Origin of the sequence: Pseudomonas sp. R3-56, assembly GCF_051132075.1 — a bacterium.
In the GTDB taxonomy this organism is placed as follows: domain Bacteria; phylum Pseudomonadota; class Gammaproteobacteria; order Pseudomonadales; family Pseudomonadaceae; genus Aquipseudomonas.
Genome location: NZ_CP071657.1, coordinates 2274800 through 2331187, shown reverse-complemented (window position 1 = coordinate 2331187; position 56388 = coordinate 2274800). Strand labels below are relative to the sequence as shown.

The window sequence follows — 56388 nt, the reverse complement described above, 5'->3', positions numbered from 1 at the left end:
CCGGCGACGGCGAAGCTCAGGCTCTGGGCCACGGCGAGGAAGGCGCGGATTTGCTTGAGGGTCATGGTCGCTGCGCTCCCAGCGGCAAGCAGTGAGTTTCAAGCTGCAAGTGAAGGGCAGCAACTATTGAGTTTTATCAATCAATCGCACGTAAAAATCAACTTAACAAATATATGACTTGGCGCAACACTGCATTTCATTGCGACCCCACTCAAGAATAAAAGAGGTGTCTATGGCAGGTTTCAACAAACGCGTGAGCTCCTATGAGGAAGCGCTTGAGGGCTTGAAGGACGGCATGACTGTCATTGCCGGCGGCTTCGGCCTGTGCGGTATCCCGGAAAACCTGATCGCCGAGATCAAGCGCAAGGGCACCCGCGATCTCATCGTGGTTTCCAACAACTGCGGCGTCGACGGTTTCGGCCTCGGCGTGCTGCTGGAAGACCGGCAGATCCGCAAGGTAGTCGCCTCCTACGTTGGCGAAAACGCCCTGTTCGAGCAGCAACTTTTGAGTGGCGAAATCGAAGTCGTGCTCACCCCTCAAGGCACCCTCGCGGAAAAAATGCGTGCGGGTGGCGCTGGCATCCCGGCCTTCTTCACCGCCACCGGCGTCGGCACGCCAGTGGCCGAAGGCAAGGAAGTGCGTGAGTTCCATGGCCGCCAGTACCTGATGGAAGAGTCCATCACCGGTGACTTTGCCATCGTCAAAGGCTGGAAGGCAGACCATTTCGGTAATGTGGTCTATCGCCATACCGCGCAGAACTTCAATCCGCTGGCCGCCACGGCGGGCAAGATCACCGTGGTCGAAGTCGAGGAAATCGTCGAGCCCGGCGAGTTGGACCCGGCGCACATCCATACGCCCGGCATCTACGTCGACCGGGTCATTTGCGGCACGTTCGAAAAGCGCATCGAACAGCGCACCGTGCGTAAGTGATCCCCTGCCCCCGGCCCGAATGAAGGAATAACACCATGGCACTTTCCCGCGAACAAATGGCTCAGCGCGTCGCCCGCGAAATGCAGGACGGCTACTACGTGAACCTCGGTATCGGCATCCCGACCCTGGTCGCCAACTACATTCCCGAAGGCATGGAAGTCATGCTGCAATCGGAAAACGGCTTGCTCGGCATGGGCGCGTTCCCCACCGAAGCCGAAGTCGATGCGGACATGATCAACGCCGGCAAACAGACGGTCACCGCGCGCATCGGCGCTTCGATCTTTTCTTCGGCCGAATCCTTCGCCATGATCCGTGGCGGCCACATCGACCTGACCGTACTCGGCGCGTTCGAAGTCGACGTCGAGGGCAACATCGCGTCGTGGATGATTCCCGGCAAGCTGGTCAAGGGCATGGGTGGCGCGATGGACCTGGTGGCCGGTGCCGAGAATATCATCGTCACCATGACCCATGCGTCCAAGGACGGTGAGTCGAAACTGCTGCCGCGCTGCAGCCTGCCGCTGACCGGCGCCGGTTGCATCAAGCGCGTACTGACTGACCTCGCCTACCTGGAAATCCAGGACGGCGCCTTTATTCTCAAGGAACGTGCCCCAGGCGTAAGCGTCGAGGAAATCGTCGCCAAGACCGCCGGCAAGCTGATCGTGCCGGACCACGTACCTGAAATGCAGTTCGCTGCCCAGTGAGGAGAGATTCGATGCAAGAAGTCGTGATTGTCGCCGCTACCCGTACCGCCATCGGCAGCTTCCAGGGTTCGCTGGCTGCCATTCCCGCGCCGGAACTTGGCGCCGCGGTGATCCGTCGCTTGCTGGAACAGACCGGTCTTTCCGGCGAGCAGGTCGATGAAGTGATCCTCGGCCAGGTATTGACTGCTGGTTCCGGACAGAACCCGGCGCGCCAGGCGTCGATCCTCGCCGGCCTGCCCCATGCCGTGCCAGCACTGACTCTGAACAAGGTCTGCGGCTCGGGTCTCAAGGCGCTGCACCTGGGCGCCCAGGCGATTCGCTGCGGTGATGCCGAAGTCATCATCGCCGGCGGCATGGAGAACATGAGCCTGGCCCCGTACGTGTTGCCAGCGGCCCGCACCGGTTTGCGCATGGGTCACGCGAAGATGATCGACAGCATGATCACCGATGGCCTGTGGGACGCGTTCAACGATTACCACATGGGCATCACCGCCGAGAACCTGGTGGACAAATACGGCATCAGCCGCGAGGCGCAGGATGCTTTCGCCGCGGCGTCCCAACAGAAAGCCGTCGCCGCCATCGAAGGCGGTCGTTTCGCCGATGAGATCACGCCGATCCTGATTCCCCAGCGCAAGGGCGATCCGGTGGCCTTTGCTACTGACGAGCAGCCCCGCGCCGGTACTACCGCTGAATCCTTGGCCAAGCTCAAGCCGGCCTTCAAGAAAGACGGCAGCGTCACTGCGGGCAATGCGTCCTCGCTCAACGATGGCGCCGCCGCCGTGATCCTGATGAGCGCGGAAAAAGCCAAGGCGCTGGGCTTGCCGGTATTGGCAAAAATCAGTGCCTACGCCAACGCCGGTGTCGACCCGGCCATCATGGGCATCGGCCCGGTCTCGGCCACCCGTCGCTGCCTGGACAAGGCCGGCTGGTCGCTGGATCAACTCGACCTGATCGAAGCCAACGAAGCCTTCGCCGCCCAATCCCTGGCTGTCGCCAAAGAACTGGAATGGGACATGGACAAGGTCAACGTCAACGGCGGCGCCATTGCCCTGGGCCATCCGATCGGGGCATCGGGTTGCCGGGTGCTGGTGACGCTGTTGCATGAAATGATCAAGCGCGACGCCAGGAAAGGCCTCGCGACACTGTGTATCGGCGGTGGCCAGGGCGTAGCTCTCGCGCTGGAACGGGCGTAACCGGCAACAGGCAAAACGGTGGCTGCGCGGACCCACGATATCCGCGCGATCACTGGCAGCAGACCGGCGCAACTTTGGTTGCGCCGGTTTTTTTTGCCTGCACCGGCCCCGTGGCGCCGAATTCGGCAGCGCCTGCGATCGAATGTGGGAGCGAGCCTGCTCGCGAAGGCGGTGGGTCAGTTTGCATCGATGTTGAATGTGCCGGCCTCTTCGCGAGCGGGCTCGCTCCCACCAGGTTCTGCGACAGCTCGGAACTCGATAACATCCAAGATCCATGTGGGAGCGAGCCTGCTCGCGAAGGCGACAGACCAGGCGACGCGGATCCTTCAGGTCCCTGCGCCAAACCGGTCGCGGCTGTTGGTCAGGTGCAGCCACATGGCGGCGCGGGCGGCGTCGGGGTCCTGGCGCTGGATGGCGTTGAAAATCGCCTCGTGCTCCAGGTTCGCAAACTGCGCCAGCTTGCCCAGGTCCGCCTGGCCGCGTTCGGCCATGTTCACCCGTGTGCGGGGAATCATCGCACTGCCCAGGTGCTGCATGATTTCGACAAAACAGCTGTTGTCCGTGGCCTCAGCGATCAGCAAATGAAAACGCCGGTCAGCCTCGACGCAGCTGTCGTTGTTGTTGAGCAAGCGCTGGTAGTCATCCAGCGCCTGACGCATCTGCTGCAATTGCTCCTCACTGCGGCGCTGGGCCGCCAGCGCCGCAGCCTGGGTTTCCAGGCCCAGGCGCAATTCGAGAATCCCGCGCACGCCCGCTGCAGTATCGACGTTGAGCCTCAGCCCCTGCTCTCCCGTCTGCTCCAGCACAAAAGTACCGATGCCATGGCGAGTCTCCACCAACCCCGAGGCCTGCAATTTGGAGATCGCCTCGCGCACCACCGTGCGGCTGACCCCATGCTCGCGCACGAAAGCACCCTCCGACGGCAATTTCTCTCCGGGCTTCAACTGCCCCAGCAGGATGCTCTGGCTCAACTTCGCCACCAGGTCATGGGCCAGGTTGTGGGTGCGCTTGCGCAGAGGCGTTTGAGTGTCTTGCTGCATGTGCCACGGGTTCCTTGAAAACAGGCTCGTCGATCCTACCATCCGCCGCGTCGGAGTTGTTTGCGGATGCAGGCCAACTTGTATGACAACGGCCAATATCACGCTGGCTTAATCCTGAAAAGCTCACCAGGCGTTTGGTGTCTCAACGCCTGACCAATCCGGCCACAACCTCATAAAAGCCAACAAACACAGTATAAGGATGGCCACTTCCAATCCAATCGTGCTCAAAAACTGCTTGTCAGACAAAAAAATCAACTTGTATGATGTCTATCAACATCGACACCTGCACGATGCCCCGCATAAAAATAAACAGTGGGAGAAAATCCAGTGAACTCATCCAGCCTCAAGGCAGATGCCGGCGCGGATCCGGTGCTGTCCTCGGCCATATCCAAGGTCAAGCGCCACATCCTGCCGCTGTTCGTCATCATGTTCATCGTCAACTACATCGACCGTGTGAACATCGGCTTCGTCCGTTCCCATATGGAGCACGACCTGGGCATCGGCGCAGCCGCCTATGGTTTTGGCGCCGGCCTGTTCTTCATCGGCTACGCGCTGTTCGAAGTCCCGTCCAACATCCTCCTGCAACGCATCGGCGCCCGTATCTGGCTGACACGCATCATGCTCACCTGGGGCCTGGTGGCGGCAGGCATGGCCTTCATCCAGAACGAAACCCACTTCTACATCCTGCGTTTCCTGCTGGGTGTGGCCGAAGCCGGTTTCTTTCCCGGCGTGATCTACTACTTCACGCGGTGGCTGCCCGGCGTCGAGCGCGGCAAGGCCATCGCGATTTTCCTCAGCGGCTCGGCGATCGCTTCGCTGATCTCCGGCCCGCTGTCGGGGCTGCTTTTGCAGATCAACGGCCTGGGCATGCACGGCTGGCAGTGGATGTACTTCATCGAGGGGATGTTTTCGGTCTGCCTCTGTGTGTTCGTCTGGTTCTGGCTGGACTCCAAGCCTCACGACGCCAAGTGGCTCAGTCGCGACGAGCAGGATGCGCTGGTCAAGGCCATCGACGATGAACAGTCGGCCCGTGAAGCGGCGACGCCGATCAAACTGTCGATCGGCCAATTGCTCAAGGACCGCCAGATCATCCTGTTCTGCCTGATCTATTTCTTTATCCAACTGACCATCTACGCGGCGACCTTCTGGCTGCCGAGCATCATCAAGAAGATGGGCGAGCTCAGCGACCTTCAGGTAGGGCTGTTCAATTCGATTCCCTGGTTGCTGTCGATCGTCGGCATGTACGCCTTCGCCTCGCTGTCGGCCAAATGGAAGTTCCAGCAGGCCTGGGTTGCCGCTGCCCTGTTGATCGCTGCGGCAGGCATGTTCATGTCCACCACCGGCGGGCCGATCTTCGCTTTCGTTGCGATCTGCTTCGCGGCCCTGGGTTTCAAGTCCGCCTCTTCGCTGTTCTGGCCGATTCCCCAGGCCTACCTGGACGCACGGATCGCCGCCGGTGTCATCGCGCTGATCAATTCGGTGGGCAACCTCGGCGGATTCGTCGCCCCGACTACTTTCGGCCTGCTTGAGCAGCACACCGGCTCGATCCAGGGCGGGCTCTATGGCCTGGCGGCCACATCGATCATTGCCGCGATCATCGTGTTTGCCGCGCGCAATACGCCCAGGCCGAAAACCATCAAGCCTTCCACCGACCCGGCTACCAGTCACGCCTGACCACAACAATAACTCAAGGATCCGTACACGATGACTACCCAAGAAACCAGCAAAGCCCCGATCATCACCAGCATGCAAGTCGTGCCCGTGGCTGGCCACGACGGCATGTTGCTCAACCTCAGCGGTGCCCATGGCCCGTTTTTCACCCGCAACATCGTGATTCTCAAGGACAACGCCGGGCATACTGGCGTGGGCGAAGTGCCCGGCGGTGAGCGCATTCGCCAGACCCTCGAAGATGCTCGCTCACTGGTGGTCGGCAGCCCCATCGGCACCTACCAGAAAATCCTCAACAGCGTACGCCAGGCCTTTGCCGATCGTGATGCCGGCGGTCGCGGCCTGCAGACCTTCGACCTGCGTATCACCATCCACGCCGTCACCGGCCTGGAAGCTGCGTTGCTCGACCTGCTCGGCCAGCACCTGGATGTGCCGGTCGCCGCCCTGCTCGGCGAAGGCCAGCAGCGCGATGAAGTGAAGATGCTCGGCTACCTGTTCTACGTCGGTGATCGCCAGCAGACCGACCTGCCCTACCGCAGCGAACCGCAGGCTGAAAATGACTGGTTCCGCGTACGCCACGAAAAAGCCCTGGATGCTGACGCGGTGGTGCGTCTGGCCGAGGCGGCCCACGCGCACTATGGCTTCGAGGATTTCAAGCTCAAGGGCGGCGTGCTCAGGGGCGATGAAGAGATCGAAGCGGTGACGGCGTTGGCCGAGCGTTTCCCCCAGGCGCGCATCACCCTGGACCCGAACGGCGCCTGGTCACTCAAGGAGGCCATCCGCCTGTGCCGTGATCAGCACAAGGTGCTGGCCTATGCCGAAGACCCTTGCGGCGCCGAGAATGGTTATTCGGGTCGTGAAGTCATGGCTGAATTCCGTCGCGCCACAGGCCTCAAGACCGCCACCAACATGATTGCCACCGACTGGCGCGAAATGGGTCACGCGATTACGTTGCAGTCGGTCGACATTCCCTTGGCCGATCCACATTTCTGGACGATGCAGGGTTCGGTGCGGGTGGCGCAAATGTGCAATGAATGGGGCCTGACCTGGGGCTCTCACTCCAACAACCACTTCGATATTTCCCTGGCGATGTTCACCCACGTCGCGGCCGCCGCGCCGGGCGACATCACCGCCATCGACACTCACTGGATCTGGCAGGACGGCCAACGGCTGACCAAGGCGCCCTTGCAGATCCGCGGTGGCTGCGTGCAGGTGCCGAAGAAACCGGGGCTGGGGATCGAATTGGACATGGACCAGCTGGCCAAGGCTCATGAGTTGTACAAAGGCATGGGACTTGGGGCGCGGGATGATTCGGTGGCGATGCAGTATCTGATCCCGGGCTGGACATTCAACAACAAGCAGCCGTGCCTGGTTCGCTGAGAAGTATAAAACCTTGTGGGAGTGAGCCCGCTCGCGATTGCGGTGGTTCAGTCACATCGATGTAGACTGACCCTCCGCTATCGCGAGCAGGCTCGCTCCCACAATGGCCCGGTGTAAATCTGGCTTGATTCCCACCGCTGTTCCCGTGGCGAGGGAGCTTGCTCCCGCTCGGTTGCGCAGCGACCGCAAAATCCTGGGGCCGCTGCGCAGCCCAGCGGGAGCAAGCTCCCTCGCCACGGTCATCACTGCTTTGATACCTCGGCGAGTAGTTATCCCTCCGGCCGCAGGATCAGCACCGCCAGCGGCGGCAGGTTCAGTTCCAGCGACAGCGCCTGGCCATGGCTGGGGATCGCCTCGGTGGAGGCACCGCCGCCGTTGCCATAGTTGGAACCGGCATAGGTGTCGGCATCGCTGTTGAGCAATTCCACCCAGCGTCCGCCAAACGGCACGCCGACCCGATACGCCTCGCGCGGCACCGGCGTGAAGTTGGCGACTACCAGCACCGGCCGGCCATCCTTGCTCCAGCGCAGCCATGCATAGACACTGTTGACCGCATCGTCACCAATCAGCCATTGGAAGCCTTGCGGCGCATCGTCCTGGTCATGCAGCGCCGGTTCTTCGCGATAGAGCCGGTTCAGGTCGCTCACCAGTTTCTGCACGCCCCGGTGCTCCGGGTATTGCAGCAGGTACCAGTCCAATTGCTGGTCGTGGTTCCACTCGCGCCATTGGCCAAACTCGCAGCCCATGAACAACAGTTTCTTGCCGGGATGGCCCCACATGAAGCTCAGGTAGGCGCGCAGGTTGGCGAATTTCTGCCAGCGATCACCGGGCATCTTGTCGATCAGCGAGCGTTTGCCGTGGACCACTTCGTCATGGGAAATCGGCAAGACAAAACGCTCGGACCAGGCGTAAACCAGGCCGAAGCTCAGTTCGTTGTGGTGATGAGCGCGGTACACCGGGTCCTGCTGGATGTAATGCAGCGAATCGTGCATCCAGCCCATGTTCCATTTGTAGGCGAAACCCAGGCCGCCCTGTTGCGTGCTCTGGCTGACACCCGGCCATGCCGTGGACTCCTCGGCGATTACCAGCGCGCCGGGCGTCTCCAGTGCAACCACGTCGTTGAGGTGGCGCAGGAAGTCGATGGCTTCCAGGTTCTCCCGTCCGCCGTGGCGGTTGGGTACCCACTCGCCGGCCTTGCGCGAATAGTCGCGATACAGCATCGAGGCCACCGCATCGACCCGCAGGCCGTCGACGTGGAAATGCTTGAGCCAATGCAACGCCGAGGCCAGCATGAACCCATGGACTTCGGTGCGCCCGAGGTTGTAGATCAGCGTGTCCCAATCCTGGTGGAAGCCTTCCAGCGGGTTGCCGTATTCATACAGCGCGGTCCCGTCGAACTGGGCCAGGCCGTGGGTATCGGTCGGGAAATGCGCCGGCACCCAATCGAGGATCACGCCGATATTGGCCTGGTGGCAGGCGTTGACGAACGCGGCGAAATCATCGGGCGAACCGAAACGCGCGGTTGGGGCAAATTGCGACAGCGGTTGATAGCCCCACGAGCCGCCAAACGGGTGTTCCATGATCGGCATCAGTTCGATGTGGGTGAAGCCCAGGTCCTTGACGTAGGGAATCAACCGCTCGGCCATTTCATGCCAGTTGTACTGCCGGGAAACCTCCCCCGCCTCGTCGATTTCGCACTGCCAGGAACCGGCGTGCAACTCGTAGATCGACAGCGGCGCGCCTGGTAGCTGGCGCTCGCGTCGGCTTTGCATCCACTCGTCGTCCTGCCACTCGATTTTCAACGGCGCGGCGACCTTGGATGCCGTGTCCGGCGGCATCTGGGTGGCCAGGGCCACCGGGTCGGCCTTGAGCGGCAGGATACCGTGGGCGCCAAGGATTTCGTATTTGTAGCCTTCGCCCGGACCGAGCCGCGGGATGAAGATCTCCCACACGCCGGACGGATAACGGATGCGCATTGGATGCCGGCGCCCGTCCCAGACGTTGAAGTCCCCCACCACCGACACCCGGCGCGCGTTCGGCGCCCAGACCGCGAAGCGCACACCGTCGACGCCATCGACCGTCTTCAGTTGCGCACCGAGGCACGCGCTGAGGTCGCGGTGATTGCCCTCGGCGAACAGGTAAAGATCCATCTCCCCCAGCAGCGGGCCGAAGCTGTAGGGGTCTTCGGCAACCTGCTCGCCGCCCGCCCAACGGGTGCGCAGCAGGTACGGCTGTGCGCGGTCGAAATGGCCGACGAACAGGCCTGGCGTTTCGGTAGCCTGCAATTCGCCCAGCTCCTCGCCGCCGTCACGGGCGAGCACATTCACGCTCAACGCACCGGGCAGGTACGCGCGGATAAATTGCCCGCCCGCCCCGTCGCCATGCGGGCCCAGGATCGAGAACGGATCTTGGTGTTCGGCGCGCACCAGCGCGTCGATGTCGTGGGGGGCCGGCAACAATGCCTCTTTGGCCTGCCCCTGGGTTTCCTTGTTCGAGACGCTCATGATTCTCTCCACTAAATCGGTCCGGCTAAATCGGAAAAGGGTTGCAGCCCACTCAACAGCCCGTACAGACCGTGCAACGGCACGGGCAGCCAGGCGGGGCGATTCTCGGCTTCATAAGCCACTTCATAGGCCGCCTTCTCCAGGCCGAACAACGCCAGCGCGGCGTCCTCGCCTTCAGCATCCTTCCATTCATGGGCAAGACTAGCTGCCGCCAGCCGATACGCCTCGACAAATGCCTGGCGGGCCTCAATCAAATAGCGGTCGGCGACCCGTTTGCGTGCCGCATCGGCGTCGGCTGTGGTGTCCACGGTGTGCAGTTGGACAGCCATCGCTGCCGCGTAATCGAAGGAACGCAGCACGCCGCTGACGTCCTTGTACGGGCTGTGCTTGCCACGCCGCTCACGCAACGGCCGCGCCGGCTCACCCTCGAAGTCGATCAGGTAGGCGTCGCCCTTGATCACCAGCACCTGCCCCAGGTGCAGGTCGCCATGCACCCGGATACGCAAGCCACCGGCCGCCTTGCCGGCCAGTTCCTGGACATGGGCCAGCACGGTTTTCCTGTGTTCCAGCAAGCGTGCGACCATGGCTTGGTCCGCCGGGTTCAATTGCCCCTGGTTCTGCTTGAGCAGACGCAAGGCGTTTTCCACCTGGGCGACGACGTCCTTGCCGATCGCCTGGGCCTCTTTGGCGCTGGTGGCCTGCGGCGCGAAGCCCGGGTTGTCGGTGGGCTGGGCAAGCACCTTGTGCATTTCCCCCAGACGCTGGCCGAGCATGCCGGCGAAGTCCTTCAGCTCACCCAGGGCGTTGTAGTGCTGTTCCTGTTCGGACACCGCGTCCGCCAGTTCGTCGCGCAAGGCGCGCTCGAGGTTGTTCTGGGTCCATTCCCACGCATCACCCTGATTGCTCAGGTAACCCTGGGCGATCATCAGCAGCGCATCCTCGCCCCGGGCGTCGCGGCGAATCACCGAACCTAGCAGCGGCGAAATATTGCTGAAGCCGGCAGCGGTCAGGTAAGCACTCATCTCCAGTTCCGGATGCACGCCCGACGCGACCTTGCGGATCAGCTTGAGCACCAGGCTGCCGCCAACCACCACCGAACTGTTGGACTGCTCGGCGGACAGGTAGCGCACCTCCGGCTCGGCGCCAAGGTTCAGCGCCGCCAGGCCTGCGGTGGGTTCAAACCGCAACTCGCCATCGGCGCACGGCAATACGGTGTTGGCCTGGATGCCTTGCATCACGGCTCGCACGAAGCTCTCCAGGGTGAACGCATCGGTAATCAGCCCGACCTGACGCCCCCGGCGGACCCGCGATAAGGCCAGTTGCTGGGGCAGCGCCGGGCCCACCTGGTCCTCGGCCAACAGACCGAATGGCAGTTGATAGCGCAACGTCTGACCGGCGCTGGTCACGTCGATTTCGCTCAACAGCACAGGCCGTTGCGGATCTCCGAAGCGCACGCCATAGACGATGTCGACTTTCTCGATGGCGCTGTCCTTGCCGGCGAACCAGCGACGGTTCTGCAGCCAGCTTGGCAGAATGCTCTGCTCTAACGTTGTGCGTGACGGCGCCTCAAGCAATTCTTCCAGGCGCTTTTTCAGTACCAGCGTGGTGAAGTCCGGCAGGCTCTGGGCAGGTTCCACATGCCAGCTCGGCATCTGGTTTTCCGCCGCCAGGGCGAACCAGTAGAAGCCGTACGGCGCCAGGGTCAGGAGGAAATTCAACTGGCCGATGGGCGGGAAGGCATTACCCCCGAGCATTTCCACCGGGACCATGCCGGCATAGGCCGAGAGGTCCAGCTCCGCCGCCTGGGCGCTACGTGAAACGTTGGCGACGCAGAGAATGATTTCATGCTTGCCATCCGGGCTGGTGTATTCACGGGTGTAGGCAAGGATCCGGCGGTTGCTCGGCGACAGCATTTTCAGCGTGCCCCGGCCGAAAGCCTTGGACTGCTTGCGCACCGCGAGCATCCGACGGGTCCAGTTGAGCAGCGAGTGCGGGTCGCCGGCCTGGGTCTCGACGTTCACCGAGAGGTAGCCGTACTGCGGATCCATGATCGGCGGCAGCACCAGGCTCGCCGGGTCGGCGCGGGAGAAACCGCCGTTGCGGTCGATGGACCACTGCATCGGCGTGCGCACGCCGTCACGATCACCGAGGTAGATGTTGTCGCCCATGCCGATTTCATCGCCGTAGTACAAAGTCGGCGTACCGGGCATCGACAGCAGCAAACTGTTGAGCAATTCCACGCGGCGACGGTCGCGCTCCATCAGCGGCGCCAGGCGACGGCGAATGCCCAGATTGATCCGCGCCCGGCGATCGGCCGCGTAGTAATTCCACAGGTAGTCGCGCTCCTTGTCGGTGACCATTTCCAGCGTCAGCTCATCGTGGTTGCGCAAGAAAATCGCCCATTGGCAATTGGCTGGAATCTCCGGAGTCTGGCGCAGGATGTCAGTGATCGGGAAACGATCCTCCTGGGCCAGCGCCATGTACATGCGCGGCATCAACGGGAAGTGAAACGCCATGTGGCATTCGTCGCCATTGAGGCCTTGAGCGTCGACATCGCCAAAATACAGCTGGGTGTCTTCCGGCCACTGATTGGCCTCGGCCAGCAGCATGCGGTCGGGATAATTGGCGTCGATCTCGGCGCGGATCAACTTGAGGACGTCATGGGTCTCGGGCAAATTCTCGTTGTTGGTGCCGTCGCGCTCGATCAGGTACGGAATCGCATCCAGGCGCAGGCCATCGATGCCCATGTCGAGCCAGTAGCGCATCACCGACAGCACGGCCTTGATGACCTGCGGGTTGTCGAAGTTGAGGTCCGGCTGGTGGGAATAGAAGCGGTGCCAGAAGTACTGGCCTGCCACCGGATCCCAAGTCCAGTTGGACTTCTCGGTATCGAGGAAAATGATCCGCGTGCCGTCGTACTTGTGATCGTCATCCGACCAGACGTAGAAATCCCGCGCCTTCGAGCCCTTCTTGGCCTTGCGCGCGCGCTGGAACCAGGGATGCTGGTCCGAGGTGTGGTTGATGACCAGCTCGGTGATGACCCGCAGGTTGCGCTTGTGGGCCTCGGCAATGAAGCGCCGCGCATCGGCCATGGTGCCGTAGTCGGGGCTGACGCCACGGTACTCGGCGATGTCATAACCGTCATCGCGCCGGGGCGAAGGATAGAACGGCAGCAGCCAGATAGTGTTGACGCCCAGGTCGGCAATGTAGTCGAGCTTCTCGATCAGCCCGGGAAAGTCGCCGATCCCGTCGTTATTGGAGTCGAAATAGGATTTGACGTGGACCTGATAGATCACCGCGTCCTTGTACCAGAGCGGGTCATTGATAAAGGTGGCAGACCGGGGTTTCTTGGCCATTTGCAACTCCTGAAAATTCGATAAAACCGCTGGACTGGCTGGCGATATCTACGTGGCGAGGGAGCTTGCTCCCGCTGGGCTGCGAAGCGGCCCCTGAGATCACGACTGCTGCGCAGCCGAGCGGGAGCAAGCTCCCTCGCCACGAAAGCCGTTCTCGCGCCTCACGCCACGCTGATCCGCCAGATCCCGAACGGCTGGTATGCCGGGTCGATCCGCATGAACTGGTACTTGCCGTACCAGGTCCAGCGGTGGCCGTTCATCAAATCCTCGCCCTGGGTCTGGGCATCGTCCGGCAGGCCCATTTCCCACAACGGCAACTCGAAATTGGCTTCCTGGACGTTGTGCGGATCGAGGCTTACCGCCACCAGGATGAAGTTGCTGCCATCCGGCGTGCGCTTGCCGAAGTACAGGATGTTGTCGTTCCAGGCGTTGTAGATCTTCAGGCCCAGGTGCGTATGCAGCGCCGGGTTCTGGCGGCGGATACGGTTGAGCTGAGCGATCTCGGCGATGATGTTGCCCGGCGCGGTGAAATCCCGTGGCCGAATCTCATACTTCTCCGAATCGAGGTATTCCTCCTTGCCTGGCACCGCTGCTGATTCGCAAAGCTCGAAGCCCGAATACATGCCCCACAGGCCCGACCCCATGGTCGCCAGCGCGGCGCGAATCAGAAAACCGGCGCGCCCCGACTCGTGGAGGAACGCCGGGTTGATATCCGGCGTATTGACGAAGAAATTCGGCCGGTAGCATTCGCGCAAAGGCGACTCATTGAGCTCAGTGAAATAGGTCGCCAGTTCGGCCTTGGTGTTGCGCCAGGTAAAATAGGTGTAGCTCTGGGAATAACCGACCTTGCCCAGCCGCGCCATCATCGCCGGTGTGGTGAAGGCTTCCGCCAGGAACATCACCTCTGGGTACTGCGCGCGCACGTCGGCGATCAGCCACTGCCAGAACGGCAACGGCTTGGTGTGGGGATTGTCGACGCGGAATATCTTCACACCCTCGTTGACCCAGCCCACCACGATGTCGCGCAGTTCGGTCCACAGGCTCGGTATCGCATCGGCGGCGTAGAAATCGACGTTGACGATGTCCTGGTATTTTTTCGGCGGGTTCTCCGCGTATTTGATCGTGCCGTCAGGCCGCCAGCTGAACCAGCCCGGATGCTGCTTGAGCCAGGGGTGGTCCTGGGAACACTGGATGGCGAAGTCGAGGGCGATTTCCAGGCCGTGATCGGCTGCGGCGGCCACCAGACGGCGGAAATCCTCGCGAGTGCCCAACTGCGGGTGAATCGCCTCGTGCCCGCCCTCCTCGCTGCCAATGGCGTAAGGGCTGCCCGGATCGTCGGGGCCGGCGGTCAGGGAGTTGTTCGGACCTTTGCGGAAACTGCGCCCGATCGGGTGGATCGGCGGGAAGTACAGCACGTCGAAGCCCATGTCCTGGATCACCGCCAAGCGCGAATGCACGTCGTTGAACGTGCCGTGGCGGCTGGGATCATCGGTGATCGAGCGAGGGAACAACTCATACCAGCTGGCGAACTCGGCCCGTTCACGTTCCACGTCAAGCGGATATTCAGGACTGACGCTCAGGTAAGGCCGATGGTCGGCCAGCGACATCAGGTCCGCACTGCGTGGTTCAAGGAACAGGGCGACCTGTTCTTCCGGCAACAGACTCGAAAGCTGCTGGTGCAACTCGGCCAGCTGTTCGCTCAATTCGCCATCGCTGCGCTCGGCAGCCTGTTGCACGTGATTGCGACCCTCCTGCAGCTCCAGGCTGATGGGGACCCCGGCGGCGAATTTTTTTTCCAGCTCGTAGCGGAAGCTGGCGAACTGATCAAACCAGGCCTCGATGCAAAACACGTAGCGGCCGACGGCCGGTAGGTTAAATTGACCGCGCCAGCTGTTGTTGCCCAGCTCGGTCATCACTTCGCTGTTCCAGATATCGTCTTCCAGCGCACGCCAGCGGATCCGCACAGCCAACTTATCGTGGCCATCGGCAAATACCTTGCTGGTCACCGTCACGTCCTGTCCCGCCAGGGCCTTGGCGGCAAACTGCCCGCCATCGATCACCGGCATGGTGTTTTCAATCGCAATACGTGGCAATAACAACGCCTGGGACAACGGCAGATGCGGGTTGTACGCCAGGTCATTTGGCTGTTCGGCAGTCATCGAGCATCGCTCCTTCTACGCCCCATGGACGCGCTTGTGGCGGTAAAGGCCCAATGGGTCCCTGATTTAACTCACTTAAGCTCCGAACCGGACCGGCGACCAAAAGTTCAGCACGATTTACTGGCCGGCACCGGGGAATCAAACCCGTCGGGCCATGGTCAACCAGACAAGCACGACTCAAGCCACATCCACCCCGGAGGCCCGATCGAATGACCATTCCCATCCCGGCCGAAACACCCGATCCGAACATCGACGACCCAACCCTGCCGCCACCCGGTCCGGATCCCGAGCCGATTCCAGAGAAGGACCCACCGCTGGACCCGCAACCGCCTTTGGGAGATCCGCCGAGCGAGGCGCCGCCGGAGCGGGTTTGACTCGCCAGATCAGTGAAAAACCTGTGGGAGCGGGCCTGCTCGCGAAAGCGGTGTGTCAGTCAGCATAGGTGGTGCTGATTACTCCGCCTTCGCGAGCAGGCTCGCTCCCACAGAATTCCATGCCCAGTCCGGCGAATGGTTACAACTTTTCGTCTTTTTCCAACGCCCGAACAATCATCGGCATCACACTGAAAATCGCCAGCGCCAGCACCGTACTGAGCAACGCTGTCGCTTCCCGGCCCAATCCGGCGGCAACGCCGATGGCGGCGGTCATCCACAGGCCGGCGGCGGTGGTCAGGCCTTTTACGTGGCTTTCGTCGCCATTGTCGTTTTTCAGGATGGTGCCGGCGCCGAGGAAGCCGATGCCGGCGACGACGCCCTGGATCACCCGGCTCATCGCGTCGGCCTGGGAACCGGACATCTGCGGCACCAACACGAACAGCGCGGCGCCCAGCGCCACCAGCATATGGGTACGCACGCCGGCGGCCTTGCCCTTGTGCTCACGCTCGAATCCCAGGATGCCGCCCAGCAGTGCAGCCATTACCAGGCGCACCGTCACCCGCGTCATCTGCTCGGTATCGGTGATGTCGGCGAATTCAGCTTGCAGGGTTATCCAGACTTCATCCCACCACGATTCCATGGACCTTCCTCTCTTCACTCGATAAATGATGGACCACAAGCGATGCGAGACGTGCGACCGACCGCTGATCAGCCGCAACGAACCCTGCCGGCGGCACGCCACCTAACGTTCAGACATTGAAGGAAGGAGCATCAACATGACTGTACGAATCGATGACAACCGGACCTGCCACTTCGACACCCCCAACGGCCAGGAACAGCGACCGGCGAGCGAGTTGACGATCATTACCGACCCGGACAAGGCCATGTCAGCCGTGGAGCTCAATGGCGGGCGGGTCTACCTGACCGAGGCGGAAGTGGATGCCCTGACCGTGGCCGGAGCGGCTGACGGACGGCAGAACCTGAAGGCGACTGACAGCGACTCTGTGATCTGACTTCACGTGGCGAGGGAGCTTGCTCCCTTGCCATAGGAGAGGCTTGTTCGGTCATTGCCGGGTGCATCAAAGTGTCGCAGGGCCGGGGCCGCGCGGTATCTGATCCGGTTTTTATGCCGCTACCTGAGTCTGTTATGCAAACAGTTCGATGGTCATAGTGCTCCGGCCAGATAGCGGCTGATGAGCGACCGACCATGAGCGAAAGAATCCCCGCCCAGTTGATACAGACCTTCGACCCCGCGCCCACGAGAATCAGGGCCAGGACTACCGACAACCTGATCCACACCCGTAGCTTCAGCGGTTTGTTTCGTACCCTGCGCATCAGCGGTGCCGGCGTCCTGTTCCTGCTGTTCTTCGGCACGGTGTGGCTGGACTGGAACGGTCGCCAGGCGGTGCTCTGGAATCTTTCCGAAAGCAAATTCCATATTTTCGGCGCGACCTTCTGGCCCCAGGATTTCATCCTGCTCTCGGCGTTGTTGATCATTGCCGCGTTCGGCCTGTTTGCGATTACCGTGTTCGCTGGGCGCGTGTGGTGCGGCTACACCTGTCCTCAGAGCTCATGGACCTGGATCTTCATGTGGGTCGAGAAGATCACCGAAGGTGAGCGCAACCAGCGGATCAAGCTGCAAGCCGCGCCGTGGGGCGTGAACAAACTGCTGCGACGCTCGGCCAAACATACGTTGTGGCTGGCCATCAGCCTGCTCACCGGCCTGACGTTCGTAGGCTACTTCACCCCGATCCGGCCGCTGGCGGAAGAGCTGCTAACTTTGCAAATGGCTGGCGTCAGTCTGTTCTGGGTGCTTTTTTTCACCGGGGCGACCTACCTCAACGCCGGCTGGCTGCGCGAAGCCGTGTGCATGCACATGTGCCCTTATGCGCGGTTCCAGAGCGTGATGTTCGACAAGGACACGCTGACCATTTCCTACGACGTGGCCCGTGGCGAAATTCGCGGCCCGCGCAAACGCGATGCGGTCCCGGCCAACATCGGGCTGGGCGACTGCATTGACTGCCAGATGTGCGTACAGGTCTGCCCGACCGGCATCGATATTCGCGACGGTCTGCAAATGGAGTGCATCGGCTGCGCGGCCTGCATCGACGCCTGCGATTCGATCATGGACAAGATGGGCTACGCCCGTGGCCTGATCAAATACACCTCCGAACGTCAGTTGCAAGGCGGCAAGACTCACCTGCTGCGACCACGGCTGGTCGGCTACACGGCGGTACTGATGGTCATGATCGCTGCGCTGGCCCTGGCACTGGTGGAGCGGCCAATGGTGTCGCTGGATGTGAGCAAGGACCGTGGGCTGTTCCGTGAGAACAGCCAGGGCCAGATCGAAAACATCTACAGCCTGAAGATCATCAACAAGACCCAGCAACGCCAGGCGTACCAACTGTCGCTGATGGACGGCGACGGTTTCGTCCTGCAAGGCAAGACCCAGTTGAGCCTGGCACCCGGGGAAATCGTCGACGTGCCGGTTTCGGTGGCGATGCTCAACGAACGGCCCCGGAGCGGGTCCCAGGAACTGACATTCAAGGTCGCCGACAGTGATGAGCCAGACATTTACAGCGAAGCAAAAAGCCGTTTTGTAGCACCGATGAATCGGTGAAGCCTTAAGATGCCTTGCTTTTGTGGGAAACGAGCGCGCTTCCGCAGTTAAAAGCGCAAACCACGCGTGATTCAAGACCGGACCCGTCATGAAACGCTACGAAAAATTTGCCGACGACATCGCCGAACTGATCCGCTCCGGCATGCTCGGGCCGGGCCAACGGGTGCCGTCGGTGCGCTACGCCAGCCAGACCTACGGCGTCAGTCCGTCCACCGTGTTCCAGGCCTATTACCTGCTGGAGCGACGTGGTCTGATCCGTGCCCGGCCGCGCTCCGGCTACTTCGTCAATCATCATGCGCCGAGCCCGTTCTGCGAGCCGGTCGCCAGCAGTCAGGTCCACGAATCCACCGAGGTCGACGTCAGCGAACTGGTATTTTCGGTGCTCGACTCGATCAAGGATCCGACAACCGTACCGTTCGGCTCGGCATTCCCCAGCCCGACGCTGTTTCCCCTGCAACGCCTGTCCCGCTCGTTGTCCAGCGCCACGCGGGACATGGATCCGCGCGTAGTGGTCACCGACATGTCGCCGGGCAACCCTCAACTGCGCCGCCAGATCGCCCTGCGCTATATGGTCGGCGGCCTGATGCTGCCCATGGAGGAACTGCTCGTCACCAACGGCGCCCTGGAAGCATTGAACCTGTGCCTGCAAGCCGTGACCGAGCCGGGCGACCTGGTGGCAATCGAGGCGCCCGCCTTCTATGCCAGCCTGCAGGTGCTCGAACGGCTGAAACTCAAGGCGGTGGAAATCCCCGTCCACCCACGCGACGGCATTGATCTCGATGTGCTGGAACAGACGCTGGCGCGCCATCCGGTCAAGGCCTGCTGGTGCATGACCACCTTCCAGAACCCGATTGGCGCGACCATGCCCGAAGCGCGCAAACAGGCCCTGGTCGAACTGTTGCGTCGCTACCAGGTGCCGTTGATCGAGGATGATGTCTATGCCGAACTCTACTACGGCCAGCAGGCTCCCAAGCCGGCGAAAGCGTTCGACACCGAAGGCCTGGTGATGCACTGCGGCTCATTCGCCAAGAGTCTGGCCCCGGGCTACCGCATCGGCTGGGTCGCCGCCGGGCGCTACGCCCGCAAGATCGAGCGGCTCAAGCTGATGACTTCACTGTGCGCCTCGATGCCGGCCCAGGCCGCCATCGCCGATTACCTGCAGCATGGCGGCTACGACCGTCACCTGCGCAAGTTGCGCTACGCCCTGGAAGAACAGCAAAGCGCCATGCTCGCCGCCATAGCCCGGTATTTTCCGGCGCAGACTCGGGTGAGCCAGCCGGCGGGTGGGTACTTCTTGTGGCTGGAGCTGCCGGAGCAGATTGATTCGCTGAAACTGTTCCAGATGGCTCTGGCGCAAGGCATCAGTATCGCACCGGGGCCGATCTTTTCAGCGACCCGGCGCTTCAGGAACTGTATTCGCCTGAACTATGGCGGGCCCTGGACCGATGTGTCGGAAAAGGCCATGGAAACGTTGGGGCGGATTATTCGATCGTTCTGAGTGCGATGTTGCCCTTAGGATTGCTATCGCGAGCAAGCTCGCTCCCACAGGGGATCGCATTCCAATGTGGGAGCGAGCTTGCTCGCGATGGCGCCAGAACAGGCAACCCAGGATCAGCGCCCGCCCCCCAGCTCCACAAACGTCCCGGTCGCATACGAAGCCTTGTCCGACAGCAGCCAGATAATCGCCTCGGCCACTTCGTCCGGACGTCCGCCCCGGGCCATGGGGATCGCCGATTCCAGCTTGCTGACCCGCTCCGGATCGCCGCTGAGGGCATGGAAATCGGTGTAGATGTAGCCCGGGCGGACCGCATTGACGCGAATACCTTCGCCAGCGACCTCCTTGGAAAGGCCGACCGTGAAGGTGTCCAATGCGCCCTTGGAGGCCGCGTAGTCGACATATTCACCCGGTGCGCCCAAGCGGGCGGCAACGGAGGAAACGTTGACGATGCTGCCGCCCTGCCCGCCATGCCGGGGCGACATGCGCAGCACCGCCTGCTTGGCGCACAACATCGGCCCGAGCACATTGGTCTTCAGGATCTTGAGCATGCGGAACTCGGACATTTCATCGAGTCGGGACTTGTGGGCAACCGTACCGGCGTTGTTCACCAGGGCGGTGACGCGGCCCAGCTCGGTGTCCACGCGGTTGAACAGGCCGACCACTTCGTCCTCGATGCTCACGTCGGCCCGCACCGCAATGGCCTGCACGCCCTTGGCACGGATCTGGGCGAGCACATCCTGGGCAGCGTTTTCATCCGACTGGTAGTTGATGCAGATCCGATAGCCCAGGTCGGCCGCCAACAACGCCGTGGCCGCCCCGATCCCACGCCCGCCACCGGTGATGACGATGACTTTATCCACGCTTGCTCTCCCGTTTCCAGGCAAATACGTCGGGCCCAAGGATAGCGTTGACTCGACGATTTGCACAACGCGACCAGCCTGCCGGAGCGGGACGCTGCTTAGCGGGTGAGAGCCCGCAGGTCCAGGCGCCCGTCCAACTGCGGCGGGCACCAGTAGTAACCACCGGTAATCGGCCGGCTCATGCGATACAGGCCATCGGTAATACCGTCCTCCAGACCGCTCATGCGCCGCAATTGCGCCTCGAAGGCGTTCAGGGAAAAACCGAACGCCAGGAACATCAGGCCAGCGCGGTCACCTTCGATCCAGGGCATGGAACGGCGTACGACAAAAGCCTCCGGAGCAAAGCTTTCCTGGGCCGTGCGCTTGACGTGGGCAGACTCAGGCGCATCTTCGAGCTCTTCGTTATCGCTCAGGCGCCGGCCCATGATGTTGTCTCGCTCATGGGGCTGCATCGCGGCGAAACCGTCCAGGTCATGCTGCCATTGCTGGATCGCAGCAAAACTGCCACCGCGCAGCCCGTCGTTGCCCTTGGCCAGGGCGGCGGCCACGGCCGCTTCGTCGTGAGGGTTTTCGGTGCCATCTTCGTAACCGGTCAGGTCGTGGCCGGTCATGTGCCGAAAGGTTTCGTTCATCTGCACCAGACGCAGTGCCGGCGCCAATGCCGCTTCGATGGCGCGACTGCGGTGCATCAGCTCGCCGCGGTCCTCGCCGTGCAGCCAGCACCAGAGCGCGTGCTGGGTCGACGGGTTGTCCACGCCGACGCCCGCCAGCGCCGGGAACGCGCGCAAGCCTTCGACCTTGGCGCCCAGCGCCTGGACCAGCGATTCGCCAAAGCCGACTACCACGCGGCCATCCAGTTGCAGCAACAGCTTGTCGATCGCAGCCGGCAGTGCCTCGACCGATTCCAGGGCAAAAAACAGATGACGGGCCTGAGGCGGAACAGGGGTGGCGAGAATGCCGGGCTGGTAGTAACTCATGGGAACTCCTTTGGAAAGAGCCGCGAGTTTACCCGGCGGCCGCCGCTTTGTGTGGTTTGGCTTGAGGCCGGTCGCGTCAGGCCGCCGGGCTTTTTGTAGGAATGCTCCCGCATCCTTGTGGGACCATTCTGAACCAGGCCTCTACTCGATGGCCTCGGATTGCCCGACAGCGGAAAACGTCCTAGATTGACCGCCCTCAAGGAGAGCTAACGAGAGCGGTCCAGATGCACATTGCCAAATCGATACTCGCCGGGACTTTTGTCCTGGCCTGCGGGACCACTCCGGGCTTCGCCCAGGAGCGCATTGAAGACACGGTCAATGCCGTTATCCAACCCTTGATGAAAGAGCAGGACATCGCGGGCATGGCCGTGGCGATCACGCACAACGGCCAGCGCCGGTTCTTCAATTATGGCGTTGCCTCCAAAGATACGAAAAAAGCCGTCACCGAGCAGACCCTGTTCGAAGTCGGCTCGATCAGCAAGACCTTTACCGCGACACTCGGCGCCTACGCCCAGGCCCAGGGCAAACTGCAGCTGTCAGACCTCGCCGGGCGCTACGCCCCCGAACTGCGCGGCAGTGCCCTTGAAAACGCCCGCCTGCTCGATCTCGCCACCTATAGCGCGGGCGGCCTGCCGTTGCAGTTTCCCGACGATGCCGACCATCCCGACCGGATGTTCGGCTACTACAAATCCTGGAAACCGCTCTACCCGGCCGGCACCCAGCGGCTCTATTCGAACCCGAGCATCGGCTTGTTCGGCTTCCTGGCGGCCCGCAGCCTGGGTCGACCGTTTGATGAAGTGATGGAACAGACCCTGATGCCCGGGCTGGGCCTCAAGCACAGCTACGTACAAGTGCCACACAATCAAATGGCAACCTACGCCCAAGGCTACGCCAAGGATGGCAAGCCTGTGCGGGTCGGGCCTGGCGCGCTGGCCTCTGAAGCCTATGGATTGAAGATCAGCTCAGCGGACCTGATCCGGTTTGTAGAGGTCAATCTGCAACCTGGGAAACTGGACGCGGATCTGCAGCGAGCCGTTGCTACGACACAGACAGGTTTCTACAAGGTTGGAGGGATGCACCAGGGGCTGGGCTGGGAGTTCTACCAACCTCCGCTCACCCTCGATGGCTTGCTCGCCGGCAACAGTCCACAGATGGCTTTGACGCCGCAAAAGGCCGAGCCGCTCACCCCACCGCGCCCCGCGCTCGACGGCGCCTGGATCAACAAGACAGGGTCGACTAACGGTTTCGGCGCATACGCAGCGTTCGTCGCTGGAGAGGACTTGGGGATCGTGATGTTGGCGAACAAGAACTACCCGATTGAAGAACGCGTGAGAGCCGCGCACCAGATCCTGATGGCATTAGAAGCGCGATGAGGTGCTTTTGTGGCGAGGGAGCTTGCTCCCGCTGGGTCGCGAAGCGGCCCCAAATCTGTCAGACGATGAGCCCGGAAAAAGCATAGGGCTGCTACGCAGCCCAGCGGGAGCAAGCTCCCTCGCCACAGGGGTATCGTTGCTTTCGGGAATCAGTCATCCAACGGTTTCGGCGCAGCCGCAGGCTTGGTCGCCTTGCCCGGCTTGGTGCCTTTGGCGTCCTTGGCCGGCTCGGGTTCCGGCGCTGGTGGTGGGGTTGGCGCCGTGGCTTGTTTTTCCGTCTCGGGCAGCTTGTCGACGGTATCGAACAGCGCCTTCAGTTCGATCGCGCCGGAATGCTCAAGCTTCTTTTCCCCGTCCTTGCCTACCAGGATGATCTTGGTCTGCGCTCCCGCTCCCAGCTTGAGGGAACGGATCAATGCCATGGTGCTTTGCGGGTCGAGGTCCTTGCCATCACGCTGGCCGATGGTATTGAGCACGGTATAGAGCACCATGTTGCGCTCCGAGAAACCCTGCTTGCCCGCCGGCTCGTCCAAGGCTTTCTTCAGGCTGACCCACGCAGGATCGACAGAACTGGCGCAATGACAATCACAGGCCGGGACTTGCCCACCTCCGCTACCAGGGGTGAGTCGCCATCGGCGGCGAACAACGGGCCGGCGATGGCCAGCAACGTAGCGAAGGTCAACGACCGAATAAGCATGCGCCTCTCCTTTTGATAATTACGCTGTACTGATTGCACATGGCGGCGATTGTTCCGCGAGAGTCGCCCGATACCGCTATTGCCTGCCTGAAGCTTAGGCCAACGGACCCATAGCGCAACCACGCCAGGCCTGCTTCAGAGGCCAAACGGGAAGGTGTCTTCCTCGCGCTCCAGCGTGTGCGGCGTGGGCAACGGCGTGACGGCTTCGGTCTGCTCGAACCAGAGCCAGGCGTCGAACTGCTCGACCAGTACCGCTTCGAAATAATGACTCTGGCGTTCGGTTTCAGGGCGGTAGATCACTCCGATCGCGCGTTCGAGCAGCGGCTCGGACAGCACGTCCAACAGTGCTTCGTCCGGGTCGGTCCGCCAGTCCGTGAGCGATGCGCGCACACCGGCCAGTGAAAACTCCCGCTCCCAACTGCCGGCCAGCGCCGGCACCACCTGCTTGATTTTCATCGGCGCGTCCCAATCGTCGGCCGCCGCCACGCTGCCACGGTCGGTCCCCATGCCCAGCAGCACCGCGCCACGACCATAGGCCATTCGACACAACTGGCCGATGTTGAACTCACCCTCCCAGCCCATTCGTGTCGCGGCGGCGTTGCCGATGTGGGAGTTATGCGCCCAGACGATCGCTTTCGCATCAGGCCCGCGATGCTCCAGCAGGCTTTGCAAGGTGTCGAACATGTGCCGGTCGCGCAGGTTCCAGGACGACTTGCCGCCGCGATACATGGCGCGGTAGTACTGTTCGGCGGCGCGCACGACGCGGGCGTTCTGCACCGCGCTGAAGAAGCTCTCGTCATCCTTGATCAACGGATCAAGGCGCTCGGCGAGCAGCGTGTTGAGCTGTTCGACCACGGCGTCTTCGCATGTCGCCAGGTTGCCGCGCTCGGTGAAATGGCCATACAGCGCCGGGTCGTCGTGCCAGGGCGTCAGACAGCCATAACGATGGCGGGCGTCACGGGCCAGGTGGGGATGGCTCTTGTCGAGGTAATCGAGTACCTCGTCGATAGAATGGCGCAGGCTGTAGACGTCCAACCCGCGAAACTCCACGCGATGAGCGTCAGGCTGGCCGAGATTGTAGCCGCGCAACCAACGGACAAAGTCCTGGACATCGGTGTTGCGCCACATCCAGCTGGGAAACCGGGCGAACGCCTGCTGTTTCCAGGCCGAAGGCCCCAGGTCGCGCACGCAGCGGTCGATCTGTCCGGCGTCGGGCCAGTCGGCTTCGACGGCAACAATGCCGAAGCCGTGACGCTCGATCAGGTGCCGGGTAATAGCAGCGCGGGTGCGGTAGAAATCATGGGTGCCGTGGCTGGCTTCGCCGATCAGCACGACCTTGGCGTCGGCGAAGCGATCAAACATTTCGCCAAAGCTCGGGCTGTCCTCGGCAGGCAGCGGTTCGGCGTGACGGCGCAGGATGTCGGCGATGTCGGTGCGCGGTTCGGCGCGACGACGGCGCAGGCGTTGCAGCAGATCTCTGGCTGGGCTGTTCATGGATCGAGGCCTCATCAGTACCTGGTTTACAGGTATGACTATGCCGAGGCAGCCATGACTCCGACCAAATCAGAACGCGAGCTTGAAACCGATCATGGCCAACATCACCGCCAGGCAAGGGCGCAGGAGCTCGTCGGAAACGCGTCCCGACAAGTGGCTGCCCAGATAGATGCCCGGCAACGAACCGATCAGCAGAAAGCCGAGGATGTGCCAGTCCATGTTGCCCATGCTTGCGTGGCCAAGGCCCGCGACCAGGGTCAACGGCACGGCATGGGCGATTTCGGTGCCAACCAGGCGCTTGGTGACCAGGAACGGATAGAGGATGAACAGCGCGACGGTGCCCAGGGCGCCGGCGCCGATGGAAGTCAATGCGACCATCGTGCCCAGCACCAGGCCGGTGATGACAGTCAACAGGTTGAGACGCGAGCCACTGGGGTTGTAATGGCCGCCGGCGCGGTCATGGGCAAACTGCAGCAGGCGCTTCTTGAACAGGATTGCCAGGGCGGTGGCGAACAGCACAAAGCCCAGGGCTTGCTTGATGACCGCGTTCATCGCGTCGGGAGAACTGTTCAGGCTGCTGAGAAACCACAGGGTCAGCCCAACCGCCGGCACACTGCCCAAAGTCAGCCAACCGGTGATGGCCCAGTCAATATTGCGGTTTTTCGCATGGACCAGCACGCCGCCGGATTTGGTAATCGCCGCGTACAGCAGGTCAGTCCCCACCGCCGTCGCGGGGTTGATGCCGAACCACAATAAAATGGGCGTCATCAGCGATCCGCCGCCGACGCCGGTCATCCCGACGATGAAACCGACCACCAGTCCCGCTACGACTAAACCGACATTACCGAAATCCATCAAACCCGTCTCAGCGCGACCGCATGAAAAATCTGGCCGCGAGCATAGCGATTTTTCTTATAACTCCCTATATCGATGTGATCTATGTTTATTCCATTTGCACGACGCAGCTACTGAACAGGCAGGAAATTGAGAAACAGCAGACTCTGCGCATAATTCAAGCCGATTCGCCGATAGCGCTCGTCCAGCATCTGGGTCAGCAGGTCGAGGCGCGCGACGATCTTCCCGAACTCCACGGCAAAGCTCAGGTTGCTGCCCTCCTCCGAGATTTCATTGGAGAACAGCATCGGCGTGCCGTCCTTGTTCTGCCGCTGGCCCAACAGCCACGTGGCTTTCTCGATGTTGCGCGCCGCGTTGCTGACGAAGCGCGGATCGATGGTGTCGGTCATGTAGAACTCGAGACGGTTGCCGTGAGCCGTCACCAGCATGCTGCCAATGGCATAGATGAACGCTCCGACCCGGTCACCGAGAAACTCGGGACTCATCGCATAGCTCAGCGCTGCCAGGTCCTTCCTGTTGCCCAGGGCTGGCAAGGGTTGCTGCTGTTCAATCGCCTCGCGCACTTGCTTGACGGCGATACGGGCATCGAGAAAGCCGGATTTGCGCAGTTCTTCCGGGTTGCGCAGGTAGAGCTTGTGCATCAGCAGGTAAAGGCTCTGCAGGTTGTCATGCATCGACAGCGTGGCCATGCGGTCGACGCTGGTCTGCAAGAACTCCTGGGGCCTGGCATTGCTGAACTGGGTAACCATGTCCTGGCCTTGCTGATGGCTGCATCCGCCGCTGAGCATCAGCAACAGGCTCGCCAGCAGCAAGCCGCAGCGACGTGGCAAGACCCTCACGGAATGTAAGACAGCGGCCATCGAATCTCGGTCTGGGCATGGGGGAAGCGGTGGGGAATCGCCGTTTCCTGGCCATGGATAGAGCGACAAAAACCGTAAAAGTGCGGTAGCGGCCATGAAAGTGCACGTTTGGCCAAGGCTCGCCTCGCTCAATTAGTCTTACTTTTTAATTGATAAATCTCGATTTATAGCTATAAATCCCTTCTCCACCCTCAAATAGAAAGACTACTGAACAGAAAAACCTTCATCGCTGTCCGACAGGTAACGGACTCGACCACGTTAAAAACAACAACAAAACAACAGGAAAGGAAGGTCACACCATGCTTGAATCCAGACATCTGCTCACGGCCCTCGGAGTCTCTCTGATGATTGCCACCTCTGCCCAGGCCGCCGGCCTGACCAATGAACGCGTTGCCTTCGGCAAGACCAACGACGGCACGCCGGTTGAAAAATACGTACTGCGCAACAGCCACGGCGTCGAGGCGACCGTCATCACTTACGGCGGGATCCTCCAGTCACTGATCGTGCCGGACAAAAACGGCATGACTGCCGACATCGTGCTCGGCTTCGACGATGTGCAGGGCTACCAGAAGAACGGCAACGTGTATTTCGGCGCGACCATCGGTCGCTTCGGCAACCGTCTGGCCGGTGGTGCGTTCGAGCTGGATGGCAAACGCTACCAGGTGCCGCAGAACGACAAGGACAACTCCTTGCACGGCGGGCCGCAAGGCTTCGACAAGCGTGTCTGGAAGGCCGAGCCGAGCAACGGCAAGGACTCGGTAGGCGTGACCCTGACGTATCTGTCGGCGGACGGTGAAATGGGCTTTCCCGGCAACCTGAAGACCGACGTCACCTACAGCCTCAACGACCAGAACGAATTGCGCATCGACTACAAGGCCAGCACCGACAAGCCGACCGTGCTGAACCTGACCAACCACAGCTATTTCAACCTGGCCGGCGCCGGTAATGGCGACATCCTCAAGCAAGTCGCGACGCTGCACGCGTCCCGCTACACACCAGTGACCGCCAAGCTGATCCCCACCGGCGAGCTGGCGCCAGTAGCCGGCACCCCGATGGATTTCACCAAGCCCACGCCCATTGGCACGCATATCAAGGCTGATCATCCGCAGCTGAAATTTGCCGAACCGAAACAAGGCGGCTTCGATTTCAACTGGGTACTCGACGCCAAGGGCGACGTGAGCAAACTCGCCGCCGAGGTCCAGGATCCGCAGTCCGGACGGCGCCTGCAGCTCTACACCAGCGAGCCGGGCGTGCAGTTCTACACCAGTAACTTCCTCGACGGCACGATCAAGGGCAAGCAAGGCAAGGTCTACCCGCACTGGAGCGCGTTTACCCTGGAAACCCAGCATTATCCCGATTCGCCAAACCAGCCGTCCTTTCCTGCCACGCGACTTGATCCGGGCCAGACCTACACCCAGACCATGGTGCTGAAATTCTCGGCCGAGTAATCCTGCCACCAACCGATCGTTCCCGCTTTTTGCGCGGGAACGATCAAGGTTGGAACGCCTGGTCTATCCTGCTGCCACACGCTGTATCGACCAGCACGACAGGAGATGTGCATGAGAACTGTGGAATTGGCCGGCGTATCCGTACCGGTAATCGGCCAGGGCACCTGGCGGATGGGTGAGGAACCGTCCCATCACAAGAAAGAAGTAGCTGCCCTGCGCCTGGGCATCGAACTGGGCATGAGCCTGATCGACACGGCCGAAATGTATGCCGAGGGCGGCGCCGAGCAGGTCGTTGGCGAAGCGATCACCGGGCTACGCGACCAGGTGTTCCTGGTGAGCAAGGTCTACCCGCACAACGCCAGCCGCAAAGGCATTCCGTTGGCCTGCGAGCGCAGCTTGCGGCGCCTCGACACCGATTATATCGACCTCTATTTACTGCACTGGCGCGGCCAGTACCCGCTGGAGGAAACCGTCGAAGCGTTTGAGCGCCTGCGCGAAGAAGGCAAGATCGGCCGCTGGGGCGTGTCGAACTTTGACGTCGACGATCTGGAGGAGCTGGCCTCGCCGGTCTGCGCTACCAATCAAGTGTTGTACAACCTGCAAGAACGCGGCATCGAATTCGACCTGTTGCCCTGGAGCCAGCATCAGCGCATGCCGGTCATGGCCTATTGTCCGGTCGGCCAGGGCGGGCATTTGCTCAAGGACCACACCCTGCAACAGATCGCCGAACGCCACCGCGCGACGCCGGCACAGATCGCCCTCGCCTGGCTGCTGCGCCAGGACAACGTCATCGCCATCCCCAAGGCTGTACAAGCTGAACACGTGCGCCTGAACGCCGAAGCGGCGAATCTGCAGCTTGAGCCTCAGGACCTGGCGGCATTGGACCTGGTGTTTCCGCAGCCACAGGGCAAGCAGCGGTTGGCGATGGTTTAGTCCACTCGAACGCCGTGGTGATGAGAGCGCCCTTATTCCAGCGGCGCGCTCTTGTGGCGAGGGAGCTTGCTCCCGCTCGGTTGCGCAGCAACCGCCAGAAACTCAGGGCCGCTACGCAGCCCAGCGGGAGCAAGCTCCCTCGCCACAAGGGCATCCCTGCGGCCAACAATGTCGATCAGAACAACCCCATCTGCCCACCGATCAACGTTGAAAAATCATCATCCACAAACGGCAGGATCGCATCCGCCACCGGCTGCAGCTGCTTCGTCACGTAGTGGTCATAGTCAATCGGCGCGCTACGGATTTCCAGCGGCTCGGGGCCGGCGACGGTGATGACGTAGCTGATCCAGCCCCCATTCTGGTATTGCCGTGGCCGGCCCTGGCGCTCGTTGAACTCGTCGGCCAGCCGCGCGGCGCGCACATGTGGCGGCACGTTGCGCTCGTAGTCGTCCAGCGGACGACGCAGGCGCTTGCGGTAGACCAGGCGTTCGTCGAACGCGCCGGCCAGGGTCTGCTGGACATAATCGCGGACGTAATCCTGATAGGGCTGGCGATGGAAGATCCGTCCATACAGTTCCTGCTGGAACTGTCGGGCCAGGGGCGACCAGTCGGTGCGCACGGTCTCCAGGCCCTTGTAGATGATTTCATCGCTGCCGTCGGCACGGCTCACCAAACCGGCATAGCGCTTCTTGCTGCCCTCCTCCGCGCCGCGGATGGTCGGCATCAGGAAACGCTTGAAGTGGGTTTCGAATTGCAGCTCCAGCGCGCTTTCCAGTTCGAACTCTTCTCGTACGTGATCACGCCACCATTGGTTGACGTGAGCGACCAGCTCCCGGCCGATCGTCGCGGCTTCTTCCTGGCCGTGGGCGCGGCGTAACCAGACGAAGGTCGAATCGGTATCGCCATAGATCACCACATGGCCCCGCGCTTCGATCAGTTGCCGGGTACGCTGCATGATCTGGTGGCCGCGCAAGGTGATGGACGACGCCAGGCGCGAATCGAAGAAACGACAGCCACTGGAGCCAAGCACGCCGTAGAACGCGTTCATGATGATTTTCAGTGCCTGGGACAGCGGCGCGTTGTGTTCGCGCTTGGCGGTTTCCCGGCCGTCGGCAACCCGCGCCACGATGGCCGGCAGGGAATGCCGGGTGCGCGAGAACCGCGCCCCGCGAAAACCTGGCACCGACTCGGTGTCGTCCGGGTGGCGCAGGCCTTCGATCAAGCCCACCGGGTCGATGAGAAAGGTGCGGATGATCGACGGATACAGACTCTTGTAGTCCAGCACCAACACCGATTCGTAGAGCCCCGGCTGGGAATCCATCACAAACCCGCCAGGGCTGGCCTCCGGCGGACGCTGGCCGAGGTTCGGCGCGACGAAACCCTGGCGATGCATCAACGGCATGTACAGATGCGTGAACGCCGCCACCGAGCCGCCGCTGCGATCCGCCGGCAGGCCGGTGACGCGGGCCCGTTCCAGCAAGAACTTGAGCAGCTCGGTCTTGGCGAAGATGCGCGTGACCAACTCGCAATCCTTGAGGTTGTAGCGAGCCAGGGCCGGTTTATCCTCGGCGAACATGCGGTTGATTTCGTCCATGCGCTGGTACGGGTTGTCGATGGACTTGCCCTCGCCCAACAGGGTCTGGGCGACGTTTTCCAGGCTGAACGAAGGAAAACTCCAGGTCGCCGAGCGCAACGACTCGATCCCATCGATGATCAACCGGCCAGCCGCCGAGGCAAAAAAATGGTTGTTGCGCGCGCCGTGCTCGCGCCATTGCATTTCTTCCCCGCCACGGCCAAGACGCAGCGGCACGGCCAGGCGGCGGGCGTGTTCATGCAGCACGCGCAGATCGAACTGCACCAGGTTCCAGCCGATGATCGCGTCGGGATCGAAGCGGGCGAACCACTCGTTGAGTTTCTTCAACAGCGCCGCGCGGGACTCGCAGTATTCCAGCTGGAAATCCACCTCACGATCATCGCCATTGGGCGGCCCGAGCATATAGACCTGGCGCTCGCCGCAGCCCTCCAGGGCAATCGAATACAAATCTCCCTGGGCGGTGGTTTCGATGTCCAGGGACACCAGCCGCAGCGGTGGCCGATAGTCGGGCGCGGGTTTCATCTGGGCATCCAGGAACAAGCCATCGGTTGAGGGCGTGCCGCCGAACCAGACCGGTGCGGTGATAAAGCGCTCCATCAGGTAGCGTTCCGGCGGCCGGACGTCGGCCTCGAATACATCCACGCCAGCCCGCCGCAATGTCGTGTCCAGCCGCATCAGTTGCGCATGTTGCCGGCAATACAGGCCGAGCACCGGGCGGTGCTCGAAATCCAGCAGGTCCAGGGGCCGCAACTCGACATCCTTCTCGCCCTGCAACAGCGCCTCGACATGGCCACGCTGGATCTGCGGCACGAACGCCACCGACGTCTGCACCGGCAGGCGCACGCGCCGGGGACCGGCATCCGTCGCCAGCCAGAACTCGACTTCGGTGCCCGCCGGGGTATCGCGCCAATGCCGGGTCAGGACGAAGCCCTGCTGTAGATCCACCGCTGAAACCTCGAATTTTGCGTGTTACGCATTCTACCTGTGACCAGACGACTTCACCTGCTTGGATCTGCTGTCGTGGCGAGGGAGCTTGCTCCCGCTGGGTCGCGCAGCGGCCCCCTGTAACTGCCTGACACCCCGGGTTGTCATGGCTTTTTTAGGGCCGCTACGCAGCCCAGCGGGAGCAAGCTCCCCCGCCACGACAGCGCGCCACAATAAAATCAGTGAATTTTCACCATCCATGACGGTTTTGGACGGCTGACTGCCGCTTTACCGCTTGCTCCGCGCCGTTGGGTCTACGATTCTTGAACCACCCGCACAAACAACACCCGAGGCTTCCCATGAAAACCGTCGCGCAGTTGCTCCGGATAAAAGACGAGAAAAACCAGCAAGTGCACACCATTTCCCCGGATGACATGGTCTTGCAGGCCCTGATGCGCATGGCCGAGAAAAATGTCGGTGCCTTGCTGGTGGTCAAGAACGATGAAGTGCTGGGCATCATCAGCGAGCGCGACTATGCGCGCAAAATGGTCCTGCACGGGCGCTCTTCGGTGGGCACGAAAGTCAGCGACATCATGGTTTCGCCCGTGATCACGATCGATCCACACCAGAACGTCGAGACCTGCCTGAGCATCATGACCGAGAAACACCTGCGGCATTTGCCCGTGGTGGAAAACGGCAAGCTGGTCGGCCTGTTGTCCATCGGTGACCTGGTCAAGGAAGCCATTGCCGAGCAGGCGGACCTGATCAGACAACTGGAGCAATACATTCGCGGCGAATGATTGGCTCGGGCGGGTTGCTCATTCTCGACTCACTTCTATATTGAAGGAGTTGCCCCCGCCGAGCATCCTCATGGCCGTTACCGACCGACTGATCATTTGTGAGCATTGCGATGCAGTGTACGAGCCGGTTGCGCTCGCCCCGCATCAAAAAGCCTCGTGCGTGCAATGCCATGCAGTGATCCAGCGCTACAACGGCCTGACCATCGAACAGCGCCTGGCCCTGACCATCACGGCAGCGGTGCTGTGGGCCTTCGCCAATGTCTATCCGGTGATGAGCATCCGCCTCCAGGGCTTGAGCAACAGCGCGACCCTGTGGGATTCGGTCGTGGCCCTGAGCCAGGGACCCATCACCTTCATCGCCCTGGTGGCCGCGGTCGCGATCATCATCGCTCCGGCGTTCCAGTTGGCGCTGCTGCTCTGGGTGCTGGGCTACGCCCATTCCAACCGGCGCGCCCCGGCCTTCAACCTGTGCATGCGCAGCCTGGAAACCCTGCGACCGTGGAGCATGCTGGAGGTGTGCTTGCTGGGAGCCCTGGTGGCTGTCATCAAGCTTGCCGGGTTGCTGGATGTGCTTCCCGGTATCGGTCTGTTCGCCCTGGCGGCCTTGAGTCTGTTGATGATCCGCATTGCCGGTCGCGATGTGCGCGACCTGTGGAACACCCTGTGAACGCCGCAACGCCGGGCAATCCGCCCCGCGCCAGCGATTTGAACCTGTGCCTGTGCCACAGCTGCGGCCTGGCTTGCGACATGACCGACGAACCCGACACCTGCCCACGCTGCGATGCCGCCCTGCACCGGCGCAAACCCGATACCCTGACTCGCACCTGGGCCTACATGCTGGCGGCACTGGTGTTCTACATCCCGGCCAACCTGCTCCCGGTCATGAACACCCAGATGCTCGGCGACGGTGCGGACAGCACCATCATCAGCGGCGTTCTCGAGTTCTGGCAGAGTGGTGCCTGGGACATCGCGCTGATCATCTTCATCGCCAGCATTGCGGTGCCGGGCATCAAGTTCGTCGTACTGACGTTGCTGCTGGTGACCGTGCAACGGCGCAGTACCTGGGCCCAGGTGCAGCGCGCCAAGCTGTATCGGCTGGTCGAAGTCATCGGCTATTGGTCGATGCTTGACGTGCTGGTCGTGGCCCTGGTGGCGGCACTGGTCAAGTTCCAGGCCCTGAGCGACATCGAACCGCGACCGGGGATCCTGTTCTTCGGCCTCGTGGTGCTCTTTACCATGCTGTCGGCCATGAGTTTCGACCCGCGGCTGATCTGGGACACCCAACCATCCGAGGAGGTCATGGATGAAGTCACAAGCCACTGACGGACAACCCGCACCGGGCCGCGCCCATGTCTCCACCCGCCGCTGGACCGTGTCGCTGGTGTGGATCGTGCCGATCATCGCGGTGCTGGTGGGCGTGTCCCTGGTGGTCAACAACTGGCTGCAGGAAGGCCCGACCATCACCATCACCTTCAAGACAGGCGAAGGCCTGACCGCCAACAAGACCCCGGTCAAATACCGCAATGTGGTCATTGGCCAGGTCACCGACGTGCAACTGAGCGACGATCAGAAGAACGTGACCGCCACGGTCAAGCTCGCCAAGACCGCCGACACCTTCACTCATGAAGACTCGGTGTTCTGGGTGGTCCGGCCGCGGATTGGCGCGGGCGGGATCTCCGGGATCGACACCTTGCTGTCGGGAGACTTCATCGGCGCCGACGCCGGTCATTCGAAAGTGCGCGCCAAGTCGTTCACCGGCCTGGAGGCTCCGCCACCGATCACCTACGGCGAACCGGGCAAGCGCTTCACCCTGCATTCACAGGACCTCGGTTCGCTGGACATCGGCTCGCCGGTGTACTTGCGCAAGATTCCGGTGGGCCAGGTGGTGTCCTACGCATTGGACGCCGATGGCAAAGGCGTCAATATCGAGGTGTTCATCAACGCGCCAAATGACGCCTACGTCACCGAGAACACCCGGTTCTGGAACGTCAGTGGCGTCGACGTGAACGTCGGCGCCAACGGTTTTGCGGTCAAGACCGAGTCGCTGTCCGCCCTGCTCGTCGGCGGCATTGCATTCCGGGCCCCGGAATACAGCCCCAACGACACGCCCGCGGCCGAGGACAAGGATTTCGAACTGTTCGCCGACCAGCAAAGCGCCCTGGCCCCGCCCAGTGGCAAGGCGCAGTACCTGGCCTTGCGCTTCGACCAGGCCTTGCGCGGATTGCGCGTCGGCGCCCCGGTGGAATTCCTCGGGATCGAGATCGGCCGGGTGGTCTCCATGAACCTGGACTTCGACGAAAAGCAGCGCACGTTCCCGGTCAACGTAGGAATCGTGATCTACCCGCAACTGCTCGGCAAGGCCCACGAGAAACTGCTCAAGTCATTGAACTACGACCCGGAAGACGAAGCCGCCGCCGCGCGCCTGGTCGGCAGCTTCGTCGAACGCGGCCTGCGCGCCCAGGCCCGCAGCGGCAACCTGCTGACCGGGCAGTTGTACATTTCGCTGGATTTCTACCCCAAGGCCGAGAAAGTCGCGTTCGACCTCGCCGCGCGCCCCCTGCGGATCCCGACTATCCCGGGCAGCCTCCAGCAGTTGCAGGAACAATTGCAGACGGTGGTCGAGCGCATCAACAAGCTGCCGCTGGAAAGTATCGCCAGCAACCTGGACGGTAACCTCGTGGAGCTGCGCAAGGGCCTGTCGCAATTCAACAGCAAGACCCTCCCAGGCGTGCAAAGCACCTTGCAGGACGTGAGCAAGACCTTGCAGTCGGCGAACTCGACCCTGGCGGAAGATTCGCCGCAGCGCGAACAATTGACCCAGACCCTGGATGACCTGGGCCGAATGTCGCGTTCGCTGCGCGAGCTGTCCGATTACCTGAGCCGACACCCCGAGTCGCTGCTTCGTGGCCGTCCGAAAGATGCTCCGGCGCAGAACCTTACCTTTCCGGTGAAAGAATGATCACAGGAGCACGCCCGATGCCGCTGATGCTGAGATGTTCGTTGATCGCCCTGGCGCTGCTGCTCGGTGCCTGCCGCAGCGATCCCATCCACTACCATACCCTGAGCCCGGTCCAGCCGGCTGGTCAGGCGCGTGCAGGGGTGGATATCCAGATCGAACAACTCAGCGTCCCGCCGCAAGTGGATCGCACGCAGATGGTGATTCGTCAGGGCGACAGCGGACTGGCGATCCTTGAAACCGAATGGTGGGGCTCAAGCCTCGCGGATGAACTACGCAGCAGCCTGGACGAGCAATTGAGCAACCCCGGGGCCCCCAAGCGGCTGTTGCGGGTGGAGGTGCAACGCTTCGACTCAATCCCCGGCCGCTATGCGCGCATGGACGTGCAATGGCGCTTGCGTAGCCATGGCAACGAAGCTCAGGCCCTTACCTGCCGCAGCAGCTTGCAGACGCCGGCCGGCGGCAGTATCGACGACCTGGTCAAAGGCCATCAGCAGAACGTTCGGCAGCTTGCAGAACTCGTCCGCCAGGCCGCCTCGCGCAGTGCGTGTCCCTGATTCATTCGGGCCAGTGCAATGACAGCACTGGCGCGACTCGCGGATGGCGGTCGATGCGCTCCAGCAGGGCGTAGAACTCGGGACGGGCATTGAGCATCGCTTCCCGGGTTTCGACCCACTTGGTAATCACCGCCGCCAGGATATCCAATGCACCGGGCTCGGCACCGCCGAGGAAAGGGCTCGCAGGAAACTGGTCGGCAAACAACGCCCAGTTGCGATACAGACGTTGCTTGGTGCCCGCCACCAATCGCTCCCGAGAAGCGTCGTCGGCGTCGGGCAACCACCGCTGCGGAAAATCGATGATGCCGATCGGCGTGTAGCAATTGGCGGCGATATACACCAGGCCGCGTATGACCTGCGCACGCTGGGCCGGATCATCCGGCAGCAGTTTCGATTCCGGAAAAGACAGCCCCAAGTGAATCAGGATCGCCGCCGCCTCGGTGAGCACCGAGCCGTCCGGCAATTGCAGGGTCGGGACCTGCTTCTGCGGATTCAGGGCTTCGAGCTCCTTCGCCGCGTCGTTGTCCTCGGTCGAATAGGTATCTACCCGGCGGTAAGGCACGCCGCAAAGATCCAAGGCGACCTCCACGGCAGAGGAACCGGATTGGCTGTGGCCGAATAACTGATACATGGACTGGCCTCCTTCAAAAGGAATTCAGGTCGGTAGAGCGCACCGGTGCCCCAGTGTTCCATCAACCTGACTGACACCAACCCGGCGAGCTATCACCGCCATCGATGTTCACCATCACGTCAATGAAGTTCTCACGATCGGTGCCCGGCGCAACAATGGCCCCACACAAACCAACGCACCCCGGAGCACACCATCATGAAACGCCAAATCATCCTCAGCCTCGCTTTCTCCGTTCTGGCAGCCAACGTATTCGCCGCCACTTCCCAGCCCGTCGTTGCCGAAGGCGGCTCTGACCGACTGATCGAAAACCGTGTTGCCGAAGGCGGTGCCGACCGTCTGCTGGAACGCCGCGTCGCCGAAGGTGGCTCCGACAAGCTGATCGAAAACCGTGTTGCCGAAGGCGGAGCCGATCGTCTGCTGGAACGCCGCGTCGCCGAAGGTGGCTCCGACAAGCTGATCGAAAACCGTGTTGCCGAAGGCGGTGCCGACCGTCTGCTGGAACGCCGCGTCGCCGAAGGTGGCTCCGACAAGCTGATCGAAAACCGTGTTGCCGAAGGCGGTGCCGACCGTCTGCTGGAACGCCGCGTTGTCGAAGGTGGCTCCGATAACTTGGCCAAGAACCGCGCATGAATTGTTACCACCGTGCTGCAAGATCCTTCAAGCCATCACAGTAGAAGCCCGGCCTCATCCGCCGGGCTTTTTCATGGCCGAAGATTCAGCGCCCCGAAGCCCGCGTCATGCACCGCTGATACCGCTCGTCCACGCGCTTGGCAAACCATGCAGTGGTCAGCTTGCGAGTGATTTTCGGACTCTTGAGCACGATGCCCGGCAACACCGCCCGAGGCAGCGGCTTGCCCTCGGCCTCCTCGGCCAATTCGAACACCCGCTTGTAGAGCTTGCTGTCCTCGAACGCCAGGCTGTCGCCCAGTTCCAGCTGATCGCGGATGGTCGGGTTGCGCATGCCCAATGACTTGCCCAACGTGCGCACCGCCAGCTCCGTGCTGCCGGGCATGATCGAATCAGGCAGGATCAAATCACCGTCCAGGGCCAGCGTAATGCCCGAAGCGCGACTTACCGCATGCTGGAAGGCCGCGTTGCGACTGGCATACCAGCCAGCATTAAAATCGGCGAAACGGTACAGCGGCTCGGTATAACTGACGGGATACCCCAACAAATGCGCGATGCCGAAATACATCCCTCCGCGACGACTGAACACTTCCCGACGAATCGAGCCATCCGCCGTGTAGGGATAATCGCGCGCATTGGCCTGGGCAAAGGCGATGCTGACCTGCATCGGCCCGCCCGTATGCACCGGGTTGAAGCCATCGAACAGGGTTTTCCCGAGCGGCACCATGCCGATGAAATCATCAAAAATTGCGCTGAGTTCCTTCTCGCTGCGCGCCGCGTTGAGGCGGTCGCTGTAGCTTTTGCCATTAGAGGAGCGCACCTGGAGGGCGCCGCTCACCAGAAACCCGGGGATGCGTAGCTTCGCCGCCCGACGATCGATTTCCTGCCGGGCGATCTTGCCCAGCCCCGGCACCGCGGGATCGGCCTGGAAGGTCGACTCCTGCTCGGTCACCGCCAGCACTGAACAGATGTTCTGGGTCGTTGGCGGGATCTGCTGCGCCGCAAAGGCCACGTAGATGTCCGTGGCCCAGCCCTCCCGATCGGCGGTCTTGGCTGGCAATAAGCGCACGATCTGCGCCTTGACTTCGGCAGGCTGGCGCTCAGGCTCCTGGGCCTGACGGCTGCCGCAGCCGGCCAGGGCCAGCAATGCGGCAACAGTGATCATCAATCGAGTGAAATGCATGGTGCTCCATCAGTTCCCTTGTTCGGGAGCAACCATACGATCAAAAACCTGTGGAGGCTACTGATGCACTGATGCAAAGCCAGCACAAACCTTGTGGGAGCGCTGGTTCAGATCCCGCTCAGCGCCAGATCCATCGCGAAGTAAGTGAAGATCAGGTCCGCCCCTGCCCGCTTGATCGCGCCTAGGCTTTCTCGCACGACTCTAGCTTCGTCGATGGCGCCGGCCTGTGCGGCGAACTTGATCATCGCGTACTCGCCGCTGACCTGGTAGGCCGACAATGGCAGGTTCGAGGCCTCGCGGATGTCGCGGATGATGTCGAGATAGGCCCCGGCCGGCTTGACCATCAGTGCATCGGCGCCCTCCTGCTCGTCGAGCAGCGACTCGCGCAGGGCTTCGCGGCGATTCATCGGGTTCATCTGGTAGCTCTTGCGGTCGCCTTTCAAGGCGCTGCCTCCGGCCTCGCGGAACGGCCCGTAGAGCGCGGAGGCGAACTTGGTGGAATAGGCCATGATCGCCGTCTGGCTGAAGCCCGCGTCATCGAGTGCCTTGCGAATGGCCTGGACTTGCCCGTCCATGGCCGCCGACGGCGCGATGACATCGGCGCCGGCGCGTGCCGCCGCTACCGCTTGTTTGCCCAGGTTGATCAGGGTTCGATCGTTATCGACTTCGTGACCGTGCAGCACGCCGCAGTGGCCATGATCGGTGTACTCACAAAAACAGGTATCGGACATCACGATCATTTCCGGCACGGCGTCCTTGCAGATTCCGGCCATGCGCGAAACCAGGCCACGCTCGCTCCACGTGTCGCTGCCGTCGCTGTCCAGATGATGGGACACACCAAAGGTCATCACCGCCTTGATACCGGCACGAGCATACCGCTCGATTTCCCCGGCCAGCTTCGATTCTGGGATACGCACCACGCCGGGCATGCTCTTGATCGGCACGAAATCGTCGATTTCCTCTTCGACGAAAATCGGCAGTACCAGATCATTCAAGGTCAACTCGGTTTCCTGGAACAGGTTGCGCAGGCTTGCATTGCGACGCAGACGGCGTGGACGGGCTGCGGGGAACTGACTGGACATGGGACTCCGGAGGCGAAATGGAACACGAGACAAAGCTTATGCCCTGACCAGGCAGGGCACAAACGCCGACGCAGGAACAGAGTGTTACCGGTCAGGCAATAATTCCCTCACAACGTCAGCGAGCCGTTGCTGCACGTCACCCGATTAGCGGGTCATTCCGGAATCTTCAAGCCGCGCGCCACCGCCGGCCGCGCAAGGAAACGTTCCAGCACCCGCGTCACGTTCGGGAAGTTCTGGATACCCACCAGATCACCGGCCTCATAAAAACCAAGCAGGTTGCGCACCCATGGGAACGTGGCGATATCGGCGATGGTGTAGCGCTCGCCCATGATCCAGTCGCGGCCTTCCAGACGTCCATCGAGTACCTTGAGCAGGCGCTTGCTTTCCTCGACGTATCGGTCGCGCGGCCGTTTGTCCTCGTAATCCTTGCCGGCGAACTTGTTGAAGAACCCCAGCTGACCGAACATCGGCCCGATGCCGCCCATCTGGAACATCAGCCACTGGATCGTCTCGTAGCGCGCCGCCGACTCCTGGGCAAGCAGCTGGCCGCTCTTGTCGGCCAGATAAATCAGGATCGCTCCCGATTCGAACAACGCCAACGGCCGATCTCCCGGCCCATGGGGGTCAAGAATCGCCGGGATCTTGTTGTTGGGATTGAGCGAGAGGAACTCGGGGGACAGTTGGTCATTGTTGCCAAAGTCCACCTTGTGCGGCTCGTAGGGCAGACCGATCTCCTCCAGCATGATCGACACCTTCACGCCGTTGGGGGTCGGCAGGGAATAGAGCTGGAGCCATTCAGGGAACTGGGCGGGCCATTTCTGGGTGATGGGGAAAGGGGTCAGGTCGGGCATGGCATGGGTTCCATGGATCAGTCGGAAAGCCCAAGCATAAATCAGCCGAGCAGGCTTTGGGGCCTTTGAACACAAGCCTTGGCTCTTGAGGGACAGCGCCTCTTTCTTAATTCCGCAACATCCTGTCGCTAACATTCGCTGCGTCCCTTGGCGGGACGCCGCTACAGTGCCCGGCATCAACCAGGATCGCCCCCAGGATCGAACCAAAGAAGCAGCGGGGACTCTGAGAGATGCCCCGAGCAATCGAAGCGGCCATAACGACAGGGAAAACACCCGGAGCCAGAGGCTTTGCGGTGCCGGGGTTTGTCAGCCTGAATCGAGAAGACAAAGACGTATATCGATGATCAACCCACTGAAGTTCGCCCAGTTGAAACGCCGTCCGTGGCTACTGCTACCGACGCTGCTCGTGACCTGTGGGCTGGTGCTGTCGCTGGAATCCAGCGTCAGCAGTGCCCAGCCCGTCGACGGCGTGCAAACGCTGGTGTTCCTGCGCCACGCGGAAAAACCGGTCGGCGGCCTCGGCCAACTCAATTGCCAGGGGCTGAACCGCGCCATCGACCTGGCCACCCTGCTGCCAGAAAAATTCGGCGAAGCCGACTACGTGTTCGCGGCCAATCCGACCCGTAACGTCGAAGAGGGTGAGCTGGATAATTCCTACAGCTACATTCGCCCCTTGATGACAATCAGCCCCAGCGCCATCAAGCTCGGCCTGCCGGTAAACATCGAGTATTCAGCCAACGACACCAGTGACCTGGCTGATGAATTGATGCAGGACAAATACCACAACTCCACGATCTACACGGCCTGGTCCCACGGCTACCTGCCTGAACTGATCAACAAGGTCGCGGGTGAAGCGGTGGGCAAGCGGCAGACCATCACCGACGACTGGGCATCGAGCGATTTCGACTCCCTGTATGTACTGACCCTGACCTGGCACAACGGCAAGGCCAGCCTCACCAGCCAAAGCTACAAGCAAGGCCTGGATAACGGGCAGAAGACCTGCCCGACGTAATCTGCCAAGGATTACCGTGGGAGCGAGCTTGCTCGCGATGGCGGCGTCACGGCCAAAGAAGATGTTGAATATGCTGGCCTCTTCGCGAGCAAGCTCGCTCCCACAGGAAATCGGTGGTGGACGCAGAATCTGTGAGCAGCCGCGAGCCCTTGTGGGAGCGAGCCTGCTCGCGAAAGCGGCGGGTCAGCCAATGAGGGGGTGACTGACCGGATGCCTTCGCGAGCAGGCTCGCTCCCACAGGTTGTGTGCCAAGACTTGAGTTTTATCCTTCCCGAGCGGCGCGTTCACGCAGATATTCCAATACCGCCGCCTGCTCCCCGACAAACTCGATGCGCCCGCCCTTCTTTTCCCGCTGGAATACATACATCGGGTCGTAGTACTCGCGCAGCAAGCCTTCGATCCAAGCGCGATGCAGGTCGACGGCGCCGCTGGCGGCCTGTTCGGCCAGGGCGGCGTCCATGATGTCCAGCAATCGCCGATGGCGATCGCCACCCAGGCGTTTGTGGATGTTGTCCAGGCTCGCCAGCAACCGTTCGCCAAACAGCGAAAACCCTTCGTCGCCATGGACCTCGACAAACTCGGCGCAGAGGTTGATCACGTAGTCGCGCAGGATCCGCTCGACCCGCCGCTCCAGGCGATCCTCCAGCCAGACCATCGGCACCTGCTGCATGCGCTGGTACAACGGCAACGGCAAGGCGCAACTGCCGACCATGCGGCTTTCATCCTCCAGCACGAATTGCTCGATGCCGGCGGCACGCTTTTTCAGCACATCCACCGCCAGCAGGTTTTCGAAATCGATATTGGAAGGCTGCCCGGTCGCACGCTTGCCGAAGCTCGAACCGCGATGATTGGCATAACCTTCCAGGTCCAGGCCGTTATTGAGCTGCGCCAACACCTCGGTCTTGCCGGTGCCGGTCATGCCGCCCAGCAGGACCAAATCGCACTGGGCGACCGCCTGGTCGATAGTGCCCAAGAGGAACGTACGCATCGCCTTGTAGCCCCCGCCGACTCGGGGATATTCGATGCCCGCCTCGTCCTTGAGCCATTGCTGGACGATCTGTGAGCGCAAGCCACCGCGAAAGCAGTACAGCAGGCCATCAGGATAGGCCTGGGCGAATTCGGCCCAGGCCTGGATGCGTTGGGCCTTGGTCTCGCCGCTGACCAGTTGATGCCCCAGGACAATGGCGGCCTGTTGCCCCTGCTGCTTGTAGCAGGTCCCGACGCGTTGCCGCTCGATGTCGGTCATCAACGGCAGGTTGACCACGCCGGGAAACGCGCCCTTGAGAAATTCCACCGGCGCGCGAGTGTCCATCATCGGGCGATCATTGAGGAAAATATCGCGGTAGTCGGTGATGTCGTTGGGCATCAAGACACCTCGACCGCGTGGCTCTGTCGCTCGACCAATTCGCCAATCGGTTCCAGCGCCAGACCCAGTTCAACGGCGACCCGCAGGAACTCGCTCTCCCCTTCGGGTGTGACGGCAATCAGCAGGCCGCCACTGGTCTGCGGGTCGCACAGCACTCGCTTGTGCAGCTCCTGGACGCGACCGACCTTGCTGGCGTAGCTGTCATAGTTGCGCAATGTGCCGCCCGGTACGCAGCCTTGATCGAGGTAGTACTCGACGCCTGGCAGGCGCGGCACCGCGTCGTAGCGGATACGCGCGGTCAGTTGGCTGCCATCGGCCATTTCCACCAAATGCCCGAGCAAGCCGAAACCGGTGACATCGGTCATTGCCGTCACGCCATCGAGCTTGCCGAAACGGCTGCCGGGCTTGTTCAGCGTGCACATCCAGTCTCGGGCCAGGCCTACATCGGCGGCGCGCAGCTTGCCTTTCTTTTCCGCCGTCGTGAGGATGCCGATGCCCAGGGGTTTGGTCAGGTACAGCCGGCAGCCCGCGGTGGCGGTGTCGTTGCGTTTCATGTGGCGCTTTTGCACAAGGCCCGTCACTGCCAGACCGAAAATCGGCTCGGGCGCATCGATCGAGTGCCCGCCCGCCAGGGGGATGCCTGCCTCGTCGCACACCGAGCGGCCACCGCGAATCACCTCGCGCGCGATTTCCGGGGCGAGCACGTTGACTGGCCAGCCGAGGATCGCAATCGCCATCAGTGGATCACCGCCCATGGCATAGATATCACTGATGGCATTGGTCGCGGCGATGCGACCGAAGTCGAACGGATCGTCGACGATCGGCATGAAGAAATCGGTGGTCGAGACCACGCCGCGCTCCTCGTCAATGGCGTAGACCGCCGCATCGTCCCGGGAAGCGTTCCCGACCCACAGCTTGGGATCAAGGTTTTGCGCACCGCTGCCGGCCAGGATCACTTCCAGCACCTGGGGCGAAATCTTGCAGCCGCAACCGGCACCGTGGCTGTACTGGGTCAGGCGAATCGGCTCGCTCATGGGCATACCTCTCGTAAGTCAAGGTGGCCGATTCTAGCAGCAACGCCAGCCGTTCACTGCCGGTCACGACCAGTCGGCACTCATCCGACGGAATTTTTCTGTTGCCAACAGACTCACTTGTTCAATAGCCGAGCCTTCATCCGGGAGATTGCCGATGGACTTGAACCCACGCGTGGACACCCACCTCGATTACGGCCTCGACACGCTGTTCGGACGCGAAACCAAAAGCGTCGACTGCCAGTTCGATGTCAAGCGCCTCGACGACGGCGAGCCGCCATGGTTCGCCCTGCATGTACGCCCACCGCTGCCCGAAGACCTGGCAAAAGCCCAGATCGTGGTGTTCAGCGTCGAAGGCCGGCGCATCAGCGGCATTGTCCGACGTACCGAGCGCCTGGCCGATGACAGCCTGCAACTGGACGTCGAACCGGACTGAGCCGTTCAGGTCTGCCGCGTACTGCTGCGATACATGAACACCAGCGCCAGTGCCAGGCAGGCCATGGCCAACAAGCGGCTGGCGGACAGTTCGACAGGTGGATTGCCCAGCCAGCCGAAGTTGTCGATCAGCATGCCCATGGCAAGTTGCCCGACGATGACCGCGACGGTTGCCACGGCTGTGCCGACTCTCGGCACCGCGCCGACCATCACGATCATGTACACCACGCCAAACAATGCGCCGCTGAGCTGCCATTTCGGCACGTCCAACAGGCTTACCGCATGGGCCGGCTCGAAAAACACGATCAACAGACCGGTCACCACCGTGCCGACCGCAAAGGTCAGCAGACTGCTGCGCAGTACGCCGACCGTCTCGCCCAGACGCCCGTTGATAGCAGCCTGGACGCTCAATACCGCGCCGGCGGCGACAACCACCAGCAATAACAGGATCACGCTCATATCAACCTCGGGCAATCAGGACAAGGGCCACGACAATCAACGCCAACGCCAGCCAGCGCTCGCGGTTGACACGCTTGCGGCTCGCGCCGAACCAGCCGAAATGGTCGATCAGCACGCTTTTGCCGACCTGTCCCGAGAGAATCGCGATCATGGTCATGGCAATGCCGATGTGCGGGGTGGCGAGCGTCAGTACCACCACGTAGATCGGCCCCAGGAAGCCACCGATCAATTGCCAGCGCGGCAATTCATTCAGGGCCGGGCCCCGTTGCGGACCGCTGAGCAGCAACAGCAGGAACAACAGCGCCGCGCCAACGCCAAAGATGCTCAACGTTGCCCACAGATGACCGACCTGGACACCGAGCGGCCCGAGTAGCCCGGCCTCCACCGATAGCCCCATGCCCGCCAGGATCACCAGGGGTAGCAGGAGCCAGCGCAGGAAAGTCCGGGGTGGCGCGGCATCCGCTACCGCTGCGGCGGAGGGGGTGGATGTTGATTGCATGAGATAACCTGCCTGAAAAGAAACGACGGGCATTATCGGCTGGCGCTGTTGTGCGATAAATGGGAGCATTCTGACAACTCTTTTGCGTAACACGCACAGCGGATTCCCATGCACGGTCTTGATGAACTGGGTTTCAAGGCACTCCGATTGTTCGTCGCGGTGCTCGATCTCGGCAGCTTCTCGGAAGTCGCGCGGCGCGAGGGGCTGGCGCCTTCCTCGATTTCCCGCCAGATCCAACTGATGGAGCAGGCGCTGAACCAGCAGTTGCTGTATCGCCATACCCGCGCCGTTTCGCCCACCGAAGCCGGCCGCCTGCTCGGGCACCATGCACGCTTGCTGCTGGTGCAACTGGAGGAAGCCGAACAGGCCTTGCAGGAACAGCACAGCGAACCGGCCGGACTCGTGAGGATCAACGCCCCGGTAGTCTTCGGACAGCGCCACCTGACGCCCTGGCTGGGACAACTGTGCGAGCGCTACCCGAAGCTGCAGTTGGATCTCCAGCAGACCGACAGTTACGTCGACCCGCTGCAGGAAGGTGCCGATCTGCTCTTTCGCATCGGCTCGTTGCACGATTCGAGCATGCAGGCGCGGATCATCGCGCCGCACCGTTTCCAGATCGCGGCCAGCCCCGCCTACCTGGCCCGCCACGGCGTTCCACAAAAACCCGAAGACCTGGCGGCCCATCAGTGCCTGGCCTACAAAGGCGTAGCCGGGCAACAGCGCTGGTTTTTCCGCAAGCCGGGTCAAGCCTGGATACGCTACAGCGTGAGCGGGCCGATCACCGGCAACCACGCCGACACCCTGACCCAGGCCGCCGAACAAGGCCTGGGCCTGGTGATGTTTCCGTCATGGCTGATCGGCGAAGCCGTGCGCAACGGCACGCTGGTGCCGGTCCTGGGCGATTACGAAGCGTCCAACAGCCTCGAACCCCAGCAAATCGCCATCCTCTGGCCCGGCAGCCGACGCCTGTCAGTGAAAGTGCGCACGGTGATCGATTTTTTCCTCGAGTGTTTCGGCGAAGTGCCCTACTGGGATCGTCCTTGATCCGCGTGGGGCTCAGTCGAACTTGACCAGATTCAACACGGGCAACGGGCCGCCGGGGAATTGCGTCAGGTGCGCTCCGGCGCTCAGCGGGCCGAGGTCCACGGCGAAGAATCCCAGCCGCTCGATCAACCCGGCCACTTCCACACGCGCCTGTTGATCATCGCCGGTCAGGAACAGCACACGCTTGCCACCCTCGGCCGCCGGATCAGCCTCGAGCAACTTCGCCAGCATATGGTTGAATGCCTTGACCACCCGCGCGCCGGGCACCCACTCGCTGAACACCTCGGTGGAGGCCCGCCCGTGCAGATCGATCGCCTGGAATTCCGGCACCTTGATGGCATTGTTGGCGTCGATCACGATCCGCCCGGCGAAATCCGGCAAACCTGCCAGGGCTTGCGGCAACTTGTGCCAGTTGACGGCCACCAGCACCATGGGTTGCGCGGCAGCTTCCTGCACAGTGCCGGCACGTACGGTCGGGCCCAGTTCGGCGACCAGCTCGGTCAGGCTTTCCGGCCCGCGACTGTTGGAAATGACCACGTTGATGTCTTGGCGAGCCAGGGCCCGGGCGAATGCGCTGCCGATGGCGCCAGCGCCGATAATGCCGATGGTGTTCATGTGATGTCCTCAATGGTTGGAAAAACCGTGCGGTGATGTCCGCCGTTGAGGTGCATATTGCGCTTGCCATTGCGCCCTGATTAGTCGGTAATGGCTTGAATTATCTTCAAGCATTAGTATCAGGTCCCATCAAATGGAAACCCTCGCCAACCTCGAATGTTTCGTGCGCAGTGCCGAGACCGGCAGTTTTTCTGCTGCCGCCAGGCTGCTGGCGCTGACGCCCGCCGCCGTCAGCCGCAATGTGGCGATGCTGGAGCGAAACCTGGGTGTACGCCTGTTCCAGCGTTCGACCCGCAAGCTTTCCCTGACCGAAACCGGCGAACATTTCCTCGCCGGCATCGGCGGCAACCTTCAAGCCCTGCAGGTTGCGATTGGCACGGTGAGCGCCGAACGTGGCGAGCCGGCGGGCCTGTTGCGGGTCAGCCTCTCCCCCAGCTTCGGCATGGCTCACGTCCTGCCGTTAATGCCTGCTTTCCTCGGTCGATATCCCCTGATCCGGCCGGAATGGCATTTCGAAAATCGTCGCGTCGACTTGATTGCCGAAGGTTTCGACGCGGCGATTGGAGGCGGTTTCGAATTGACCCCCGGCGTCGTGTCCCGGACCTTGGCACCAGCCCACCTGATTGCCGTCGCCAGCCCGCAGTACCTGGCCGGTCGTGCCCAGCCCCAGCATCCGGAGCAATTGACCGATCACGCTAACATCGTCCTGCGCTCCAGCCTGACCGGCCGTGTGCGCCAACCGATGATGCGCAACAGCGTCGGGCTCGAGTGCGCGGTGTCGTTGCCGGAGTCGATCACCTTCAACGATCCGGTCGCGATGCGTGAATCTGCCTTGCTCGGCCTGGGCATTGCGCTGTTGACGGTGCCGGATGTCTTGCCCTGGCTGGAGCGCGGCGAGCTGGTGCGGCTGCTGCCGCAATGGTATGTCGACCTTGGCGCGATCTCGCTCTATTACCCGAGTCGTACGCTGATGCCCGCCAAGACCCGGGTCTTCGTCGACTTCATTACCGGGCACTTCGAACGTCAGGCGCTGGCGCGGCGCTTCAGTGCCGTCGGTGTTAACGTATCGAACCCATGACCGACAAGGACGACTCGTGTTCCAGTTTCAAGCCAACCAGCCCATGGAGCGTTTTAATGTCATTGCTGAGTAAACCAGCCGCCGCCCTGCTACTGGCAGTGATCACCAGCCTGGTCGCATCCCCGGCCCTTGCCGCCCAGCCCAAGAAACCCGTGGCGCAAGCACCGGCCCAGAAGGTTTCGCTGCTGGGCGGCAAGTTCAGCTTCACCCTCCCCCCGGGCTTCACGGCGACGCCCTTGTCCGCAGGGGACGTGGCGCAGGGAACCGCCGGGGCGAGCGGTACGATGTACAGCAATGCCACGCGCAAAACGGTGGTGATCACAGCGGAGAACACCCTGGTTGACGGGGCAAATGTAAAAGATAACGACGCAGCCTTCCTGGATACGACCTTCGCCGATTTCGCCGTCCAGAAGACCAAGGCCCTGCCGGATGCCAAGATCCTCGGGGAAAAGAGCCTGACCTTGAAAGCCACCGGCCTCGGCCTGCGCCAGCTCGACACCCGGGCCACCCAAGGTGGCGGGCCCACGTTGGACACTACCCTGATAGGGGCTTCCGGCACGCGCATGGCCGTGGTGCAGATCATCTCCAGGGCGAGCGACCAGGCCGGTCATGAGGCATTGGTCAAGCAGATCGCCAGCGGGAAGTGATGGGCCTGTGCGGTGTGCCTGACCCCATTGCTGCATTCGCGAGCAGGCTCGCTTCCACAGGGATCCGGCTGGATCAAGGGTTGAGCCGCTCCAGCCAGGCCCGCAGGTCCTTCACCTCCTGCGCGCTGATATTGTGACCAAGCCCCGGATACGCGTGGAATTCCGGTTCCAGGGCCAGGGTCTTGAGGAACGTGTCAGCGTCGGTGCCGTCGTGGTAGGGAATGATCGGGTCCACCGTGCCGTGGCCTATGAACACCGCCAGATCCCGGCGCGATTCATCGGGCGTCAGTTCGGCGCGCAACACCGAAAGAACTCGCCCGCCCATCGCGGCAATGCCGCCAACGGCTTCGGGGTGTCTCAGGGCTACCTCGTAGCTCATCATCGCGCCTTGACTGAAACCCACCAGATAGACGTTGCTCGCATCGGTCGGGTATTTGGCCCGAGCCTTCTCGATGAATTCCAGGAGCATCTGGCCGCTGGCCTTCAGGTCTGACGTGTCACCTTCATAGGCGCCCTCGCCTTTCCTGGCAAACCATTGGTAGCGCCCCGGCTCCATCGACTTGGGTGCCCGCACCGAAAGGTAGTTGTAGTGCTTGGGCAGTTCGTCGGCGAGCGTCAGCAGGTCTTCTTCGTTGCTGCCCGAACCATGCAGGAAAATCACTAGCGGCCGGTTCCTGGCCTGTTCATCGGCGCGGGCCAGGTAGTTGAGTGGCAAGTCGGTATGCAGCGACGGTTGGGCCTGCGCTCCGGCAGACACCAGCAGCAGAAACAGGGCGAACGCTTTGAACATCGGTCTTCCTCCAGCATTGGATAACCGCACGGTGACGACCGTGCGGTGAGGTAGACAGCACTTATCAGTCGTTGATCAATTTCCCCGCCCGAATCGGCTCACGCCCGGCGACTTTCGCCTGCCAGATGCCCGGCTGGGTATAGCGCCCGCGATCCAGGGCGAACAATACGCCGCTGGTGCCGGCGCGGACAGTGGTCACTCGGTCGTTCAACGGATCGACCACCTCGAACAAAGCATCGCCCCGCTCCACCCAGTCGCCAGCGTCGCGCAGGAAGCTGACCACGCCATGGTGCGGGGCAAACAGGTATTCGGTGCCCTCGAACGGAAAACCCTCGCAGCATTGCGCCGGCGCGGCCGGCCAGTCACCGCCGATGAGTCCCTGTTCGGCGAGAAATCCGAGGATGGCCTCGCAATTGGCCCGGGCCTGCTCCACCCGGGTGTCGCCCATGCTGCCCAATTCCAGCGTCGTCGCCAGGTTGGCCGCCGGAATGGCCGCTTGCGGAAAGATCCTCGCCAGGCGCAACCAGGGCGTGGAACAGGACTCATCGAACGAGCTGCCGCCGGAATCTTCGCACAACAACGCCACACCGGCCCTCAGCCGCGCGGCCAGCGAGCGCCACTGCGGCCATTGTTGCGGTAACGCGTACAAGTGGATCGCGGCCTCGAAATCGCAGTGCAGGTCGAGAGTGACGTCGGCGTCGCAAGCATGGCGAAGCAACAGCCGATGCATGGCTTCGAGTTGCGAAGGTGGCGCGGGTAGTTCGTCGAGCACCTCGGCCATGGTTTGCCGGATCAAGGTGACGTTGGCAGCCGGATCGTCGCCCAGGCGAGCCCCGATGCGCTGCGCCACCGGGGCACTGAGTTCGACGAAGGAACGGTTGAAATTCTTCCCGCTGCCCAGCTCGAAACGCCCCATGTGAGCACTCTGCAGATGCTGGTCCAGGCCGATGGGATTGGCCACCGGCACCAGTTCGATCACGCCTTTGAGCAGGCCGCGGGACTCAAGGTCGCTGAGCCGCTGTTTCAGTTCCCATGCCGTGCGCATGCCCGGCAGTTCATCGGCGTGCAGGCTGGCCTGGATGTAGGCCTTGCGCGGGCCATGGCCGAAACGAAACACGCTGAGCCGGCGCTCCGTGCCCAGGTGGCTCCACGGCAGGGTATGGTCGATGCGTTGCATTGGCACTCCAGATATCGGTTCTCGACAGGCTCAGGGTAAAACAATCGCCCATGAAAAAGGTGGCCGGCCGGGTCAGCGGCGGGCCACCTGTTTCCTTCAGCGATTAATGCCCATAGACGTCAAAAGCGAAATATTTATCCTGCACTTTCTTGTAGGTGCCATTGGCGCGGATTTCGCTGATGGCGGCGTTGAATTGGTCCGCCAGGGCCTTGTCACCCTTGCGCACCGCGATGCCGGCGCCGCCGCCAAAATACCTGGCGTCTTCATAGGTCGGCCCGACGAAGGCAAAGCCTTTGCCGGCGGCGGTTTTCAGGAAACCTTCGTCGAGGTTGACCGAGTCGGCCAGCATCGCGTCGAGGCGACCGGCGACCATGTCCAGGTTGGCTTCCTGCTGGGAGCTGTAGCGCACCAGGTTGATTCCCGCCGGCACCAGCACTTCGGTCGCGAAGCGGTCATGGGTACTGGCGCGCAACACGCCGACTTTCTTGCCCTTGAGTTCGGTCAGCGGGTCCTTGACGTCGGTACCTTCCTTCATCACGAAACGCGCCGGGGTGTGGTAGTACTTGATGGTGAAATCGACATTTTTCTTGCGGTCATCAGTGATGGTCATCGACGATAGGACCGCGTCGATCTTCCTCACCTTCAGTGCCGGAATCAGCCCGTCGAACTCTTGCTCGACCCAGGTGCACTTGACCTTCATCTGCGCGCACAGCGCGTCGCCGATATCCACATCGAAGCCGGTCAGCTTGCCGTCAGGCGTCTTCATCGAAAAAGGCGGATAACCGGCCTCTATCCCGAGGCGGATCGGCTTGGCGTCTTCGGCCACAGCCGACAGGGAGAGTACGGACAGTGCCAGGGCACCGAACATGACAAGCTTCTTCATTTTTGCTCCTGAGTGCGCAGGTTTTTTTGATCGTTATGGGCAGATTCGGAAACAGCGTTCGGTCAGCGAAAACCGAAGTGGGCAGGAGTCTAGAGGGGCACTCGGCAGCGGAATTACGTATAGGCGACAAATAGTTATAAAGATGCAGAGCATTTGCGAAATTGAAAGCAATCAGCCCTTGTGGCGAGGGAGCCTGTTTTCCTCACCACAAGGAGGACGCACCGTTCAACAATCGCAGCTGACCGCCTGCTCCGCCACGCGCTCCACCGAACCGGTCAGGCGAAAACCTTCGTCGAGCCAGCCCATGATGCCACCGATCATTTCCTTGACCGGGTACCCCAGGGTCGCCAGGCGCACCGCAGCCTTGTTGGCGCCGTTGCAATGCGGCCCCGCACAATAGACCACGAACAGGGTGGTCTGGGGATAGGCCGCAAGCGCCTCGGTGGTCAGCGTGCGCGTCGGCAGGTTGATCGCCCCGGGCACGTGCCCGCGTGCGTAGGCCTGCGGCCCGCGCACATCGACGAGGACAAAATCGATCTCAGCGGCGTCCTGGCTGGCACGTACGTCGGAACAATCGGTTTCGAACATCAGGCGCCGGCTGAAATGCTGCAGGGCAATGTCGGACGGGGCGGCAGGCATTTCGCGAACAGGGCTGGTCATCGTGGTTTACTCCAGGGACGGATAAGGGCTTGGAGAGACTTTATCCACCCGCCGCCAACCGCTACAGTGGCGTACAAGACACTCTGTGGGAATTTTCCGCCAAATGCAGCCTACCCCTGGCCTCGTCGCGATTCTCGCCTACGACGGGCTGTGCACGTTCGAATTCGGCGTCGCCGTCGAGATATTCGGGCTGGCACGGCCCGAGTTTGATTTTCCCTGGTATGAACACCGCATCGTCGCTGTCGACGACGGCCCGATGCGCGCCATGGGCGGCTTCCAGGTATTGGCCGATGGCGGCATGGAACTGCTCGACAGCGCGCGAACCGTTATCGTGCCGGGCTGGCGCAGTCGCAGCGAACCGCCCTCCGATGCCCTGCTCCAGGCCTTGCGACGAGCCCATGCCCGTGGCGCTCGCCTGTTGTCGATCTGCTCGGGGGCTTTTGTCCTGGCGGCCACCGGGCTGCTTGACGGCTTGGGCGCCACCACGCATTGGCGCTACACCGACGAACTCGCCGACAGCTACCCGACCATCGAAGTCGATCCCGATGTACTTTATGTCGACTCCGGCCAGATCATCACCTCGGCTGGCAGCGCGGCCGGCATCGATGCCTGCCTGCACTTGGTGGCGCGGGATTTCGGCGCCCAGGTCGCCAATGCCGTGGCGCGCCGGCTGGTCATGCCGACCCAACGCACCGGTGGCCAGGCGCAGTTCATTCCCTCGCCGGTCAGCCGCACGCCGCGCAGCGATTTGTCCGGCGTCATGCAATGGGCCCGGGAACGTCTCCACGAGCCGCTGGGAGTGCGCGACCTGGCCAGTCACGCCGCCATGAGCGAACGGACCTTCCTGCGTCGCTTCACCCAGGCTTGCGGCCTGTCGCCCAAGGCCTGGCTGCAACATGAGCGCCTGGCACGGGCGCGGGAATTGCTGGAAAGCACGCAAGACAACACCGACAACATTGCCCAGCTGTGTGGCTATCGTTCGGTGGAAAGTTTCCGGGTAGCGTTTCGCAACGTGGTGGGGCTGGCGCCGTCGGTGTACCGGGAGCGGTTTGGGCGAGGGTGACGACGCCTTCGAGGTTCTCCGTGGCGAGGGAGCTTGCTCCCGCTGGGTTGCGCAGCAACCCCGATGCACAAGATGGCTGATGTCTTGCGCCTGCTTCGCAGTCGAGCGGGAGCAAGCTCCCTCGCCACGGGTTGATCCGCACCATCAGGGTTTGCGCAACAAATACGTATCCATGATCCACCCATTCGCCTGTCGCGCCGCCTTGCGGGTGCGTTCGATGTCGTCGGCCACGTCCCCCAGCCGTCCGGCAATGAGCAATTCATCCGCCATTCCCACGTAGGCGCCCCAATAGATCTGCGTATCAGGATCGCTGACCTGGCGATACGCATCCTCGGCATCAAGCATCACCACCGTGCTCGCGGCATCGCCAACCTGCGCCGCCGCCAGCCTGCGCCCCGTGGTGATCTCCAGCGAGCCGCCGATACTGTTCAACGGCACCTTGTGTCGCGCCGCGAGGGCCTGGACGCTGGTAATCCCCGGAACGACATCGAACTCGAAGACGCAGCGCCCCGAATCAAGGATCGCCTGCAGGATGCGCAGGGTGCTGTCGTACAGCGATGGGTCGCCCCACACCAGGAAACCGCCACGCTGCCCGTCAGACAATTGCTCATTGATCAATATTTCGAACGTTGCCTGCTTCGCCCGGTTAAGTGCCTCGACACTGGCCGTGTAGTCCAGATCCTCGCGCTGGCGCTCGGGACTGCCGGCTTCGACAAAACGGTAGGTGCGATCAGTGATGTAGCGGCGACAGATGTCGCGACGCAGGTCCAACAGCGCATCCTTGCCGGGCCCTTTGTCCATCAGGAAAAACACATCGACCTGATTCAGGGCCTTCACCGCTTGCATCGTCAGGTGATCGGGATCACCGGCACCGATGCCTATCACCGACAATCTCTTCATGCTTGCGGCTCCCGGCCAGGCCCCTGGGTGCGAAATCGCCACACCCCGTTGAAACGCAACTCAGTGACGGAAAGCGATTCGATGTCGATCCGGTGGAACATGCCCAGCGGGCAACCCAGTACGTTCAGCAGGGCAGCGCGAATCACGAACGGATGGGTAACGGCCAGCCAGTGGCCCGGAGTGTGTTGCAGCGTCGTCAGCCAGTCGCCGACCCGGCGACATACCCCGCTGACGGACTCGCCGCCGTGGGGCGCGGCGTCCGGGTCGTCACGCCAGGCTTGAAGGCATTCCGGCTCCGTCTTGAGCAATTCATCGACAGACATCCCGCGCCAACGCCCGAAATCACAATCGGCCAACGCCTGGACCATCCGCGGATCGTCGCCCAACAGCGCCGCGGTCTGGCGGGTGCGCAGCTCTGGCCCGCAGAGCAGGCGGCGGACGTTCCGGTATTCATGGCCGATCTCGGCACGCGTCGCCAGCCAGCCGGCGTCCAGCGGTTCGTCCAAGCCGAAACGTGCATCTTTCTGGGCGGCGGTGCGGGCATGGCAGATCAGGGTAAGGCGAGTGGCTTGCACATTGGATACTCAGGCTGTCGGACGGCTCAACACAGCAACCCCCCGTATTTTCTTGTACAACACCTTATATGAAATCAAATAACCCGGACAAAAAGGCGGTATGTCTGACACAGACGGAAGCGATAGCTGACATACATTGGCGTTCCAACCAAACCCTTGCCCTACAAGGCCTCTACATGACTTGAGGCTTTTTAAACGGAAAGTAAAAACCTCTGGACACGCGACACCTGCTGCCCAAATACTATTTTCGGCGCTAGAAAAGAAACCAGCACTCATCCCGGCAAGGAGCACGGATGCCTCTCTTCAGAGACCCGATCACTGATCCGTGCCTGGCTATGATGCTATCGGTACACAAGGTCATATGTGCCCTGTATGGCCGGGCGCCGCCCGACGCCTTGCCCCAGGCGCTGTCACCAGCCGAACTTTGTGAGCACTATGCGTGAATCCATTGAATGTGCCGAATCGGGCCTCTATACCAAGCCTGCTTTCCGGTTGCTGCGTGAAGACTCCGAGCATCCATTGTTGCTGGTTTGCGAACATGCCAGCCGCTACATTCCTGATGCACTGAACGACCTGGGCCTGGATGAAACCGCCGCTCAGGAACATATTGCCTGGGACATCGGTGCGCTGGTCCTGGCCGAGCGGCTGTCCGAAACCCTCGGCGCGACCTTGCTGTCGGCCAACTATTCAAGGTTGTTGATCGACCTGAACCGTCCGCTTCACGTCGCCGACAGCATTCCGGCGCAAAGCGAGATCTACCAGATTCCTGGCAACCAGTCCTTGGATGACGCTACGCGCGCGTATCGCCAACGGTGCCTCTTCCATCCATTCCATGATCAATTGCGCGCCTTGATCGACCGGCGCCTGGCCGACAAGCGGACCGTGCGAGTGGTCGGCATCCACAGCTTCACCCCGGTGTTCTACGGCCAGCCGCGGGCGCTTGAGGCCGGAGTATTGTTTGGCGAAGCCCGGGAATATGCCCAGCGCATCGTCGACGGGTTGGCGCGCCATTCGTTGCGGGCCGCCGGCAATCAGCCCTATAAGGTCAGCCCGTTGAGTGACATGACGGTTCCAGTCCACGGCGACGGCCGCGGCCTGGATTCGGTGCTGATCGAAGTACGCAATGACCTGTTGCGCAGTCCCGAATCGGTGCGGACCTGGAGCGCCTATCTCGCGCCGCTGCTGTAACGCGACAGTGTTAAATCTCTGCTACAAGCTTCAACGCGTGGACATCGACAGTGATCGTCAGGCCCGGCACCTCTCGGCGGGCTCTTTGAAACAGGAGTGTTATCCATGCTGGCTTTACGTCCAGTTCAGTTAACCGATTTGCCGCAGTTGCAGCAGCTGGCCCGCGACAGCCTGGTGGGCGTCACCTCGCTTCCCGACGACACTGATCGCCTGCGGGACAGAATCCTCAGCTCATGCGCCTCGTTCGAAACCGACGTGCAACGCCCCGGTGCGCAGAATTACTTTTTTGTCCTGCAGGACCTGGTGTCGAGCCGCCTGCTGGGCTGCTCGGAAATCGTTGCGGCCACCGGTTGCGACGAGCCGTTCTACAGCCTGCGCAACCGGCCGTTTTCCAGCGAGTCCCGGGAGTTGAACATCCAGCATGGCGTACCGGCACTGTCGCTGTGCCAGGACCTGAATGGCCAGACGCTGCTGCGCGGCTTTCATATCGACGCCGCACACGTGCACACGCCGCAATCGCAATTGTTGTCCCGGGCCCGGCTGATGTTTATCGGCGCTCATCCCCAACGCTTTGCCGACTCGGTGATTACAGAGATCGTCGGGTACAGTAGCGAGGAAGGCCATTCGCCCTTCTGGGATGCCATCGGCCAGCACTTTTTCGACCTGTCCTACACCGAAGCCGAACGATTGTGCGGCCTGCAGAGTCGGACCTTTCTAGCCGACCTGATGCCGCAATACCCGATCTATGTCCCTATGTTGCCGCCCCAGGCCCAGGCTTGTATCGGCCGGATCCACCCCGACGGCCAGGAAGCCTTCGACATTCTCGAACGCGAGGGTTTC

General features: G+C 62.0%; 53 protein-coding genes and 1 pseudogene (2 of these 54 only partly in view). 26 read left to right on the top strand and 28 right to left on the bottom strand.

Going from position 1 to position 56388, the window contains the following annotated elements:
- Nucleotides 1-65: the start of a LysR substrate-binding domain-containing protein gene (locus tag J3P96_RS10640; protein ID WP_434656959.1), read on the bottom strand. Its footprint begins 838 nt before the window's first position; 65 of the gene's 903 nt are visible here — the first part of the coding sequence; its start codon is at nucleotides 63-65; its stop codon lies beyond the left edge, outside the window.
- A 167-nt stretch (nucleotides 66-232) separates the two neighbouring features.
- Here J3P96_RS10640 and J3P96_RS10635 point away from each other — a divergent pair, with 167 nt between their 5' ends.
- Genes J3P96_RS10635 through J3P96_RS10625 form a run of 3 tightly spaced genes read left to right on the top strand, consistent with a single transcriptional unit; the run spans nucleotide 233 to nucleotide 2825 of the window.
- The gene (locus J3P96_RS10635) at nucleotides 233-931 is read left to right on the top strand and encodes a CoA transferase subunit A (RefSeq protein WP_434656957.1); all 699 of its coding nucleotides are present in this window, start codon (nucleotides 233-235) and stop codon (nucleotides 929-931) included.
- 35 nt (nucleotides 932-966) lie between these two features.
- Nucleotides 967-1632, top strand: coding sequence for a CoA transferase subunit B (locus J3P96_RS10630; protein WP_003180355.1), 666 nt, complete (start codon nucleotides 967-969; stop codon nucleotides 1630-1632).
- Between the two features lie 11 nt (nucleotides 1633-1643).
- Nucleotides 1644-2825, top strand: a complete 1182-nt coding sequence (locus J3P96_RS10625) for an acetyl-CoA C-acetyltransferase (protein ID WP_434656955.1) — start codon at nucleotides 1644-1646, stop codon at nucleotides 2823-2825.
- A gap of 326 nt (nucleotides 2826-3151) precedes the next feature.
- On the opposite strand, the gene J3P96_RS10620 is transcribed toward J3P96_RS10625, so the two are convergent.
- Complete coding sequence (locus J3P96_RS10620) at nucleotides 3152-3865, bottom strand: FadR/GntR family transcriptional regulator (RefSeq protein WP_434630082.1); 714 nt, start codon at nucleotides 3863-3865, stop codon at nucleotides 3152-3154.
- Nucleotides 3866-4192: 327 nt separating this feature from the next.
- Here J3P96_RS10620 and J3P96_RS10615 point away from each other — a divergent pair, with 327 nt between their 5' ends.
- Nucleotides 4193-5539, top strand: coding sequence for an MFS transporter (locus tag J3P96_RS10615; protein WP_434656953.1), 1347 nt, complete (start codon nucleotides 4193-4195; stop codon nucleotides 5537-5539).
- A 30-nt stretch (nucleotides 5540-5569) separates the two neighbouring features.
- Nucleotides 5570-6913, top strand: a complete 1344-nt coding sequence (gene gudD, locus J3P96_RS10610; protein ID WP_434630078.1) for a glucarate dehydratase — start codon at nucleotides 5570-5572, stop codon at nucleotides 6911-6913.
- 269 nt (nucleotides 6914-7182) lie between these two features.
- On the opposite strand, the gene glgB is transcribed toward gudD, so the two are convergent.
- The 3 genes from glgB to J3P96_RS10595 form a co-directional block, all read right to left on the bottom strand.
- On the bottom strand, nucleotides 7183-9417 hold the full coding sequence (gene glgB / locus J3P96_RS10605) for a 1,4-alpha-glucan branching protein GlgB (RefSeq protein ID WP_434656951.1): 2235 nt from the start codon (nucleotides 9415-9417) through the stop codon (nucleotides 7183-7185).
- An 11-nt stretch (nucleotides 9418-9428) separates the two neighbouring features.
- Nucleotides 9429-12773, bottom strand: coding sequence for a maltose alpha-D-glucosyltransferase (treS, locus tag J3P96_RS10600; RefSeq protein ID WP_434656949.1), 3345 nt, complete (start codon nucleotides 12771-12773; stop codon nucleotides 9429-9431).
- Nucleotides 12774-12934: 161 nt separating this feature from the next.
- The gene (locus J3P96_RS10595; RefSeq protein WP_434656947.1) at nucleotides 12935-14932 is read right to left on the bottom strand and encodes an alpha-1,4-glucan--maltose-1-phosphate maltosyltransferase; all 1998 of its coding nucleotides are present in this window, start codon (nucleotides 14930-14932) and stop codon (nucleotides 12935-12937) included.
- A 209-nt stretch (nucleotides 14933-15141) separates the two neighbouring features.
- On the opposite strand from J3P96_RS10595, the gene J3P96_RS10590 reads away from it, so the two are divergent.
- Entirely contained in the window at nucleotides 15142-15306 is a 165-nt protein-coding gene (locus tag J3P96_RS10590; protein ID WP_434573316.1) for a hypothetical protein, read from the top strand.
- A 139-nt stretch (nucleotides 15307-15445) separates the two neighbouring features.
- Here the strand turns inward: J3P96_RS10590 and J3P96_RS10585 are convergent, their stop codons facing one another.
- On the bottom strand, nucleotides 15446-15946 hold the full coding sequence (locus J3P96_RS10585; RefSeq protein WP_434573314.1) for an MgtC/SapB family protein: 501 nt from the start codon (nucleotides 15944-15946) through the stop codon (nucleotides 15446-15448).
- A 136-nt stretch (nucleotides 15947-16082) separates the two neighbouring features.
- On the opposite strand from J3P96_RS10585, the gene J3P96_RS10580 reads away from it, so the two are divergent.
- The 3 genes from J3P96_RS10580 to mapR all read left to right on the top strand — a co-directional run bounded on the left by J3P96_RS10580 (nucleotide 16083) and on the right by mapR (nucleotide 19424).
- A complete protein-coding gene (locus J3P96_RS10580) occupies nucleotides 16083-16319 on the top strand; it encodes a DUF3203 family protein (RefSeq protein ID WP_434656944.1) in 237 nt (78 codons plus the stop codon).
- A gap of 194 nt (nucleotides 16320-16513) precedes the next feature.
- The gene (gene ccoG / locus J3P96_RS10575; RefSeq protein ID WP_434656942.1) at nucleotides 16514-17926 is read left to right on the top strand and encodes a cytochrome c oxidase accessory protein CcoG; all 1413 of its coding nucleotides are present in this window, start codon (nucleotides 16514-16516) and stop codon (nucleotides 17924-17926) included.
- 88 nt (nucleotides 17927-18014) lie between these two features.
- Nucleotides 18015-19424: a GntR family transcriptional regulator MpaR gene (gene mapR, locus J3P96_RS10570; RefSeq protein WP_434656940.1), complete on the top strand. Its 1410-nt coding sequence runs from the start codon at nucleotides 18015-18017 to the stop codon at nucleotides 19422-19424.
- 113 nt (nucleotides 19425-19537) lie between these two features.
- Here mapR and J3P96_RS10565 read toward each other — a convergent pair whose 3' ends face one another.
- Nucleotides 19538-20284 carry an SDR family oxidoreductase gene (locus tag J3P96_RS10565; protein ID WP_434656938.1) on the bottom strand — a complete coding sequence of 249 codons (747 nt, stop codon included), beginning with the start codon at nucleotides 20282-20284 and terminating at the stop codon, nucleotides 19538-19540.
- 98 nt (nucleotides 20285-20382) lie between these two features.
- Nucleotides 20383-21261: a Dyp-type peroxidase gene (locus J3P96_RS10560; RefSeq protein WP_434656936.1), complete on the bottom strand. Its 879-nt coding sequence runs from the start codon at nucleotides 21259-21261 to the stop codon at nucleotides 20383-20385.
- Between the two features lie 224 nt (nucleotides 21262-21485).
- On the opposite strand from J3P96_RS10560, the gene ampC reads away from it, so the two are divergent.
- Entirely contained in the window at nucleotides 21486-22634 is a 1149-nt protein-coding gene (ampC, locus tag J3P96_RS10555; RefSeq protein WP_434656934.1) for a class C beta-lactamase, read from the top strand.
- A gap of 149 nt (nucleotides 22635-22783) precedes the next feature.
- Here ampC and J3P96_RS10550 read toward each other — a convergent pair.
- The 4 genes and pseudogenes from J3P96_RS10550 to J3P96_RS10535 all read right to left on the bottom strand — a co-directional run bounded on the left by J3P96_RS10550 (nucleotide 22784) and on the right by J3P96_RS10535 (nucleotide 26540).
- Nucleotides 22784-23331: pseudogene (locus J3P96_RS10550) on the bottom strand (DUF4174 domain-containing protein).
- Nucleotides 23332-23466: 135 nt separating this feature from the next.
- Nucleotides 23467-24825 carry an erythromycin esterase family protein gene (locus J3P96_RS10545; RefSeq protein ID WP_434656932.1) on the bottom strand — a complete coding sequence of 453 codons (1359 nt, stop codon included), beginning with the start codon at nucleotides 24823-24825 and terminating at the stop codon, nucleotides 23467-23469.
- A 69-nt stretch (nucleotides 24826-24894) separates the two neighbouring features.
- Nucleotides 24895-25680 carry a sulfite exporter TauE/SafE family protein gene (locus tag J3P96_RS10540; RefSeq protein ID WP_434656929.1) on the bottom strand — a complete coding sequence of 262 codons (786 nt, stop codon included), beginning with the start codon at nucleotides 25678-25680 and terminating at the stop codon, nucleotides 24895-24897.
- Nucleotides 25681-25790: 110 nt separating this feature from the next.
- Nucleotides 25791-26540 carry a hypothetical protein gene (locus J3P96_RS10535; RefSeq protein ID WP_434573300.1) on the bottom strand — a complete coding sequence of 250 codons (750 nt, stop codon included), beginning with the start codon at nucleotides 26538-26540 and terminating at the stop codon, nucleotides 25791-25793.
- A gap of 299 nt (nucleotides 26541-26839) precedes the next feature.
- Between J3P96_RS10535 and J3P96_RS10530 the strand changes: the two genes are divergently transcribed.
- The gene (locus J3P96_RS10530) at nucleotides 26840-27988 is read left to right on the top strand and encodes an aldose epimerase family protein (RefSeq protein WP_434656926.1); all 1149 of its coding nucleotides are present in this window, start codon (nucleotides 26840-26842) and stop codon (nucleotides 27986-27988) included.
- A gap of 111 nt (nucleotides 27989-28099) precedes the next feature.
- On the top strand, nucleotides 28100-28921 hold the full coding sequence (locus tag J3P96_RS10525; protein WP_434656923.1) for an aldo/keto reductase: 822 nt from the start codon (nucleotides 28100-28102) through the stop codon (nucleotides 28919-28921).
- Between the two features lie 175 nt (nucleotides 28922-29096).
- On the opposite strand, the gene J3P96_RS10520 is transcribed toward J3P96_RS10525, so the two are convergent.
- Nucleotides 29097-31460 (bottom strand): DNA polymerase II, encoded by a 2364-nt coding sequence (locus tag J3P96_RS10520; RefSeq protein WP_434656921.1) that lies wholly within the window; start codon nucleotides 31458-31460, stop codon nucleotides 29097-29099.
- A gap of 338 nt (nucleotides 31461-31798) precedes the next feature.
- Here J3P96_RS10520 and J3P96_RS10515 point away from each other — a divergent pair, with 338 nt between their 5' ends.
- The 5 genes from J3P96_RS10515 to J3P96_RS10495 all read left to right on the top strand — a co-directional run bounded on the left by J3P96_RS10515 (nucleotide 31799) and on the right by J3P96_RS10495 (nucleotide 35752).
- The gene (locus tag J3P96_RS10515) at nucleotides 31799-32239 is read left to right on the top strand and encodes a CBS domain-containing protein (RefSeq protein ID WP_305500192.1); all 441 of its coding nucleotides are present in this window, start codon (nucleotides 31799-31801) and stop codon (nucleotides 32237-32239) included.
- 70 nt (nucleotides 32240-32309) lie between these two features.
- On the top strand, nucleotides 32310-32906 hold the full coding sequence (locus J3P96_RS10510; RefSeq protein ID WP_434573292.1) for a paraquat-inducible protein A: 597 nt from the start codon (nucleotides 32310-32312) through the stop codon (nucleotides 32904-32906).
- Nucleotides 32903-33562, top strand: a complete 660-nt coding sequence (locus J3P96_RS10505) for a paraquat-inducible protein A (protein WP_305500190.1) — start codon at nucleotides 32903-32905, stop codon at nucleotides 33560-33562. The genes J3P96_RS10510 and J3P96_RS10505 overlap by 4 nt, the downstream gene beginning before the upstream one ends.
- The gene (locus tag J3P96_RS10500) at nucleotides 33543-35198 is read left to right on the top strand and encodes an intermembrane transport protein PqiB (protein WP_305500189.1); all 1656 of its coding nucleotides are present in this window, start codon (nucleotides 33543-33545) and stop codon (nucleotides 35196-35198) included. The genes J3P96_RS10505 and J3P96_RS10500 overlap by 20 nt, the downstream gene beginning before the upstream one ends.
- A 17-nt stretch (nucleotides 35199-35215) precedes the next feature.
- Complete coding sequence (locus J3P96_RS10495; RefSeq protein ID WP_434656916.1) at nucleotides 35216-35752, top strand: PqiC family protein; 537 nt, start codon at nucleotides 35216-35218, stop codon at nucleotides 35750-35752.
- Between the two features lies 1 nt (nucleotide 35753).
- Here the strand turns inward: J3P96_RS10495 and J3P96_RS10490 are convergent, their stop codons facing one another.
- Nucleotides 35754-36383, bottom strand: coding sequence for a glutathione S-transferase family protein (locus tag J3P96_RS10490; protein ID WP_434656914.1), 630 nt, complete (start codon nucleotides 36381-36383; stop codon nucleotides 35754-35756).
- Between the two features lie 195 nt (nucleotides 36384-36578).
- Here J3P96_RS10490 and J3P96_RS10485 point away from each other — a divergent pair, with 195 nt between their 5' ends.
- Nucleotides 36579-37013, top strand: a complete 435-nt coding sequence (locus J3P96_RS10485; protein WP_434630042.1) for a phage infection protein — start codon at nucleotides 36579-36581, stop codon at nucleotides 37011-37013.
- Between the two features lie 85 nt (nucleotides 37014-37098).
- Here the strand turns inward: J3P96_RS10485 and J3P96_RS10480 are convergent, their stop codons facing one another.
- From J3P96_RS10480 to J3P96_RS10470, 3 genes are all read right to left on the bottom strand, one after another.
- The gene (locus tag J3P96_RS10480) at nucleotides 37099-38193 is read right to left on the bottom strand and encodes a DUF1615 domain-containing protein (protein WP_434656912.1); all 1095 of its coding nucleotides are present in this window, start codon (nucleotides 38191-38193) and stop codon (nucleotides 37099-37101) included.
- Nucleotides 38194-38300: 107 nt separating this feature from the next.
- The gene (gene hemB, locus J3P96_RS10475; protein ID WP_434656909.1) at nucleotides 38301-39275 is read right to left on the bottom strand and encodes a porphobilinogen synthase; all 975 of its coding nucleotides are present in this window, start codon (nucleotides 39273-39275) and stop codon (nucleotides 38301-38303) included.
- A gap of 152 nt (nucleotides 39276-39427) precedes the next feature.
- Nucleotides 39428-40126 carry a glutathione binding-like protein gene (locus J3P96_RS10470; RefSeq protein WP_434630036.1) on the bottom strand — a complete coding sequence of 233 codons (699 nt, stop codon included), beginning with the start codon at nucleotides 40124-40126 and terminating at the stop codon, nucleotides 39428-39430.
- Nucleotides 40127-40466: 340 nt separating this feature from the next.
- Here J3P96_RS10470 and J3P96_RS10465 point away from each other — a divergent pair, with 340 nt between their 5' ends.
- Entirely contained in the window at nucleotides 40467-41138 is a 672-nt protein-coding gene (locus J3P96_RS10465) for a histidine phosphatase family protein (protein ID WP_434656907.1), read from the top strand.
- Between the two features lie 262 nt (nucleotides 41139-41400).
- Here the strand turns inward: J3P96_RS10465 and mnmH are convergent, their stop codons facing one another.
- Nucleotides 41401-42504 carry a tRNA 2-selenouridine(34) synthase MnmH gene (gene mnmH, locus J3P96_RS10460; RefSeq protein ID WP_434656904.1) on the bottom strand — a complete coding sequence of 368 codons (1104 nt, stop codon included), beginning with the start codon at nucleotides 42502-42504 and terminating at the stop codon, nucleotides 41401-41403.
- A complete protein-coding gene (gene selD / locus J3P96_RS10455) occupies nucleotides 42504-43538 on the bottom strand; it encodes a selenide, water dikinase SelD (protein ID WP_434656901.1) in 1035 nt (344 codons plus the stop codon). The genes mnmH and selD overlap by 1 nt, the downstream gene beginning before the upstream one ends.
- 154 nt (nucleotides 43539-43692) lie before the next feature.
- Here selD and J3P96_RS10450 point away from each other — a divergent pair, with 154 nt between their 5' ends.
- Nucleotides 43693-43971, top strand: coding sequence for a hypothetical protein (locus J3P96_RS10450; RefSeq protein WP_305500172.1), 279 nt, complete (start codon nucleotides 43693-43695; stop codon nucleotides 43969-43971).
- A 5-nt stretch (nucleotides 43972-43976) separates the two neighbouring features.
- Here the strand turns inward: J3P96_RS10450 and J3P96_RS10445 are convergent, their stop codons facing one another.
- Together J3P96_RS10445 and J3P96_RS10440 are read right to left on the bottom strand one after the other, a co-directional pair.
- Nucleotides 43977-44429 (bottom strand): DMT family transporter, encoded by a 453-nt coding sequence (locus tag J3P96_RS10445; RefSeq protein ID WP_305500170.1) that lies wholly within the window; start codon nucleotides 44427-44429, stop codon nucleotides 43977-43979.
- A 1-nt stretch (nucleotide 44430) separates the two neighbouring features.
- Nucleotides 44431-44928 carry a DMT family transporter gene (locus J3P96_RS10440; RefSeq protein ID WP_434630029.1) on the bottom strand — a complete coding sequence of 166 codons (498 nt, stop codon included), beginning with the start codon at nucleotides 44926-44928 and terminating at the stop codon, nucleotides 44431-44433.
- 108 nt (nucleotides 44929-45036) lie between these two features.
- Here J3P96_RS10440 and J3P96_RS10435 point away from each other — a divergent pair, with 108 nt between their 5' ends.
- Nucleotides 45037-45972, top strand: a complete 936-nt coding sequence (locus J3P96_RS10435) for a LysR family transcriptional regulator (RefSeq protein ID WP_434656899.1) — start codon at nucleotides 45037-45039, stop codon at nucleotides 45970-45972.
- A 12-nt stretch (nucleotides 45973-45984) separates the two neighbouring features.
- Here the strand turns inward: J3P96_RS10435 and J3P96_RS10430 are convergent, their stop codons facing one another.
- The gene (locus J3P96_RS10430; RefSeq protein ID WP_434656897.1) at nucleotides 45985-46587 is read right to left on the bottom strand and encodes an NADPH-dependent F420 reductase; all 603 of its coding nucleotides are present in this window, start codon (nucleotides 46585-46587) and stop codon (nucleotides 45985-45987) included.
- A gap of 133 nt (nucleotides 46588-46720) precedes the next feature.
- On the opposite strand from J3P96_RS10430, the gene J3P96_RS10425 reads away from it, so the two are divergent.
- Nucleotides 46721-47665, top strand: a complete 945-nt coding sequence (locus J3P96_RS10425; protein ID WP_434656895.1) for a LysR substrate-binding domain-containing protein — start codon at nucleotides 46721-46723, stop codon at nucleotides 47663-47665.
- Nucleotides 47666-47721: 56 nt separating this feature from the next.
- Nucleotides 47722-48312, top strand: coding sequence for a hypothetical protein (locus J3P96_RS10420; RefSeq protein ID WP_434656892.1), 591 nt, complete (start codon nucleotides 47722-47724; stop codon nucleotides 48310-48312).
- 73 nt (nucleotides 48313-48385) lie between these two features.
- Here J3P96_RS10420 and J3P96_RS10415 read toward each other — a convergent pair whose 3' ends face one another.
- The 4 genes from J3P96_RS10415 to J3P96_RS10400 form a co-directional block, all read right to left on the bottom strand.
- Nucleotides 48386-49102: an alpha/beta hydrolase gene (locus tag J3P96_RS10415; protein ID WP_434573263.1), complete on the bottom strand. Its 717-nt coding sequence runs from the start codon at nucleotides 49100-49102 to the stop codon at nucleotides 48386-48388.
- Nucleotides 49103-49166: 64 nt separating this feature from the next.
- Nucleotides 49167-50279 (bottom strand): succinylglutamate desuccinylase/aspartoacylase family protein, encoded by a 1113-nt coding sequence (locus tag J3P96_RS10410; RefSeq protein WP_434656889.1) that lies wholly within the window; start codon nucleotides 50277-50279, stop codon nucleotides 49167-49169.
- 103 nt (nucleotides 50280-50382) lie between these two features.
- Nucleotides 50383-51162 (bottom strand): ABC transporter substrate-binding protein, encoded by a 780-nt coding sequence (locus J3P96_RS10405; protein ID WP_434656887.1) that lies wholly within the window; start codon nucleotides 51160-51162, stop codon nucleotides 50383-50385.
- Nucleotides 51163-51387: 225 nt separating this feature from the next.
- Nucleotides 51388-51822, bottom strand: a complete 435-nt coding sequence (locus J3P96_RS10400) for a rhodanese-like domain-containing protein (RefSeq protein WP_434656885.1) — start codon at nucleotides 51820-51822, stop codon at nucleotides 51388-51390.
- A gap of 103 nt (nucleotides 51823-51925) precedes the next feature.
- Here J3P96_RS10400 and ftrA point away from each other — a divergent pair, with 103 nt between their 5' ends.
- On the top strand, nucleotides 51926-52885 hold the full coding sequence (gene ftrA / locus J3P96_RS10395; protein WP_434656883.1) for a transcriptional regulator FtrA: 960 nt from the start codon (nucleotides 51926-51928) through the stop codon (nucleotides 52883-52885).
- A gap of 144 nt (nucleotides 52886-53029) precedes the next feature.
- On the opposite strand, the gene cobF is transcribed toward ftrA, so the two are convergent.
- Both cobF and J3P96_RS10385 read right to left on the bottom strand, forming a co-directional pair.
- Nucleotides 53030-53785, bottom strand: coding sequence for a precorrin-6A synthase (deacetylating) (gene cobF, locus J3P96_RS10390; protein WP_434656881.1), 756 nt, complete (start codon nucleotides 53783-53785; stop codon nucleotides 53030-53032).
- A complete protein-coding gene (locus tag J3P96_RS10385) occupies nucleotides 53782-54360 on the bottom strand; it encodes a histidine phosphatase family protein (protein WP_434656879.1) in 579 nt (192 codons plus the stop codon). The genes cobF and J3P96_RS10385 overlap by 4 nt, the downstream gene beginning before the upstream one ends.
- 435 nt (nucleotides 54361-54795) lie before the next feature.
- Here J3P96_RS10385 and J3P96_RS10380 point away from each other — a divergent pair, with 435 nt between their 5' ends.
- Nucleotides 54796-55548 carry an N-formylglutamate amidohydrolase gene (locus tag J3P96_RS10380; protein WP_434656878.1) on the top strand — a complete coding sequence of 251 codons (753 nt, stop codon included), beginning with the start codon at nucleotides 54796-54798 and terminating at the stop codon, nucleotides 55546-55548.
- Nucleotides 55549-55653: 105 nt separating this feature from the next.
- Nucleotides 55654-56388: the 5' portion of an arginine N-succinyltransferase gene (locus J3P96_RS10375; RefSeq protein WP_434656876.1), read on the top strand. The gene runs 282 nt beyond the window's last position; 735 of the gene's 1017 nt are visible here — the first part of the coding sequence; the start codon lies at nucleotides 55654-55656; its stop codon lies off the right edge, out of view.

Coding starts and splice junctions, on each gene's coding strand:
- J3P96_RS10635 (WP_434656957.1), top strand. CDS start 233: ATGGCAGGTTTCAACAAACGCGTGAGCTCCTATGAGGAAGCGCTTGAG.
- J3P96_RS10630 (WP_003180355.1), top strand. CDS start 967: ATGGCACTTTCCCGCGAACAAATGGCTCAGCGCGTCGCCCGCGAAATG.
- J3P96_RS10625 (WP_434656955.1), top strand. CDS start 1,644: ATGCAAGAAGTCGTGATTGTCGCCGCTACCCGTACCGCCATCGGCAGC.
- J3P96_RS10620 (WP_434630082.1), bottom strand. CDS start 3,865: ATGCAGCAAGACACTCAAACGCCTCTGCGCAAGCGCACCCACAACCTG.
- gudD (WP_434630078.1), top strand. CDS start 5,570: ATGACTACCCAAGAAACCAGCAAAGCCCCGATCATCACCAGCATGCAA.
- glgB (WP_434656951.1), bottom strand. CDS start 9,417: ATGAGCGTCTCGAACAAGGAAACCCAGGGGCAGGCCAAAGAGGCATTG.
- treS (WP_434656949.1), bottom strand. CDS start 12,773: ATGGCCAAGAAACCCCGGTCTGCCACCTTTATCAATGACCCGCTCTGG.
- J3P96_RS10595 (WP_434656947.1), bottom strand. CDS start 14,932: ATGACTGCCGAACAGCCAAATGACCTGGCGTACAACCCGCATCTGCCG.
- J3P96_RS10590 (WP_434573316.1), top strand. CDS start 15,142: ATGACCATTCCCATCCCGGCCGAAACACCCGATCCGAACATCGACGAC.
- J3P96_RS10585 (WP_434573314.1), bottom strand. CDS start 15,946: ATGGAATCGTGGTGGGATGAAGTCTGGATAACCCTGCAAGCTGAATTC.
- J3P96_RS10580 (WP_434656944.1), top strand. CDS start 16,083: ATGACTGTACGAATCGATGACAACCGGACCTGCCACTTCGACACCCCC.
- ccoG (WP_434656942.1), top strand. CDS start 16,514: ATGAGCGAAAGAATCCCCGCCCAGTTGATACAGACCTTCGACCCCGCG.
- mapR (WP_434656940.1), top strand. CDS start 18,015: ATGAAACGCTACGAAAAATTTGCCGACGACATCGCCGAACTGATCCGC.
- J3P96_RS10560 (WP_434656936.1), bottom strand. CDS start 21,261: ATGAGTTACTACCAGCCCGGCATTCTCGCCACCCCTGTTCCGCCTCAG.
- ampC (WP_434656934.1), top strand. CDS start 21,486: ATGCACATTGCCAAATCGATACTCGCCGGGACTTTTGTCCTGGCCTGC.
- J3P96_RS10545 (WP_434656932.1), bottom strand. CDS start 24,825: ATGAACAGCCCAGCCAGAGATCTGCTGCAACGCCTGCGCCGTCGTCGC.
- J3P96_RS10540 (WP_434656929.1), bottom strand. CDS start 25,680: ATGGATTTCGGTAATGTCGGTTTAGTCGTAGCGGGACTGGTGGTCGGT.
- J3P96_RS10535 (WP_434573300.1), bottom strand. CDS start 26,540: ATGGCCGCTGTCTTACATTCCGTGAGGGTCTTGCCACGTCGCTGCGGC.
- J3P96_RS10530 (WP_434656926.1), top strand. CDS start 26,840: ATGCTTGAATCCAGACATCTGCTCACGGCCCTCGGAGTCTCTCTGATG.
- J3P96_RS10525 (WP_434656923.1), top strand. CDS start 28,100: ATGAGAACTGTGGAATTGGCCGGCGTATCCGTACCGGTAATCGGCCAG.
- J3P96_RS10515 (WP_305500192.1), top strand. CDS start 31,799: ATGAAAACCGTCGCGCAGTTGCTCCGGATAAAAGACGAGAAAAACCAG.
- J3P96_RS10510 (WP_434573292.1), top strand. CDS start 32,310: ATGGCCGTTACCGACCGACTGATCATTTGTGAGCATTGCGATGCAGTG.
- J3P96_RS10500 (WP_305500189.1), top strand. CDS start 33,543: ATGAAGTCACAAGCCACTGACGGACAACCCGCACCGGGCCGCGCCCAT.
- J3P96_RS10495 (WP_434656916.1), top strand. CDS start 35,216: ATGCCGCTGATGCTGAGATGTTCGTTGATCGCCCTGGCGCTGCTGCTC.
- J3P96_RS10490 (WP_434656914.1), bottom strand. CDS start 36,383: ATGTATCAGTTATTCGGCCACAGCCAATCCGGTTCCTCTGCCGTGGAG.
- J3P96_RS10485 (WP_434630042.1), top strand. CDS start 36,579: ATGAAACGCCAAATCATCCTCAGCCTCGCTTTCTCCGTTCTGGCAGCC.
- J3P96_RS10480 (WP_434656912.1), bottom strand. CDS start 38,193: ATGCATTTCACTCGATTGATGATCACTGTTGCCGCATTGCTGGCCCTG.
- hemB (WP_434656909.1), bottom strand. CDS start 39,275: ATGTCCAGTCAGTTCCCCGCAGCCCGTCCACGCCGTCTGCGTCGCAAT.
- J3P96_RS10470 (WP_434630036.1), bottom strand. CDS start 40,126: ATGCCCGACCTGACCCCTTTCCCCATCACCCAGAAATGGCCCGCCCAG.
- J3P96_RS10465 (WP_434656907.1), top strand. CDS start 40,467: ATGATCAACCCACTGAAGTTCGCCCAGTTGAAACGCCGTCCGTGGCTA.
- mnmH (WP_434656904.1), bottom strand. CDS start 42,504: ATGCCCAACGACATCACCGACTACCGCGATATTTTCCTCAATGATCGC.
- selD (WP_434656901.1), bottom strand. CDS start 43,538: ATGAGCGAGCCGATTCGCCTGACCCAGTACAGCCACGGTGCCGGTTGC.
- J3P96_RS10450 (WP_305500172.1), top strand. CDS start 43,693: ATGGACTTGAACCCACGCGTGGACACCCACCTCGATTACGGCCTCGAC.
- J3P96_RS10445 (WP_305500170.1), bottom strand. CDS start 44,429: ATGAGCGTGATCCTGTTATTGCTGGTGGTTGTCGCCGCCGGCGCGGTA.
- J3P96_RS10440 (WP_434630029.1), bottom strand. CDS start 44,928: ATGCAATCAACATCCACCCCCTCCGCCGCAGCGGTAGCGGATGCCGCG.
- J3P96_RS10435 (WP_434656899.1), top strand. CDS start 45,037: ATGCACGGTCTTGATGAACTGGGTTTCAAGGCACTCCGATTGTTCGTC.
- J3P96_RS10430 (WP_434656897.1), bottom strand. CDS start 46,587: ATGAACACCATCGGCATTATCGGCGCTGGCGCCATCGGCAGCGCATTC.
- J3P96_RS10425 (WP_434656895.1), top strand. CDS start 46,721: ATGGAAACCCTCGCCAACCTCGAATGTTTCGTGCGCAGTGCCGAGACC.
- J3P96_RS10420 (WP_434656892.1), top strand. CDS start 47,722: ATGTCATTGCTGAGTAAACCAGCCGCCGCCCTGCTACTGGCAGTGATC.
- J3P96_RS10415 (WP_434573263.1), bottom strand. CDS start 49,102: ATGTTCAAAGCGTTCGCCCTGTTTCTGCTGCTGGTGTCTGCCGGAGCG.
- J3P96_RS10410 (WP_434656889.1), bottom strand. CDS start 50,279: ATGCAACGCATCGACCATACCCTGCCGTGGAGCCACCTGGGCACGGAG.
- J3P96_RS10405 (WP_434656887.1), bottom strand. CDS start 51,162: ATGAAGAAGCTTGTCATGTTCGGTGCCCTGGCACTGTCCGTACTCTCC.
- J3P96_RS10400 (WP_434656885.1), bottom strand. CDS start 51,822: ATGACCAGCCCTGTTCGCGAAATGCCTGCCGCCCCGTCCGACATTGCC.
- ftrA (WP_434656883.1), top strand. CDS start 51,926: ATGCAGCCTACCCCTGGCCTCGTCGCGATTCTCGCCTACGACGGGCTG.
- cobF (WP_434656881.1), bottom strand. CDS start 53,785: ATGAAGAGATTGTCGGTGATAGGCATCGGTGCCGGTGATCCCGATCAC.
- J3P96_RS10380 (WP_434656878.1), top strand. CDS start 54,796: ATGCGTGAATCCATTGAATGTGCCGAATCGGGCCTCTATACCAAGCCT.